The organism is Sulfurimonas crateris, from assembly GCF_005217605.1.
GTDB lineage: Bacteria > Campylobacterota > Campylobacteria > Campylobacterales > Sulfurimonadaceae > Sulfurimonas > Sulfurimonas crateris.
On sequence record NZ_SZPX01000003.1, the window covers coordinates 173,015 to 230,685 of the forward strand.

The 57,671-nt window shown below is 39.3% G+C and carries 53 protein-coding genes (2 of these 53 running past the window's edge); 13 read left to right on the forward strand and 40 right to left on the reverse strand.

Annotated elements, in window-relative coordinates; translation table 11 throughout:
- The 4 genes in view from lpxD (FCU45_RS04930) to FCU45_RS04945 are tightly spaced (at most 8 nt apart) and all read right to left on the reverse strand, a layout consistent with a single transcriptional unit that may run on beyond the window.
- Positions 1-724: the 5' portion of a UDP-3-O-(3-hydroxymyristoyl)glucosamine N-acyltransferase gene (gene lpxD, locus FCU45_RS04930; RefSeq protein WP_137012883.1), read on the reverse strand. It extends 227 nt beyond the left edge of the window; the window shows 724 of its 951 coding nt (coding positions 1-724); its start codon is at positions 722-724; the stop codon falls past the left edge of the window.
- Positions 725-732: 8 nt separating this feature from the next.
- The gene (gene lpxD, locus FCU45_RS04935; protein ID WP_137012885.1) at positions 733-1,683 is read right to left on the reverse strand and encodes a UDP-3-O-(3-hydroxymyristoyl)glucosamine N-acyltransferase; all 951 of its coding nucleotides are present in this window, start codon (positions 1,681-1,683) and stop codon (positions 733-735) included.
- Positions 1,684-1,689: 6 nt separating this feature from the next.
- Positions 1,690-2,163, reverse strand: coding sequence for an acetolactate synthase small subunit (gene ilvN, locus FCU45_RS04940; protein ID WP_188109199.1), 474 nt, complete (start codon positions 2,161-2,163; stop codon positions 1,690-1,692).
- Entirely contained in the window at positions 2,163-3,860 is a 1,698-nt protein-coding gene (locus FCU45_RS04945) for an acetolactate synthase large subunit (RefSeq protein WP_137012889.1), read from the reverse strand. Before FCU45_RS04945 ends, ilvN begins: the two co-directional genes overlap by 1 nt.
- 236 nt (positions 3,861-4,096) lie before the next feature.
- On the opposite strand from FCU45_RS04945, the gene FCU45_RS04950 reads away from it, so the two are divergent.
- The gene (locus FCU45_RS04950; RefSeq protein ID WP_137012891.1) at positions 4,097-5,344 is read left to right on the forward strand and encodes a hypothetical protein; all 1,248 of its coding nucleotides are present in this window, start codon (positions 4,097-4,099) and stop codon (positions 5,342-5,344) included.
- Positions 5,345-5,425: 81 nt separating this feature from the next.
- Here the strand turns inward: FCU45_RS04950 and FCU45_RS11805 are convergent, their stop codons facing one another.
- The 14 genes from FCU45_RS11805 to FCU45_RS05015 all read right to left on the reverse strand — a co-directional run bounded on the left by FCU45_RS11805 (position 5,426) and on the right by FCU45_RS05015 (position 20,933).
- The gene (locus FCU45_RS11805) at positions 5,426-5,560 is read right to left on the reverse strand and encodes a hypothetical protein (RefSeq protein ID WP_281276886.1); all 135 of its coding nucleotides are present in this window, start codon (positions 5,558-5,560) and stop codon (positions 5,426-5,428) included.
- Positions 5,561-5,775: 215 nt separating this feature from the next.
- A complete protein-coding gene (locus FCU45_RS04955; protein ID WP_137012893.1) occupies positions 5,776-7,899 on the reverse strand; it encodes a WD40 repeat domain-containing protein in 2,124 nt (707 codons plus the stop codon).
- Between the two features lie 7 nt (positions 7,900-7,906).
- Positions 7,907-9,109, reverse strand: coding sequence for a threonine ammonia-lyase (ilvA, locus tag FCU45_RS04960; protein WP_137012895.1), 1,203 nt, complete (start codon positions 9,107-9,109; stop codon positions 7,907-7,909).
- Positions 9,110-9,547: a CoA-binding protein gene (locus FCU45_RS04965; protein WP_137012897.1), complete on the reverse strand. Its 438-nt coding sequence runs from the start codon at positions 9,545-9,547 to the stop codon at positions 9,110-9,112.
- A 30-nt stretch (positions 9,548-9,577) separates the two neighbouring features.
- The gene (locus FCU45_RS04970; protein ID WP_137012899.1) at positions 9,578-10,333 is read right to left on the reverse strand and encodes a TIGR02757 family protein; all 756 of its coding nucleotides are present in this window, start codon (positions 10,331-10,333) and stop codon (positions 9,578-9,580) included.
- Between the two features lie 72 nt (positions 10,334-10,405).
- A complete protein-coding gene (locus FCU45_RS04975; RefSeq protein ID WP_137012901.1) occupies positions 10,406-11,359 on the reverse strand; it encodes an ORF6N domain-containing protein in 954 nt (317 codons plus the stop codon).
- Between the two features lie 136 nt (positions 11,360-11,495).
- Positions 11,496-12,185 carry a hypothetical protein gene (locus FCU45_RS04980; protein ID WP_137012903.1) on the reverse strand — a complete coding sequence of 230 codons (690 nt, stop codon included), beginning with the start codon at positions 12,183-12,185 and terminating at the stop codon, positions 11,496-11,498.
- 117 nt (positions 12,186-12,302) lie between these two features.
- Positions 12,303-15,443: a type ISP restriction/modification enzyme gene (locus FCU45_RS04985; RefSeq protein WP_137012905.1), complete on the reverse strand. Its 3,141-nt coding sequence runs from the start codon at positions 15,441-15,443 to the stop codon at positions 12,303-12,305.
- 10 nt (positions 15,444-15,453) lie between these two features.
- Complete coding sequence (locus FCU45_RS04990) at positions 15,454-16,722, reverse strand: RNA polymerase factor sigma-54 (protein ID WP_137012907.1); 1,269 nt, start codon at positions 16,720-16,722, stop codon at positions 15,454-15,456.
- A 14-nt stretch (positions 16,723-16,736) separates the two neighbouring features.
- The gene (gene lptB / locus FCU45_RS04995) at positions 16,737-17,459 is read right to left on the reverse strand and encodes an LPS export ABC transporter ATP-binding protein (RefSeq protein ID WP_137012909.1); all 723 of its coding nucleotides are present in this window, start codon (positions 17,457-17,459) and stop codon (positions 16,737-16,739) included.
- Entirely contained in the window at positions 17,447-17,860 is a 414-nt protein-coding gene (tsaE, locus tag FCU45_RS05000) for a tRNA (adenosine(37)-N6)-threonylcarbamoyltransferase complex ATPase subunit type 1 TsaE (protein WP_137012911.1), read from the reverse strand. The genes lptB and tsaE overlap by 13 nt, the downstream gene beginning before the upstream one ends.
- Positions 17,857-18,843: an anthranilate phosphoribosyltransferase gene (gene trpD, locus FCU45_RS05005; protein WP_137012913.1), complete on the reverse strand. Its 987-nt coding sequence runs from the start codon at positions 18,841-18,843 to the stop codon at positions 17,857-17,859. Before trpD ends, tsaE begins: the two co-directional genes overlap by 4 nt.
- Entirely contained in the window at positions 18,840-19,088 is a 249-nt protein-coding gene (locus tag FCU45_RS05010; protein WP_137012915.1) for an RNA-binding S4 domain-containing protein, read from the reverse strand. Before FCU45_RS05010 ends, trpD begins: the two co-directional genes overlap by 4 nt.
- Before the next feature lie 111 nt (positions 19,089-19,199).
- On the reverse strand, positions 19,200-20,933 hold the full coding sequence (locus FCU45_RS05015; protein ID WP_281276890.1) for a YgiQ family radical SAM protein: 1,734 nt from the start codon (positions 20,931-20,933) through the stop codon (positions 19,200-19,202).
- A 139-nt stretch (positions 20,934-21,072) separates the two neighbouring features.
- Here FCU45_RS05015 and FCU45_RS05020 point away from each other — a divergent pair, with 139 nt between their 5' ends.
- Both FCU45_RS05020 and FCU45_RS05025 read left to right on the forward strand, forming a co-directional pair.
- Positions 21,073-21,600: a flagellar basal body-associated FliL family protein gene (locus FCU45_RS05020; protein ID WP_137012918.1), complete on the forward strand. Its 528-nt coding sequence runs from the start codon at positions 21,073-21,075 to the stop codon at positions 21,598-21,600.
- Between the two features lie 81 nt (positions 21,601-21,681).
- Positions 21,682-24,237, forward strand: a complete 2,556-nt coding sequence (locus tag FCU45_RS05025; RefSeq protein WP_137012920.1) for an EAL domain-containing protein — start codon at positions 21,682-21,684, stop codon at positions 24,235-24,237.
- Between the two features lie 4 nt (positions 24,238-24,241).
- On the opposite strand, the gene FCU45_RS05030 is transcribed toward FCU45_RS05025, so the two are convergent.
- Positions 24,242-25,159, reverse strand: a complete 918-nt coding sequence (locus tag FCU45_RS05030; RefSeq protein WP_137012922.1) for a manganese-dependent inorganic pyrophosphatase — start codon at positions 25,157-25,159, stop codon at positions 24,242-24,244.
- A gap of 71 nt (positions 25,160-25,230) precedes the next feature.
- Between FCU45_RS05030 and cls the strand changes: the two genes are divergently transcribed.
- Together cls and FCU45_RS05040 are read left to right on the forward strand one after the other, a co-directional pair.
- Positions 25,231-26,631, forward strand: coding sequence for a cardiolipin synthase (gene cls / locus FCU45_RS05035; protein ID WP_137012924.1), 1,401 nt, complete (start codon positions 25,231-25,233; stop codon positions 26,629-26,631).
- Between the two features lie 9 nt (positions 26,632-26,640).
- Positions 26,641-27,375: an endonuclease/exonuclease/phosphatase family protein gene (locus FCU45_RS05040; RefSeq protein WP_137012926.1), complete on the forward strand. Its 735-nt coding sequence runs from the start codon at positions 26,641-26,643 to the stop codon at positions 27,373-27,375.
- Here the strand turns inward: FCU45_RS05040 and FCU45_RS05045 are convergent.
- Positions 27,365-27,994, reverse strand: a complete 630-nt coding sequence (locus tag FCU45_RS05045) for an NAD(P)H-dependent oxidoreductase (RefSeq protein ID WP_137012928.1) — start codon at positions 27,992-27,994, stop codon at positions 27,365-27,367. The genes FCU45_RS05040 and FCU45_RS05045 overlap by 11 nt on opposite strands.
- Positions 27,995-28,089: 95 nt before the next feature.
- Between FCU45_RS05045 and FCU45_RS05050 the strand changes: the two genes are divergently transcribed.
- Genes FCU45_RS05050 through FCU45_RS05060 form a run of 3 tightly spaced genes read left to right on the forward strand, consistent with a single transcriptional unit; the run spans position 28,090 to position 30,703 of the window.
- Entirely contained in the window at positions 28,090-28,989 is a 900-nt protein-coding gene (locus tag FCU45_RS05050; RefSeq protein WP_137012930.1) for an AEC family transporter, read from the forward strand.
- A 10-nt stretch (positions 28,990-28,999) separates the two neighbouring features.
- Positions 29,000-29,452 carry a YchJ family protein gene (locus FCU45_RS05055; RefSeq protein WP_137012932.1) on the forward strand — a complete coding sequence of 151 codons (453 nt, stop codon included), beginning with the start codon at positions 29,000-29,002 and terminating at the stop codon, positions 29,450-29,452.
- Between the two features lie 60 nt (positions 29,453-29,512).
- On the forward strand, positions 29,513-30,703 hold the full coding sequence (locus tag FCU45_RS05060) for a mechanosensitive ion channel family protein (RefSeq protein WP_137012934.1): 1,191 nt from the start codon (positions 29,513-29,515) through the stop codon (positions 30,701-30,703).
- Here the strand turns inward: FCU45_RS05060 and mnmH are convergent.
- The 4 genes from mnmH to FCU45_RS05080 are packed head-to-tail and all read right to left on the reverse strand — an operon-like array spanning position 30,693 to position 36,414.
- The gene (gene mnmH, locus FCU45_RS05065; protein WP_137012936.1) at positions 30,693-31,781 is read right to left on the reverse strand and encodes a tRNA 2-selenouridine(34) synthase MnmH; all 1,089 of its coding nucleotides are present in this window, start codon (positions 31,779-31,781) and stop codon (positions 30,693-30,695) included. The two genes, FCU45_RS05060 and mnmH, sit on opposite strands and share 11 nt — an antisense overlap.
- On the reverse strand, positions 31,782-32,813 hold the full coding sequence (gene selD, locus FCU45_RS05070) for a selenide, water dikinase SelD (protein WP_137012938.1): 1,032 nt from the start codon (positions 32,811-32,813) through the stop codon (positions 31,782-31,784).
- 23 nt (positions 32,814-32,836) lie between these two features.
- Complete coding sequence (gene uvrA / locus FCU45_RS05075; protein WP_137012940.1) at positions 32,837-35,665, reverse strand: excinuclease ABC subunit UvrA; 2,829 nt, start codon at positions 35,663-35,665, stop codon at positions 32,837-32,839.
- A 17-nt stretch (positions 35,666-35,682) separates the two neighbouring features.
- Positions 35,683-36,414, reverse strand: coding sequence for a sulfite exporter TauE/SafE family protein (locus FCU45_RS05080; RefSeq protein WP_137012942.1), 732 nt, complete (start codon positions 36,412-36,414; stop codon positions 35,683-35,685).
- Between the two features lie 106 nt (positions 36,415-36,520).
- Here FCU45_RS05080 and FCU45_RS05085 point away from each other — a divergent pair, with 106 nt between their 5' ends.
- The 3 genes from FCU45_RS05085 to FCU45_RS05095 are packed head-to-tail and all read left to right on the forward strand — an operon-like array spanning position 36,521 to position 38,181.
- On the forward strand, positions 36,521-36,943 hold the full coding sequence (locus FCU45_RS05085; protein WP_137012944.1) for a chemotaxis protein CheX: 423 nt from the start codon (positions 36,521-36,523) through the stop codon (positions 36,941-36,943).
- On the forward strand, positions 36,944-37,282 hold the full coding sequence (gene fliN / locus FCU45_RS05090; protein ID WP_137012946.1) for a flagellar motor switch protein FliN: 339 nt from the start codon (positions 36,944-36,946) through the stop codon (positions 37,280-37,282).
- Positions 37,279-38,181 (forward strand): hypothetical protein, encoded by a 903-nt coding sequence (locus FCU45_RS05095; protein ID WP_137012948.1) that lies wholly within the window; start codon positions 37,279-37,281, stop codon positions 38,179-38,181. Before fliN ends, FCU45_RS05095 begins: the two co-directional genes overlap by 4 nt.
- 15 nt (positions 38,182-38,196) lie before the next feature.
- On the opposite strand, the gene FCU45_RS05100 is transcribed toward FCU45_RS05095, so the two are convergent.
- From FCU45_RS05100 to gltB, 9 genes are all read right to left on the reverse strand, one after another.
- A complete protein-coding gene (locus tag FCU45_RS05100) occupies positions 38,197-39,333 on the reverse strand; it encodes a hypothetical protein (RefSeq protein WP_137012950.1) in 1,137 nt (378 codons plus the stop codon).
- Entirely contained in the window at positions 39,327-40,280 is a 954-nt protein-coding gene (gene dusB / locus FCU45_RS05105; protein WP_137012952.1) for a tRNA dihydrouridine synthase DusB, read from the reverse strand. The genes FCU45_RS05100 and dusB overlap by 7 nt, the downstream gene beginning before the upstream one ends.
- Positions 40,281-40,295: 15 nt before the next feature.
- Positions 40,296-41,312: a hypothetical protein gene (locus tag FCU45_RS05110; protein ID WP_137012954.1), complete on the reverse strand. Its 1,017-nt coding sequence runs from the start codon at positions 41,310-41,312 to the stop codon at positions 40,296-40,298.
- Positions 41,313-41,322: 10 nt separating this feature from the next.
- Entirely contained in the window at positions 41,323-41,673 is a 351-nt protein-coding gene (dksA, locus tag FCU45_RS05115) for an RNA polymerase-binding protein DksA (RefSeq protein WP_137012956.1), read from the reverse strand.
- Between the two features lie 9 nt (positions 41,674-41,682).
- Positions 41,683-42,141, reverse strand: coding sequence for a 23S rRNA (pseudouridine(1915)-N(3))-methyltransferase RlmH (locus tag FCU45_RS05120; RefSeq protein ID WP_137012958.1), 459 nt, complete (start codon positions 42,139-42,141; stop codon positions 41,683-41,685).
- Positions 42,138-42,701, reverse strand: a complete 564-nt coding sequence (locus FCU45_RS05125; protein ID WP_137012960.1) for a thiamine phosphate synthase — start codon at positions 42,699-42,701, stop codon at positions 42,138-42,140. The genes FCU45_RS05120 and FCU45_RS05125 overlap by 4 nt, the downstream gene beginning before the upstream one ends.
- Positions 42,701-43,546: an acetyl-CoA carboxylase, carboxyltransferase subunit beta gene (accD, locus tag FCU45_RS05130; protein WP_137012962.1), complete on the reverse strand. Its 846-nt coding sequence runs from the start codon at positions 43,544-43,546 to the stop codon at positions 42,701-42,703. Before accD ends, FCU45_RS05125 begins: the two co-directional genes overlap by 1 nt.
- Positions 43,547-43,720: 174 nt before the next feature.
- A complete protein-coding gene (locus FCU45_RS05135; protein WP_137012964.1) occupies positions 43,721-45,109 on the reverse strand; it encodes a glutamate synthase subunit beta in 1,389 nt (462 codons plus the stop codon).
- A 2-nt stretch (positions 45,110-45,111) separates the two neighbouring features.
- Positions 45,112-49,551 (reverse strand): glutamate synthase large subunit, encoded by a 4,440-nt coding sequence (gene gltB / locus FCU45_RS05140; RefSeq protein WP_137012966.1) that lies wholly within the window; start codon positions 49,549-49,551, stop codon positions 45,112-45,114.
- A 179-nt stretch (positions 49,552-49,730) separates the two neighbouring features.
- On the opposite strand from gltB, the gene recO reads away from it, so the two are divergent.
- Positions 49,731-50,351 (forward strand): recombination protein RecO, encoded by a 621-nt coding sequence (recO, locus tag FCU45_RS05145; RefSeq protein WP_137012968.1) that lies wholly within the window; start codon positions 49,731-49,733, stop codon positions 50,349-50,351.
- 6 nt (positions 50,352-50,357) lie between these two features.
- On the opposite strand, the gene FCU45_RS05150 is transcribed toward recO, so the two are convergent.
- From FCU45_RS05150 to tpx, 5 genes are all read right to left on the reverse strand, one after another.
- Complete coding sequence (locus FCU45_RS05150) at positions 50,358-51,572, reverse strand: ArsS family sensor histidine kinase (protein ID WP_137012970.1); 1,215 nt, start codon at positions 51,570-51,572, stop codon at positions 50,358-50,360.
- A 3-nt stretch (positions 51,573-51,575) separates the two neighbouring features.
- Entirely contained in the window at positions 51,576-52,244 is a 669-nt protein-coding gene (locus FCU45_RS05155) for a response regulator transcription factor (RefSeq protein WP_137012972.1), read from the reverse strand.
- A complete protein-coding gene (locus FCU45_RS05160; protein WP_137012974.1) occupies positions 52,244-52,618 on the reverse strand; it encodes a hypothetical protein in 375 nt (124 codons plus the stop codon). The genes FCU45_RS05155 and FCU45_RS05160 overlap by 1 nt, the downstream gene beginning before the upstream one ends.
- A 67-nt stretch (positions 52,619-52,685) precedes the next feature.
- Positions 52,686-54,434 carry a protein-disulfide reductase DsbD gene (gene dsbD / locus FCU45_RS05165; RefSeq protein WP_137012976.1) on the reverse strand — a complete coding sequence of 583 codons (1,749 nt, stop codon included), beginning with the start codon at positions 54,432-54,434 and terminating at the stop codon, positions 52,686-52,688.
- A 32-nt stretch (positions 54,435-54,466) separates the two neighbouring features.
- Complete coding sequence (gene tpx / locus FCU45_RS05170; protein ID WP_223175809.1) at positions 54,467-55,045, reverse strand: thiol peroxidase; 579 nt, start codon at positions 55,043-55,045, stop codon at positions 54,467-54,469.
- Between the two features lie 371 nt (positions 55,046-55,416).
- Here tpx and FCU45_RS05175 point away from each other — a divergent pair, with 371 nt between their 5' ends.
- Positions 55,417-56,874 carry a methyl-accepting chemotaxis protein gene (locus FCU45_RS05175; RefSeq protein ID WP_246032246.1) on the forward strand — a complete coding sequence of 486 codons (1,458 nt, stop codon included), beginning with the start codon at positions 55,417-55,419 and terminating at the stop codon, positions 56,872-56,874.
- A gap of 32 nt (positions 56,875-56,906) precedes the next feature.
- On the opposite strand, the gene FCU45_RS05180 is transcribed toward FCU45_RS05175, so the two are convergent.
- The gene (locus FCU45_RS05180; protein WP_137012980.1) at positions 56,907-57,461 is read right to left on the reverse strand and encodes a class I SAM-dependent methyltransferase; all 555 of its coding nucleotides are present in this window, start codon (positions 57,459-57,461) and stop codon (positions 56,907-56,909) included.
- A 12-nt stretch (positions 57,462-57,473) separates the two neighbouring features.
- Positions 57,474-57,671, reverse strand: partial view of a carboxynorspermidine decarboxylase gene (nspC, locus tag FCU45_RS05185; RefSeq protein WP_137012982.1) — the 3' end only. It continues 951 nt past the right edge of the window; 198 of the gene's 1,149 nt are visible here — the last part of the coding sequence; the start codon falls outside the window, past its right edge; its stop codon occupies positions 57,474-57,476.

Consider the following 57,671-nt stretch of genomic DNA (forward strand, 5'->3'; position numbering starts at 1 on the left):
CAACAATTACAGAGTATTCACCGATAACACAGTTGTGTCCAATTTGAACAAGATTATCTATTCTAACACCTCGCTTTATAAGCGTAGTTCCAAAAACCGCCCTGTCTATAGTGGTCGAGCTGCCTATCTCCACATCATCTTCTATAACGGCATTACCATTTTGGTATATCTTCTTATGTTCACCCATCTTGTTCGTTGCAAAACCGAAACCATCGCTTCCTATAGTAGAGTTTGCGTGGATTATGCACTCGCTTCCTACAATGCAGTCTCTATATATAACAACACCGGGATAGATTATAGTATTGTCTCCGATAACCGTATTTGCGCCTATATAGACATGAGCCATTATAGTACAGTTCTCACCGATCACAGCACCGTTTGCTATCTCCGCTTTTGGGGATATTACAGTTCCTTTGCCTATCTTTGGCTCTGGCAGGGTCGCATCTTCAACAGGAGGTGCAAAATATTTTGAGATTCTCGCCATCTCCCAGTATGGATGTTCAACGACTAAAGCAGCGCACCCTTTGGGCACAAAATCTTTTGTGTGCCCATCAACTATTATAGCGCCTGCATTTGAGTTTTGTATATCTTTTATATATTTTGAATTTGCGACAAAAGAGAGCTCACTTTTTGTAGCATCTTTAAGTGTGTTCATCTTTGTTACTTCAAAGTTCTCGCCGCTAAAATCACACTCTAAAATCTCTGCAATTTTTTTTAAATCCATTGTTACTCCTACTCGTTTAACTTCGCTATCCTCACTTGAAGCCTTTTCCAATCTCTGTGATTCATAAGAGGGAATCCGCTGTAGACTCCGCCGCTTTTGTCTATGCTCTTTGTAACCCCGCTTCTTGCCGTAAAGGTAGAAAAGGGTGCTATCTCCAGATGATCGCTAAAAGCGCTCTGTCCGCTTACAACGCAGTTACGCCCAAGCTTTGTAGAACCCCCTACTCCAGTCTGAGCTACAAAAATAGAGTACTCACCGATGTCGCAGTTGTGTGCGATATGGATAAAATTGTCAAGTTTTGTACCGCGTCTTATTATCGTAGAGTTAAAAACAGCTCTGTCTATTGCACAATTTGCGCCTATCTCTACATCATCCTCTATTATAACATTTCCGTTTTGATATATCTTTATATGTCTGCCCTCTTTTGTATGCGAAAAACCAAAACCATCAGCCCCTATGACCGTTCCTGCATGGATGATGCACTCACTTCCGATAACAGAGTCTCTGTAGATAGTAACATTTGGATAGACAACGGTGTTACTGCCTACTACAACATTCGTACCTATATAGGCACCTGCCATTATGGTAACGTTCGAGCCTATAACTGCACCCTTCTCGATCTTTGCCATAGAGTCTATATAGCACTCTTCGCCTACAACTGCATCGCCAAGATGAGGCTCAATAGGTTTTTTATGAAAAAGCTTTGTAGCCTCTGCCATAGAGATTGAGACATCTTCGCAGACAATGTATGATGACCCTTTTGGAAGATGCTCTATCAGTGCATTTGTTATTAAAAAGGCTTTTGCCTTTGAGAAGTTTAGCTCATTTGCGTATCTTTTATGAACTGCAAATGAGAGTTGTGAGGGCGAAGATAAAGAGAGCTCATTCATAGAGTCTATCTCTACATCTTCCCCTACAAGCTCTAGTTTTAGATGTGAAGCTATATCGCTAAAGAGCACTTAGACCTATCTCTCTAGTGCTACGGCACCGCTTCTTACAATCTCTTTTGGATTGTATTTGTTTATTATCTTTAAAAAGTTGTCAACTCTCTTTGGCTCATCCGCAACCATTACTATAATCACATTATCCCCGACATTGACGATCTTTCCGTTGTATGCTCCGCAAAGCGTGCTTATATCAGTAATATTCTCAGATACCGGAAATTTGATAAGCGCCATCTCTTTTTCAACCAGATCAGCGTGCTCATAAACCTTTAGAACAGGTATAAGCTTATGAAGCTGCTTCGTGATCTGCTCTATAACTCTAACCGAACCTGATGTAACTATAGTAAGCCTAGAGTACTTAGAGTCCGGGATAGGAGCTACGGTTAGCGACGTAATGTTATAACCGCGTCCGGAGAAAAGGTCTGTAATACGAGAGAGTACGCTCGCCTCATTTACAACAATAACAGAAATAACTCTTCTTTCACTCTTCTCCATTATTTTTTCTCCTTTTTCTCTAGTAGCATCATATTAAAGAGCGAGCCTCCTGCCGGAACCATCGGCATAACGTTCTCTAGTCTCTCAACCACGACATCTATAAAAGCAACTATATTTTTCTCGATAGCATCTTTGAGTGCTGCATCAAACTCTTCTTTTGTTGTAACTCTATACCCTATTCCGCCAAATGCCTCTGCAAGCTTGACAAAGTCAGGCTGAACGCTAAGATCGGTCTCACTGTGTCTCTTTTCATAAAATAGAGTCTGCCACTGACGAACCATACCCAGATAGTTGTTGTTAAGTATAATATTTATAACAGGCAGCTTCTTCTCCACTGCGGTCATAAGCTCTTGACAGTTCATAAGTATAGAGCCGTCTCCCGTAAAGTTAATGCTTACCTTATCGGGTGATGCCGCCTTTACACCCATAGCCGCAGGAAAACCAAAGCCCATAGTTCCAAGACCGCCTGAGCTTATCCATTGACGAGGACGGGTAAACGGATAGAACTGCGCAGCCCACATCTGATGCTGCCCGACATCGGTTGAGATATTTGCATCATCGCCTAGAAGTTCGCCGACTCTCTGGATTACCCACTGAGGTTTTAATCTATCTGTGTCTTCATGATATGTAAGCGGATGAAGAGTATCAAAGTTCTTTATGATCTCTCTCCAAGATGCATACTTTGCAGGATTGATATTTGTCGATTGTTTGAGCATCTCCTCTACAACGTTTTTAACATCTCCTACTATCGGATAGTCAGCATTTACAAGCTTTGAGATACTTGCAGGGTCAATATCAACGTGAATAACGCCTGCATTTTTTGCAAACTCGGATAATTTTCCCGTTACTCTATCATCAAATCTGGCACCAAGACCTATTACCAGGTCTGTCTCGCTCATAGCCATATTTGCGGCATAAGAGCCATGCATTCCCAGCATTGAGATCAGGTACTCATCATCATGACTAAGAGTACCTCTTGCCATAAATGTCTCAACAACAGGTATTCCCGTTGCATGAACCAGATCTCTTACTTCGTAAGCAGCATTGGAGTTTATAATACCTCCGCCTAAATAAAAGAGAGGTCTTTTTGCTTTTGCAATAGCCTCCATAGCCTTTTTGATCTGGCGCGGATTTCCTTTTGTATGAGGCTTGTATGTCTCAAGATCAAGCTCAATCGAGTAGTCAAACTTTGCTATCTGAGCCGTTACATCTTTTGGAATATCGACATGAACCGGACCGGGACGACCGCTTGCAGCAATATAGAAAGCCTCTTTAAGTATGCGTGGAAGCTCCGTTGCATCCGTAACCAGATAGTTGTGCTTTGTGCATGAGCGGCTTATTCCAACCGCATCTATCTCTTGAAACGCATCCGTTCCGATAAGACTCATTGGAACCTGCCCGCTTATAACTACTAATGGAATAGAATCCATATATGCATCCGCAAGTCCTGTCACTGCGTTTGTAAAACCCGGACCACTTGTTATCATTGCAACACCGACTTTTCCGCTGGCTTTTGAGTAGCCCTCTGCAGCATGTACCGCAGCTTGCTCATGTCTAGTCAAAATATGTTCAAATTTATCTTGCTTATAAATCTCATCGTAGACATTCATAATTGCTCCGCCGGGGTAGCCGAATACCTTCTCTACACCCTCTGCAATTAAAGCTTCAATGACCATCTGAGCGCCACTTATTTGCATGAAAAGTCTCCTATATTAAAAAATTCGCCAATTATATATAAAATGAGCTATATCTGAGTTTAAATGTGTGAGATAAAAAAAATAGACAGTTTTAGGCTCTATATTTCATTTTGTGATAAAATTGTAACAAAATTAACATCTTAGAACAATTTTGTAAAGATATTGTAAAGAATTTGTCAAATATAAATTGACACTCTTCTCATATACTTTTAAAATCTAATAAAAAGGGATCTAGGATGATGATATCAAAAACAACGGCTCCGTTTCTGGCTTTGCTTTTAGCAGCGTCTGCGTATGGGGTTGAAAACGTAAAGGTTAGCGGGGGTGCAAAATACTGGTACCAGACAACGGTAAAAGACACTACTTCAAATGACTTTTTCCAACAAGAGAGCAGTGTCGGGGTAGCCGCTGTAGAGCTTGGAGTAAGCGCTGATCTTTACGAGGGGTTAAAGGGGAAAGCGAGTGTTATAGGAGTTGACAGTCTTGGATTAGAGCAGAGTTTTGTAAAAGATATATCGTCTGCGGGTGCAGGTCGTGAAAGTGGTGACAACTACTATAGAACACAGATCTGGATAAGTGAAGCAAATCTTGACTACAAAATAGCAAATACTTCAGTAATTGTCGGTCGTCAAGCACTTAACACTCCATTGCTTTTTACAGAGAGATGGAATGCAACATATAACACATTTGACGCAGCGGTGCTAATAAACAGTGACCTTCCTTATACTACGCTTGTAGCAGGTTACGTGTATCAGCATAACGGTGGAGCAAGTGCAGGAAACGCTACTGCAACCAACTTTCCGAGTACAACCATGCACAACGGAAGCTACTACGGTTTTGGCAGTTCTTACGACGGTACAACAGTGACAGACGCAAAAAGAGGAGCATACGCATTTGGTGCTATGATAAAGCCTCCTGTTGAAAATTTGGCTGTTAACCTGTGGTACTACAATATAAACTCGACATTTACTGCTTACTGGGCGGATGCAGAGTATAAAAATTCAGGACTTTTTGTCGGAATTCAAAATGCAGGAATAAATCTGGCAGCTTCAGGTATCGACGATGCGATGATAACTGCTGCAAAAATAGGATATAGCGTGGATAAATTCAGCGCAGACATCTCTTGTTCAACAACGGCAACAGGTGAAGATGGTACGGCGACAATTGCAAATGCCGCAACGGGTGACAAATCTAAAGTGTATACGCAGTCCGTATTTCAAGATGGTGCATTTGTCGGCACACGTGATACTGATGCTATAAGAGCTGCGGCAAGTTACCAGTTTGACGGATTAAAACTAACAGCTTCATTGCAAAACGCAGAACAGACTTCAAAGGAAGGAATGGAATTTGACCTGATTGCATCTGCAAAACTGGGCAAGTATGTAAGTTTAACGGGAATCTATGTTCATCAGGATGTTGATGAAAAAACAGCAGCAGACTTCAAGAACGATGCTATACGTCTAATCGCTGCCGTTAAATTTTAGGAAAATCATGTTTAATGCTCTGGCTCTAAAAGTTTCTCTCCTACAATCAACTTTAAGAGCCGTCTCATTTGCCAAATCTTGTTAGTACAAGATACCTTTATCAGGGTGAGGCTGCTCACCTCTGATAACCGACTTATCGTCACTAGAGCTCTGAGCTGCACTTAGAGCTATAGTCATACTCATCATCACAAAAATCATTGAGATAACTTTTTTCATAGGCAAACTCCTTTATCGTAAAATTCATACTTACATATCCGATCATCATCACAAATATGACCGAAAATATAAATGTGATAAAATAATAACAAAACTAAGGACAATTTTTGTCTTATTTAGCAAATAAATTAGAAAAACTTATCTTGCTTGTACGAATTGTAACACATTTTATTATAACGACTCTGTAAGATATTAAGAATTTTATATGATTTTATTTATAAAATGGAGTTTACTATCATGGATGGTCTCCAGCTCTCAATTAAGCCCTGTTTTTGAGAATTTATATTGATCTTAGTGTGTGGAAACTTGACCTTAAAATCCTCGAAAAAGCCCTCTATACGCTTTGTTAAGCCGTAATAAAGCATATAGTTCTTTATACCGTTTTCTACTTTTTTTTGTTCCATATTTTCATCAAGTGCCTTATAGAGCTGAGTTATATGAGCCTTTGAAAAAACATCTGCTATCTCTTGTGTTTTTGACTTTATTTTCATATATTTTGCCAAAATTCCCTTTGTTCCCTCTATATTTGCATAAAGAGCAAGATCATCTGCTTTTTTAAGATCCTCTTCCCACTGGGCATTAAGAAGTTTTCCGTCTTGGCTCTCTTTTAGAGTCTCAAACTCATCCATAATAGTGTATGCAAGAGCACTGTTTTCCTCTTTTATGGCACCAAAAAACTTTCGTTTTGCCTCTATTAGAGCAATGCTCTCTTTTGCTTCATCCCTAAAGTCATCAAAATCAAGTAATATATGAAATATCTGAAGTGCAGAGTTAGTGTCTCCGTTACCAAGCATTACCTGAGCTTTCATATATAGATTGTCAGAGTAGTTAATAAGAGCTTTGTATTCAGGGTACTCTTTTAAAAACTCAGCCTGTTTTACGATCTCTAAAGCAAGCTTGAACTTTCTGTGAGTTATCGCTTCTCTAAATCTTTTGTAGAGATTTACATTTTGTATGAGTTCTTGAATCAGAGCACTCTTTTCGCTTATTCCCCTATAAGGTAGCAGTATCTCTTGAACTTTGTGGCTTAACTTTTGATCCAGCATATACTTTTTTGCAAGCACAAGGTCTCTCTCCCACTGAGCCTCCATCGACTTATAGACCTTTGTCTCTTTATATAGCGGATGAAGATTCACCAAAGCGTAGGCAAGAGATAGTTTTTTTGATTTTACGTATGATAGAAACTTCTCATACTCCGAGTACTCAGAGAGTAGTTTTTGCATCTGCTGTTTTTTTGACGCAATAAGCATAAAATCTTTAAATATCTCTTCTGCCTTTACTTTTTCAGAGTTTTCCAAAAGCAGTTTTGCTCTTTGAAGCGTCTTCTCCCAGAGTATCTCAAATGTTCTGTGTGGCTTAGTATAAGCTAAAAGCGGATTCTCTCTTATGCAGCCAGAGATATGAGAATACTTTTTTTGCTCCAGCAGTTCACGCAGATGCTTCTCTTTATCAAAGATATCATAAACGAGAAGTTCACCGTTCGCACTTCCTACAATAAGCTCTTCTCTTGCTTCATCAAAGCTCAAAGATGTTATCGCATCAGAGAGTTTTATATACTTTTTTGATATCTGCTCATAAGTTAAGAGATCATATACAAGAACATATCCTAGCTTTGTACCCAAAAAAAGAAATCTGTTTTTGCTTCCCACACATACAGATAGAACTTCGTCATGTATCCCTTTGAGTCTTGCTATGACATTGGCGGAGTTTACATTCCAGACTATTGCCGTGCTCTTTTTATCAAGACTAAAAAGCCTGCCATCTTCTAAAAACTGAACCTTCAGTACGGGAGCGGAGTGGGCTTTTAACTTGCCATGCGGAGTCATCATTGCCAAGTTGTACAGAGAGATATTTTTGTCGTAGCCAGACGTTGCAACCCATTTGCCGTCTTGTGTAAATGCTATGTCGGTTACAAAATCTTTATGGGGAGGTAGCGTGAAAGTAAGCTGTGCGCTATTTATATCTATGCCGTATGTGATCCCCTCATCGCCGCAGGAGAACATATATCTACCATGAGGTTCGATCGCAACGCAGGAGACATCTCCTTGATGTCTATCGACCTTAGTAAGCAGTTTTTTGCCTTTTGTCTCATAGAGCATAGATGTTTTATACTCTTTGTCAATTAGAGCAAAATATTTTGCATCACCGCTAAATGAGACTACTTTTGAGCCATATCTTGTATGCGAGACATCAACTTTTAGCTCATCAAGGAGCTTTAGAGTCTCTATATCCAGATACCTTACTGTCGTAAGCGCATCAACCGCCAAAAGCGTTTTAGCGTCCAAGATCTGTGTATATATTACCGCTTCGCTAAAACTGCTTTTTTTTATCGGCTTCATTCTGGGCTTAATCTCTTATGTAGTTTTCTTCTTTTAATACTTTATAAATCATATTTTGATGCTCTTCGCCCTTAGTCTCAACATGAACCGTAACGTTCGCGTCACCGTAATCAAGCGATATAGAGGTTCTGTCATATGCAATATGCACTATGTTTGCGTTAAGCTCTTGAAGTATCTGGGTAAAGCGCATCAATGAACCCGGTTTGTCGACTAAAGTGACAGTGAGCTTCATCTTTCTGCCGGACTTTAAAAGACCCTTCTCAATAATGACGGAGAGAAGTGTCACGTCCATATTTCCGCCACTTAGCACCAGTGCTACTTTTTTGCCTCTTAGATGTTCGAGCTTCTCATGTAGAAGTGCCGCAACACCGACCGCTCCGGCACCCTCGACCACAAGCTTTTGCTTCTCAAGCAAGAAGAGGATCGCACTTGCTATCTCCTCGTCATCTACGCTTATAAATCTATCGACACTGCCTAACATATAGCCAAGAGTGATCGGCGATGTGTCACGAACCGCGATACCGTCCGCAATAGTTCTCACACTCAGACTGTCCACGGGACTCTTTAACTCAAAAGAGTTCTTAAGCGCAGGAGCGCCCTTTGCACTCACGCCGATAACCTCTATCTTAGGATTTACGCTCTTAATAGCCGCAGCCATGCCAGATATAAGTCCGCCGCCGCCGACAGGAATTACTACTGCATCAAGATCTTGGCACTTGTCTAAAATGTCGAGTGCGAGCGTTCCTTGCCCCGCAATAACCTCCTCATCCTCAAAAGGGTGAATGAACGTCAAAGAGTTTTTCTCTCCGTGCTCAAGGGCATAAGCATAAGCCTCATCGTAATTTGTTCCGTGCAAAATAACCTCTGCACCGTAATTTTTTACGCCGTTTATCTTTGTAAGAGGCGTTGATTCAGGCATAACGATGACCGCTTTTATGCCGAACTTTGAAGCTGAGAGTGCAACTCCCTGAGCATGGTTTCCAGCACTTGCCGCTATAACTCCGCACTCTCTTTGCGCATCTTGCAGTGTTGCTATTTTGTTATATGCGCCTCTTATTTTAAACGCGCCTGTTACTTGAAGATTCTCTTTTTTTAGATAAACCTGACATCCTGAACTCTCACTTAGATGAGGAGCGTATGAGAGAGGCGTATCTACGACGACATCTTTTATGCGCTCTCTTGCTTCGTAGATCTTTTTTACGTCAAACAACTACGCCCCCTCGTGCAAGTTACGATGTTCTACCATTGTGCACATATTTTGAACTACTCTCATACCTGCATCTTTGGCGCGAGCGGCAGCTTCGTTGTTTACGATCTCTTTTTGTGCCCAAAATACTTTTACATCGCCTCTTTGTATGCACGCATCAGCCACATTATCAAGCTCTTTTGGTTTTCTGAAGATGTCTACCATATCTATCTCAAACGGAACTTCTGCAAGTGAGCGATATACCTTCTCACCGAGAATCATCTCCTCTTTAGGATAGATAGGAACTATCTTGTACCCCTGCTCTTTTAGGTACTTTGCAACTCTGTTGCTTGCCTTTGTCTCATCGGGAGAGAGCCCGATAATCGCTATAGTTTTTGTAATATCAAATATCTCTTTAATCTCTTGTTTGTTTGAGTTTACTGTAGGGAATTCGCACTCCATTATAAAACCTTTAATTGAAAAATTTTCTAATTATATCCAAAGTTTCTCCTGCCCTATGCGGTAGAGTGCGAAATCATATTTAAGCGGGTCATTTTTGTCAAACTCTTTTAGTTTTGCCGTAAGCTCTATCGCGGCTTGCAGGTCGTAGCTCTTTCTCTCTAAAAGCCCCATCTTTTTTGAGACATTGAATGTGTGTGTGTCAAGCGGGATGATAAGGTCTGCTTTATCTACTCCGCTCCAAAGACCCATATCAATGCTGTCCTCTCTTACCATCCAACGCAGATACATCATCCAACGCTTTAGCGCCCCTGCTCCCTTTGTTTTTAGAGTTACCTGAGAGATTAGAAAGTTATAACCCATACTCTGAAACGGATAGAGTTCTTGAAGAGCTTTAATAACAGAGTTTATCCCCTCAATAGTGCTTCTGTTTTTAAGATAGCCGCTTTTAAAAACCTCTTCCAGCGTGCTTTTTTCGTTTAGTCGTTTAAGAGCGATAAAAAGAGCGGCAACATCCTCACTCTTTTGAAATCTGTAGTAGTGCTTTTTCAATCCCTCTCTAATCTCATCATCACTTTTTTGCAGAAGAGAAAAATCAAGCGAGTTTAAAAACTTCACTATCTGCTTTACATTTCCGTAGGCAAAAAGAGCGCAGATAAGCGAGATGGTCGGGTCTTTATACTTGTGCGCAACCATAATGGGGTCTAGCCGCTCCTCACATATCTCACCCTCGCAGTTGCGCTTGGCAACTTCTAAATCCAACAGTTGTTTTATGTTTATGTCACTCACTTCTTAAACCTCAAAAATATTATTAATTTTTTAAGCGTATGCTATCACACAATATCAATATTTAGACAAAATTTATTTCAATCTCCCTAAAATCTCCAAAGCTTGTATCTCAAATTTTGAAAAAGCAAACCACTTTTTGCCCAAATCTTTAAGACTTGCTCCGATGTGATATATCTCTTTTTGATCGATGATGAGAAATCTATCATGAGCGTTTTTAAACTCTTTTAACTCTATGTTTTTATACTGTGAACTGTATTTTTGAAAATCAAGACGAAGTTGCTTTGAGATAGTTTGTGTATAAATTTTGATTTTTAAGTTTGGATATTTGCTAAAAAGTGTAAAAACCGTGTCGTCTATGTAGTTGTCAATAAGCACGACTTCACTTTTTGCACTCTTCAACAAATCATTTATAAAGGCATACGCATCGTATGTTTGCCCATCGAAAAAGATTCCCTTATCTGGTTTTTTGGTTTTGTCTTCTAAAGCATTCAGGACAACATCTATTTTCTCATCTGTACGAAACTGTTTTTGTTCTAGTGAATCCAATCTTTGAAAAACAAGAGCATTATTTGAGATAAACTTTCTCATATTTACAAAAGCTTCTATGATTTGAATACTTACTTTGATGGCTATATCACTTCGTAAAACCGCCGAAAGCATAGAAACACCTTGCTCTGTAAATACATAAGGTAAATATTTTCTATGTTTTCCACGAGCATTTTCTAAGGTCGCATTTTGCGACCTTAAAGATTTTTCTTTTTCTAAGGTGCCAAATTGGAACCTTAAAGAATCTTTTGAACTTGAGGTGTCAAATTGGAACCTCAAGTTTTCATACTCCTCTTCGGTAAGTTGAAAACGAAAACTTTGTGGAAATCTTTCTATATTTCGATTGACTGCCCGATTTAAGTTTTTTGTCTCCACCTGATATAGTTCAGCTAAATCACTATCAAGCACAACCTGAAGTCCTCTGATAGTGTGGATTTTATCTTGCAGATTTTGTTTATTTACAATTTCTAGCTTGTTCATTGTTCAAAGTTCCAAGTATTGATTTTATCCATCATACTAAAACAATTTATTTTTATTAAAAAATATGTCATTTTGAAATGTTTTTTTTTGTATGCATTCCCAAAGTCTTCGTTTGGAACGAGAAAAACTTTAATAACTACTTAATTGTTCTAGATACATACTCTGCAATACCACTACCTATAGAATCTGTTATTTTAATCATTGATTCCATGTCTTTTTGAATCTCTTTTGTCAATTTCTGCATGCTGTTTAGCTCCACAATATTTCGTTCAACAAATTTTTCATAATCACCTGAAAATATGTCCTCAAATAGTTTTAAAACTGCATCATTTGTATGAGATTTATCTGGGTATCTAAAATACATATTCATTTTATCAACATTATTAAATAGATCATTATCTATTAGTTTTGACAAGTTTTCAAAATTGTAATTAGCATATTTTTTTACAATAGATTCTAATTGTTTTATACTCTCTTGGTAATCTATTCCATCTAAATGTGGGGTTATTGTTTCCAATGGTGTAAGCTGATTATCGCCATCTTTCAAAAACTTATAAAGTGTTTCAATGTTGTGGATTTTATATTTTTTAGGCAAATCAATACTAATATTTTGAATAGTAATTAAACATTTTAAATAGAGTTCTATCCCATGTCTTGCATTGTAAATTGAAACATACAATTGAGGAATTAGACGAGTTGCTAAAATATATGATTTTGTTTTAATTAATTCTTTCAATAAACTATTACAATCTTCAGATAACACACTTGCAGAATACATATATGATTCTGCTAATAACAACCAGCCTGTAGCTTTGTTTGCACTCATATATGATAACCTTCCTTCTTGGTGGTTATTATTATGGATTTAAACATTTTATATTTATTTGTATGCGGGGTTAAAGCCCCACTTCCATTTTTCATTATTTCTTCGTCACTAATCCTATTAAATCTCAAAAATCGTATCGATTTTTTGCATAATCTCATGTGTCTTTGTAAGTGCTACTATGATTTTGTTGTAGTGTTCGTAATCTTCTTCTCGCATCTCGCGCCCTGCTCTGTCTTTGAGCCATTTTTGAGCGGGTTGGTAGCCGCCTATGTAGAACTCCCAAGCAATGAGCGGGATTTTGTCGATGTACTGCTCATCGTTTAGCCACAGTTTGACAAAATCGCCCTCTATCTCGACATCTTTTTTGCTTATCTTTCTCTCAATGGTGTTATTTTCACTCTCGTTTAACGCTATAACTATCTCATAAACTTTTGGATTTTCAAGCAGATGGTAGCTTCTAAGTTCACCGCCTAATTTTACCAACTCCCAAAAAGTATCTGCTTGCGGATAGGGAACGCGAGGAAAATCAATCTTTAAAAACTCTTTGTACTTTTCTCTGTAGGCAGGAGAGTGTAAAACGGCGTAGATGTAGTCTAAAATGTCAATAGGTGCAAAGCTATCTTTAACGTCCGTTTTTTCATTGACAAATGCAAGCCCCAGTTTCTCCTCTATCTCTTTTACTATCTCAAGATTTAAGTTTGGCGTGCGTTCTGTTGTTAGTGAGTTTTCGTCTGGGTAGAGGTAGAGAGGAGAAAAAATAGAACCTTTTGTTCTTTCACCACATTTAACATCAGATATATATTTTGAATAAAAAATTTGATTAAAAGTATCATCACTGCTACTTCTTGCAAAGATTAAACTATAGTTATTATTTAGCAAATGTTTTCCTACTTCTTTTCTAGTCCAAGAAGTTAAAATATCACTATATGTTAAATATCTATTATCAAAAGGTCTAAAGCAGTAATCTATTATTTGACTATTTAAATCACTTTTAAATGCTTTTTTTCTGTTCTCTGATAATTTCCAATCTCTTGTATCTCCAATTTGAAAATTTCTACTAGTTTCTGTGAAATATTTTTGTCTTATTTCTTCATCACTTATTTTAGGATCTTGAAATTCATCATTTTTTTTAACTTGTTCTTCTTTTGTGAAAGAATGAGCAAGATAATCACGAGATGTTTGAACACCCGTTGAGTAGACTTTTAATAAATTTTGTAAACTTACAAATTCTTTATATTCTTCATTTTTATTTGCATGTGTAATAAAAAAATAATATGGCTCATTACATTCCAGCTTTTTCCATGCAATATTTTTCAAGCTATTATCATTTAAAAAGTCATATTTAAACTCTCTTTTACCATATAAATCGTAGTGATAAACATCTGCTAGTTTTTTACTTTTGGTAGTTTTTATAAAGATATTTATACTTACACCCTGCATAATGTCGAATACATTTTCATCTTTGCTTCCATCGGGGCAAACCTCTTTTTTCTTTGCATTGCCATGTAGGTCTAAAATGTAAATCTTATCAAAACACTCTAAAAGCGATTTTCTCATCTGCCTATGCGTGATGCCGTCTATAAAAGAGTTGTTTGAGATGTAGGCTAAAATTCCCTCACCATTATTTTCTACATAGTGTTGTCCATAGCGAATAAATTTTATATAATCATCATCTAAACTTATCTTTCTCTCATTTAAATTTTTTTTATAATCCTGCAAAAGTTTGCTTATCCACTCGCCTTTGTTGCTAGAACTTACTGCATACGGCGGATTACCCATCACAACCATAACGGGAGTCTCTTTTTTTACCCTATCCGCCTCTTGGGATTCGGTTGCTAAAAAAGAGGCAAAGAGATTGCCTGTTTCGTCATGATGCTCTTCAAGAGAGTTTGTCAAAAAGACTTTGAGCCTCTGCGTGGTTGTCGGCTCATAGCCTGTAAGTTTTAAGAGCAGGTCTAGTTTTAGGTGTGCCATGGCGTAACTTGCCATGACTATCTCAAAACCGTGAAGCCTTGGAATGAGATGTTCGGTTACATAGCTGTTCCATTTGAGGTACTGCTTTTTCTCATACAAAAACTTAATGGTCTCTGCCAGAAATGTTCCCGTTCCCGTTGCAGGGTCAAGCACTTGGACTTTGTGAACTTCTTTGTCTATTTTGCCTTTTTTAGAAGGATTGTCCACTTTTATGGTTATCTTGCTTGTATCAGACAACCCTTTTGGAAGGTTAAACTCACTTGTCAGAACTTCATCGACTGCACGGACTATAAACTTTACAACAGGCTCAGGCGTGTACCAAACGCCCCTGCTTTTTCTAAGTTTTGGGTCAAACTCCGCTAAGAACTCTTCGTAAAAGTGGATAATTGGGTCATTTCTTTGTGTCGTGCTTCCAAAGTTCTCAAGCAGTTTGGTTACATCTGTTGCTAAAAATATCTTGACTAAACTATCGACTATCCATGAGATTCTGATATCTAAGTCATACCCTGCGAGTTGCTGAAAAAGCTTGCGTAAAAACGGGTTTGAATGTGGCAAAAGTTCGGCGGCTTCTTGTCTGCTAAAGGTTTGAAGTGTGGAGTCATGAAATCTAGCCGTAAACATTCCGTAAGTGATGGTTTGTGCGTACATGTCGGCAAAATCTTTGGGCGTCATATCGTGGATGAGCATCTGTTTAAATATTTTGTACTGTGAGTAAAGCTCTGTATTTTCATCCGCTTCTATATCAATTTCTATGGCTTTTAACATCACATCTGCCATAAGTTTTGCTTTATGTGCCATCATACATGCAAGACGCGACGAGGATGTAATGCTCTGTCCGACAAAAGAGGTAAAGTCTTTGATAAGGTTTATAAACTCTGCAAAGTTTTGTGGAAGTGAGACGATTTTGCCACCAAGTATCTCGGCGATTTTTATCGTTGTGTAGAGCTGTGCGTTTTTGTAAAATTGAAACTCCATATAGTCTGTGATAATAAGGTTTTCAAGAGCGTTTTTATAGCGTGTAAACTGCTCGTTGTAATCTTTGTGGTTTAGGTCTTTGCCTATATCTTTGGCTTCAATATGCCCTATCTCGATGTTGTCTGATTTTGTGGCGATAAGGTAGTCAGGCGCACCCGCTTTTACTCTTTTTGGCTCGTTTATGGCGATAACGTTTGCATCAATGGCTTCGACTAAATCTTTAAGATGCCCTCTGTAAGTATGCTCCGTTGCTGAGCCTGTAAGGAACTCATTTGATATTTTTGTGATGTAGTCATGAAGTTTTTGCATGTTTTTTCCTTTAATGCAAATGATAAAGTTTTTTTCGCTCGCTTGATCCTGCTATGTTTAGCTGTTTTCTGTACTTTGCAATTGTGCGTCTTACCATTTGTACTTTGAACTTCTCTTGGATTAGCTCTAGGAGTTTCATGTCGCTTAGAGGTTTGGCTCTGTTCTCGTTCTTGACAAGACTTACCACAAACTCTTTTATCGCCGCATTTGAGACATCTTCATCTATTGCGGTGGTAAAGAACTCTTTCATGGCAAAAACGCCTCTGTTGCAGGCTATGTACTTATTTGCGATGGCTCTTGAGATGGTTGAGGGATTGTGTCCAAACTCATCTGCCAAAGTTTTAAGAGTTAGCGGCATAATGGAGCCGCCTGTGAAGAACTCATACTGATACTCGACTATCATAAGCCCCACTTTGTAGAGTGTCGCTTTTCTCATATCTAGCGCATCTACAAGGCTTTTTGCCTCTTTTATCTTTTGAGAGACAAACTCATGCTCGACACCGTAGTTCGTATCTATGTGGATAGTCGGGTAGTAGGCGTCATTTAGCTTTACCTCTATCTGCTCATCTTCGTTGAAAAATATCATCAAGTCAGGTACTATCTGCGAAGACTCCTCCTGATACTCGATTGAGGGAGGATTTTTAAAAGTGCCAAGTACGCGCATAACTTCCGAAAAATTTTTCTCATCCGAATAGGCGTAAATATTCTCCAGATCTTCTATGACATTTACCGCCAAACGGTAGGCCTCATCACTTATATCGGAGCTGTCCAGCTGAAAAAGAAACGACTCTGAGAGGTTTTTTGCCCCGATGCCAACAGGTTCGACATGAGCAAAACGAAGTCGGATTTTTTCAAACTCCGCCATCTCAATGCCGTTTTTTTGGCAAAACTCTTCGCTACTGCCCTCATAGTAACCGTTCTCATCAAGATTTGCGACAACATAAGAGGCGATTTTCTGAGAGATGGGTGTAGGAAAGAGAGGAGCCTCCAACTGCTCGTCCAAAACGTCATACAGTGAGCGATTCTGAATGGTCAAAGCCTCTATCTGCTCTGTTCTGGAGTTGCTTATAGAGGAGTTGATGATCTTTTTTGGGATTCTCTTCTCAAAATCCTCCTCATATCCGCTTGATACTTCGACAACAGGATTTGACTCGACAAACGGTGCCATTGCCTCGCCCAGATCGCTTAGGCTTGAGTGCAATATCGGAAGCCAATTGCGCAGAGTGTTTGAGAGCTTGTGCTTGTTCTCTACGCTATGTGTCTGTCTTAGAGCCGCCATACTTTCTTAAGCCCCTAGAGCTTAAACTCCTCGCCAAGGTAGTGTTTACGAACATCGGCATTCTGACCTATCTCGGCACTTGTCCCGCTTGCCAGCAGTGTGCCTGATTTTATAACATAGGCTCTGTCGCAGACATCGAGGGTCTCACGCACGTTATGGTCGGTTATCAGTACGCCTATCCCATAAGATGCAAGCTGTTTTATGACCGTTTGAATATCCATAACCGCTATGGGGTCAACTCCCGCAAAAGGCTCATCCAGAAGCAAGAATTTCGGCGAATTGACCAAAGCTCTTGCGATCTCTACACGTCGTCTCTCCCCGCCGCTGAGGCTTATGCCTTTTCTATAGCGGATCGGCTCGATGTTAAACATATCAAGAAGCTCCAAGATTCTCTCCTCAGCAGCTTTTTTATCTTTTATCTTTACCTCTGCGGCGATAAGAAGATTATCCTCAACGCTTAGATCTTTAAATATCGAGGCCTCCTGAGGAAGGTAGCCTATTCCCTTTAGGGCTCTTAGATGCAGAGGCATCCCAGAGAGGTTCTCATCATCAAAAAAGACCTCGCCGCCGCTTGCTTCAACAAGACCGCAGATCATATAAAAGGTAGTGGTCTTCCCTGCTCCGTTTGGTCCTAAAAGTCCGACGACCTCGCCGCTTCTAACCTCAAGACTCACCCCTTTTACGATCTCGAGATCTTTTATCTTCTTCTTTAACTCTACTGCTTTTAGTGTGTGCATATCGTGTACTCTCTTTTATCATCAGAAATTTTTTCTATAGTAATAGTCATATTTTTAATCTCAGCCGAGTCTAAAATCTCAGCCAACTCATCATCGCCCCACTCTACAAAGTGAAGTCCATCTCTATCAAGCTCTTCAAGCATTCCCAAAGAGATGAAGTGTTCAAGCCCATGATTGTAGATGTCGTAGTGAAAAACTCTATCCCCGTAACAGTGCTGCAGAGAAAAAGTGGGCGATGTCACTTCATCATCAATGCCCAGATACTTGACCGCTCTCTTTACAAAGGTAGTTTTTCCAGCCGCCAACTCTCCGCGCAAAATAACTACGCCGCTTCTAAAATTTTCAACAACATCCTCAACCAAAGTGTCCAGTTCTTTTAGCGAAAGTAGATATTTTCTCATAATTTATTTGATATTTCAATGATTTGTTTGAGTTTTTCTTTGGCTTTTGATGTTTTGATAGCTTCTCTTGACATCTCTAATCCATCTTGAATATCACGCGCCAAGCCATCAACCATCAGAGATGCTGCGGCATTTATAAGCACTATATCTCTCTGTGCATCCGTCGCCTTGGAGTCAAGAATATTATATAAAATATGCGCATTGGCTTTAGCGTCTCCGCCGACAATAGCGCTCAGAGGTGCTCTTTTTATGCCATACTCCTGAGGGTCGATTATAAACTCGCTTATCTTGCCATCTTTAAGGCGTGAAGCGTAAGTGATGTCGCTGATGCTTATCTCATCCATCCCCTCTTTAGAACTAACGACCATAGTTGAGACTGCTCCGTTCATTCTTAGTGCTTCTGCTATTTTTGGCACAAAAGATCTATGAAAGACTCCCAGAAGTGACTTTCTTGCTCCCGCAGGGTTTGTTAAAGGTCCCAAGATATTAAAAATAGTCTTATCGGGGATGCTCTTTCTCACAGGCATGATAAACTTCATAGCAGGGTGATGGTTTTGCGCAAACATAAATGTGAAACCGCTCTCTTCAAGAAGTCTTGCGCTCTGATCAATATTGAGATCTAACCTTACACCAAGCTCTTCGAACATATCTGCACTTCCTGATTTTGAAGTGACCGAGCGGCTTCCGTGCTTCGCAACCATACTTCCGCAAGAAGCTGCTAAGATCGCCACGGTTGATGATATATTGAAACTCCCAATCTTGTCTCCGCCAGTTCCTACTATGTCGATAACTTTTGAGCGCAGATCTTCTGCAATAGGCAGCTCAACTGCGAAAGAGCGCATTACATCAGCAGCCGCAGCTATCGTTTGAATCTCCGTGTTTTCGTCAAGCTTTACACCCAGCAGAAGCTCTCTCATCTGCTCATCGTTCATCTCATGCTTAAAAAGAGAGGTAAATAGTTTTTTTGCCTCTTCGTAATTCATGAAATCTCCTTTATATACTCTTCTTGAAGGCTTTTTGGGGTTGATTTTGTCTGCGGGATCTGCAGTACTTTATACTTTTTTGCAGAGTTTAGATAGTTTATAGTAATAATATCCCCTACCGCAACGTTTTTACTCGCCTTTGCCACAACGTCATTTATCAGTACGACTCCATTTGCTATCATATCCTGAGATACGGAGCGTCTTTTTGTAATATTTACCGAATTTAAAAATTTATCTACTCTCATAAAACACCGTTTACATATTTTTGCATATTGTAGAGAAATAAAACTGAAATAGATGTAAGAGTTGGAACATTTTTTGCATTAAATTTTACAGGATATAGATTTTTTAAATTTTTATGATGCAAATCCTGTTCTAAAACACTCTTTTTCAACAACTATTCTCTTCTGCTTCTCTTTTCTTTTTGTATCTTTTTCGACAAATATCTTTTTACGTGTTTTTGGGTCCATCTCGGTGTAATACATCACCGCGGAGTATGTTCCGGGGGTAGGAGTAAAGACTTGCGCCTGTTCCGGGTTCATCTTTAACTCCTGTGTTGTAAAGCGCTTTAGCTCATGCATATCCTTCTCTTCGCAACCCGGATGAGCAGCGATGAGATAGTAGGTTAAAAACTGCTTTTTGCCCTCTTCCTTGTTTAATTCATCGTACATCTTTTTAAACTCGACTAAAGTCTCTTTACCCGGTTTTCCCATAAGTTCAAGTACATGCTGCTGAGTATGTTCGGGAGCTACTTTTAGCTGACCTGATATATGGTGCTTGACCATCTCTTTTAGGTATGAGTATCCATGCTTTTTATCTGCCGTTATCAAATCGTAACGCACGCCTGAGGCAATAAAGGCTTTTCTTACACCCTCTACTTCTCTTATTTTTCTAAGCAAGCTTAAGTTTCTGCCGTGATCCACATGCATAACTTTGCAGAGTCTATCGGCATCTACGCATCTGATATCGTCACACGTCCCTTTTTTGAGCTTTTTGTCGCACTCATATCCGTACATGTTGGCTGTCGGTCCGCCTACGTCGGCTATAATGCCCTTGTAATCTTTGTATTTGTTAAAATATTTCGCCTCTTGCAAAATATTCTCTTCCGTTCTGGTTCGTATCGTTCTTCCCTGATGAACTCCAATCGCACAGAAATTGCACTCTCCCCAACACCCTTGATGTGTCATTATCGAGAACTTTATGGTCTCAAGACACTTCACTTTTCCATCTTTTGCGTAGTATGGATGAAGCTCTCTTGTAAAAGGGAGGTTTGCGTTTGCGTCCATCTCTGCCTGATTTAGATAATCACACGGCGGATTTTGGATTAAAAAGCGTGTATCTACACTCTGGCATAGACCTTTTGCGCTTATTGGGTCGTTATTGTCGTAAAAATCATCAAAGAGGTCTATATACTTCTCTTTCTCATCCAGACACTCCTGATGTGATGGGAGCTGTATAAACTCATAATTAGGCTCTTTTGAGATGTAGCAAAGACCGCGTATATCTCTGTAGTCTCTCCCCTCATCCAAAGCGCGAGTTAGCTGTTCTATGGCTATCTCGCCCATTCCGTAAACCAAGATGTCCGCTTTTGCATCGAACAAAATAGGCTTTTTAAGCCTGTCCGCCCAGTAGTCATAGTGTGTAACTCTTCGCAGACTCGCCTCTATTCCGCCTAAAACAAGCGGCACCGTATTTTTAAAATATCTTCTAATAAGGTTGCAGTAAACACTAAGCGCGCGGTCTGGTCTTTTGTCATTTTTTCCGCCCGGGGTGTAGTCATCCGTGCTTCTAAACTTCTTTGTCGCAGTATAGTTTGAGACCATACTGTCAACACTGCCGCCGCTCACTCCCCAGTATAGACGAGGCTCGCCAAGGCGCTTAATATCGACATCGCTGTTTATGTCTGGCTGACCTATCATCCCGACGCGATAGCCCATTCTCTCTAACATCCGCCCGACCATGGCAACGCCTATGTAAGGAGAGTCTATGTACGCATCGCCGCTTACTAAGATGATGTCGCACTGATCCCACCCCTTTGCATCCATCTCCTCTTTTGTTGTCGGAAGAAAATCTCTTGTGCTAAATGTCAAGGTATCTCTTTTTGTATCTTTTGTTTTGTTTCTTCTGCTCAATTTGTGCCCTTAAAGATGAAAAATCATATTTTTATCTTTTATTTGTATAATAATACTCAATATATTTAAATTTAGAGATTATAGATAAAGTGTGGATATGAAAATAGAGATAGATAGAGTAAAAATAATAAAAAACGCCATTATAATAGTGCTCTCACTAATTGCTGTTTTAGTTCTTATATTAGGTGTTTTAAGCTCAGACTTCACAAAACTTAAAAAATATGATGTGGCTTCTAAATCTCCAAGAGAGAGCCCTTACAACCGTACAATACTATCTAGTCTGAGCAACAGCATGAATGTATCGATCAGCAGCGACTCAAAAGCAAATCTGGGTGACTTTGTTTTTAATATTTCAGGTGATAAAAAGCTTATTGCCAATATCGTCATAAAGTATAAGCCTATAAAAGATGAGAACTCTTGGTTTAGTAACAGCGATGAGATAAGGCAGGAGATACTTAAAAAAGGGGTTATTCTTAGGGATGCCACGATCAACACGATGCTTGGGTACTCCGCCGCCAATGCGAACAATGAGCAGATGAGAGAGAAACTGAAAAAGACTCTAAACAAAAACCTCTCCTCTTGCGAGATAGAAGAGGTCTATTTTAATCAGTTTATAATACAGTAGTTTCTCTATAATAAAAACAAAAAATATGCATAAATCGTAAAATTATGTTATATTATTACCTCTATTTTCAAAGGCAAAAGTGTGTTCAATGTAGATTTAAATAAGAAAATTTTTTGGTTTATCGCTATACTTATTATAGCAACAAACGCTTTTTTGACATTTTATGTCTATCAACAAAAACAAGAAGCTATACAAATAAGAGCCTTTGCAAAAGGTGAAACACTTAAAGACTACTTTATTTCAATGAGATCTGTGTATCATCAGCAGTTTTTAAATAGTGGTTTAGATATAAATGACTCTACCCTAGGCTTTTTGCCCGCTCATGCTGCTACACTGATCAGTGACAAATTTGAAAAGCTATCAAAAGACAAAGTGACCATCAGAAATGTCACAGATAGACCAAGAAACCCAAAAAATATGGCTGATGCATCGGAGCTTGAGGCGATAAAATATTTTAAAAATAGTCCAAACGCCAAAGTATATATACAAAAGATCAAGCAGGGTTCAAAAGATATTATTCACTATAGTGCACCGCTTATTATAGAACGGTACTGCATTGAGTGCCATGGAAAAAAAGAAGATGTTATGCCTTCTATAATAGAGAGATATAATACCGCTTATGATTATAAAGTCGGAGATATAAGAGGTGTAACGAGCGTAAAAATTCCTGTTGAAAATCTAGAACAAAAAGCTTTAGAAACTTTTTACAATATGGTATTTTTTACTTGGTTTAGTACTCTCTTTTTATTGACTATCATCTACTTTGCCATAAAATCACTTACCAAAAAAGAGATAGAGCAAAAAGCGATACTTAGAAAAGAGGTGGAGAGAAAAACTGCCTATCTAAAAAGACAGCAGAGTGAACTACAGCACCTCTTTAGTATATTAAAAACAGTAAAAGATTCTAACCAAATCCTTATCAAGGCCACAAGTGTTGATGAACTTATAGAGAACACCGCTTTGTCAATGCACTCAAACACATCTTTTGCAAACGTAAAGATATCACTTTGCGAGAATAAAGAGCTTGTTGTAAAGAGCTCGGTAGGTGTAGTAGAAGAGATTGAAATAACTAAGGTCGAGCGGGATGTGTTTCAAAACAATCGCTATATTTTTCTAAAAAACTTTGATGATACTCTACATGAAGAGTGCATGGAGAAGGTAAAAAAATATGAGATTTCCGAAATATACTCTCTTCCACTTAGAAAAAATCACAATGCACAAGAAGCACTTGGAACAATTACTATCTACTCTACTGAAGAGAGGGGACTTAGTAAAGATGAGCGAGATATGATAGATGAGCTAGCAGGTGATGTCGGCTTTGCCATAAACTCTTTTTATCAAAAAGAGGCGATCAATAAACTCTCATTTTATGACTCGCTTACAAATCTTCCTAATCATACTCTTTTTGAAAAGCATATTATGCAGGCTCTTGAAAGCAGCTACAAAAATATGAAGTATGGCGCTCTTATATATATGGATATAGACAACTTTAAAAGCGTAAATGATCTGATGGGTCAGGATGATGGAAATACCGTTTTAATAGAGACTGCCAACAGGCTGGCGATGCAGCTTAAAGATGTCTCTATGATCTCAAGATTTGGAAGCGACAAATTTCTGGTCTTGGTAGAAAATCTATCAAGCAAGCAAGAGAGTGCGGCCGTTGTTGCAAAGGAGCTTGCAAAACAGATTTTAGAGATCACAAAAGAGCCTTTCACTCTTAGGGATAAAACCTTTTATCTTACGTGCAGTATAGGTATTGCACTTTTCTTTGACAACGTAGAGACTGCCGCTCTACTTCTAAACCAAGCGGAATACGCTATGCGAACTGCAAAAAAAGATGGAAAAAACGTCATAAGGTTTTATAACCACTCCCTTCAAGAGACAACAAAATCAAGATCTCTGCTAATTCAAAATATTAAAGAGGCTCTAAAAGAGAATCAGTTCTTTGTTCTTTATCAAAAACAGTTTGACATAGAGGCAAAGCCGGTAGGCGCCGAAGCGCTTATCAGATGGCAGCACCCGACTATCGGGGTAGTATCTCCTGCTGAGTTTATTCCACTTGCAGAAGAGTCTGGCGTTATTAAAGAGATAGGACATTTTGTTCTTAACAGTGCGGCAGATGAACTTCTATCTTGGGCAGAGGACGATGTAAAAAAAGAGTGGAGAATATCTGTAAACGTCAGTCCGCTTCAGTTTAGTGATGCAGGCTTTGTAGATGAGATAAAAGAGTTGATAAACACTAAGATGATAGATCCAAACAAACTTAGACTTGAACTTACAGAAGGCGTGCTAATAGACAACCAAAAGGGTGCGATGAAAAAAATTGAGGAGCTAAATGCTTTTGGCGTCTCATTATCTATTGATGATTTTGGAACAGGATACTCTAGTTTGGGATATCTTAAACATCTAGAGATAGATGAGCTTAAAATTGACCAATCATTTGTTTTTGGTCTTTTAAATAACAACTCTGATAAAACCATAGTAAAAACGATAATTTTAATGGGTAAAGAGTTTAACTTTGAAGTAATAGCCGAAGGTGTGGAGACAAAAGAGCAGTTTGAGCTCTTAAAAGAGATGGGGTGTGACCTCTTCCAAGGCTACTACTTAGCAAAACCCTGCAGAGCAGAGGATCTTTAAATAGTTAAAACTGCGGCTGCAGAAATGGTATAACCTGCTTTTTACGGCTAAGAACACCGTCAAGCCATGCCTGATTGTCTTGGAGCTTTGTATTGAACGCTTTTTCAACTTTGCTTGCATCATCACTAACGACAAGAAGTTGAGAACCCTCTTTCATTATATCTGTCAAGAGGATCATTATTGTATGTAATCCATCCTCTTGCTTCATGAGTTTCATATCTGCAAAGAGGTCACCTATTCTGTCGTTAAGTACAGATATATCAACCATCTCCAACTGTCCTACTCCGACTTTTGTACCGTTCATATCAAACGCTTTGTAGTCTCTTGTGTTTAGGTTTCTAGCAGTTGCACCCTCAACGGCAGACTTTGCTATGAACATCTCCATTGCGAGAGCTTTGTAATCTTCGATGCCGCAAATTTGAGAGAGCTCTTTGACCGCTTTTGTGTCTATTTTTGTACATGTTGGAGATTTAAAGATAACGGTATCACTTAAAATCGCGCACATCATCATTCCTGCTATATCTTTTGGAATCTCAACTCCGTGATAGTCATACATCTCTTTTATAACGGTATTTGAGCAACCTATCGGACGAATCCAGCACTCAAGAGGAGTATCTGTAGTAATATCGCCTAGTTTGTGGTGATCGACTATGCCCAGTATTGTCGCTTCTTTTATATCTTTTGGAGCCTGTGCAAGATCTGAAAAATCTACTAGATAGACCTTTTCACCTGCATAAGATGTTTTAAGCTCCGGTGCCTCTGCTCCAAATCTGTTAAGTATAAACTCTGTCTCAGGAGAGATATCGCCTTGGCGGGTCGGTACACAATCCTCGCCTAGCTTGTTTTTTAAATATGCAAGAGATATTGCACCTACTATTGAGTCTGAATCGGGATTAGTGTGACCAAAAATATATGTTGACATGTCTGCAGCCTTTAAAGTTTTTTGTAATTATACTAAATTTTTGTGTTGTAAAATAACGATATAATTTTGCAATGGATGAAATAAGCAACTACATAAGCACAGATATATTTTTTTACCACTCCCTTATAGTCTCAGGTGCTCTTTTAATAATAATGGTTTTGATCCATATGCTCTACAACAGACGATCTGCAAACAGCATAACCGCTTGGCTGCTCTTTATAATCCTACTCCCTTACGTAGCAGTAGCTTTATATTTTATAATAGGCTCTAGAAAAAGGGAAAAAAGATACAAAAAAGAGACTCTTACTCTTAAAAACAGAACTACCGATGGCAATATACAAAGCAGCATTGACAAGATGTTAAGAGAGTACGGCATTGCCGATGCCTCAAAAAACAGCGAGTTTAAACTTCTCTTAGATCCGCTAGAGACATACAATGAGCTTCTCAAATCCATCAACGGTGCAAAAAAATCGATCTTTATCAGTGCATATATTTTCAAATATGACAGAGTTACCAAGGAGATCCTCAAGGCTCTTGTTGAAAAAGCAAAAGATGGAGTGGAGATAAAGATCCTTATAGATTCTCTGGGTTCACTCCCTCTGTATCTATTTCGCCACAGATTAGAGAAGCTAAAAGAGAGCGGCGCGAAAGTGGAGTTTTTTATGCCTGTCTTTGAGATGCCATTTAGAAACTACATAAACCTTAGAAACCACAGAAAAATATATATATTTGACAACGAGAAGGTCTTAAGCGGAGGAGCAAACCTATCAAAAGAGTACCTTGGTCCAAAAGATAACAAAAATAGATGGCAAGATATTATGTTTTTCATCAAAGGTGCTTCTGTAGAGCACTTTTTTGAGATATTCGCCTCAGACTGGCAATATGCTTCCGGTGAGCAGATAGAGTATATAAAAAGTAACACACAAGAGGATGGAGAGATCTTTCTACAGGTGGTTCCATCAGGTCCAGATGTCGATAAGGATATTTTATATGAGGTTTTACTCTCGGCAATATATGGAGCAAAAGAGAATATATACATCATAACACCATACTTTATTCCAAATGAGACACTCATACAAGCACTTATAATCGCACATCACAGAGGAGTAGATGTAAAGCTTATCACACCAAAAGAGGCAAATCACACCATCGTAAATCTGGTAAGAAGCTCATACATGAGAGAGCTTGAAGAGGCGGGTATAAAGATATATCTGCATAGCGGTGCTATGCTTCACGCAAAAGCGATCATCTTTGATAGTGAGAGTCTCCTTCTTGGAAGCGTGAACTTTGATAACAGAAGCCTATTTCTAAACTATGAGGTGGGAACTTTTATCTACTCAAAAAAGATCATAAATGAAGTTGAACTTTGGGCGCAAAATCTTATAGAGAGCTCCTCGTTCGGAACTAAAAACGTCTCTGCTCCAAAGAGGATCTTTGAAAATCTTCTACGCATACTAGCTCCGCAGCTCTAAGGTCTTGTCATGTTTATACCAAGCAGTTTTTTAAAATCCCTGAGACATCAAGAGGAGAGCTTAAGAGTAGAGTTCAGCCTTCTATGCTGGAACGTGGCAAAACTCACAATGAGCAGCTCCTACAAAGAGTTTATAGAAGCACTCATACAAAACCATGATTTTGACCTGATGCTGCTTCAAGAGGTCAAGAAGAGCATATCTCATGAACTCGACATTCATGACTACTCATACGTGCTCTCCCCAAATATCGAGACAAAAAAGCATATTTTCGGTGTTTTGAGCGCTTTTAAATCATCATGCGAAGATGAGTTCGCCCTGCTTAGTAAAAAACGTGAACTTAGATATGCGACACACAAGGTCTCGCTTATCACACATCACAAAATGCCAAACAACGACATACTTCTTGTAGTAAACCTGCACGCTATAAACTTTGTAAACAACAGCGCATTTAAGAATGAGCTTGATTATCTCTATGAATCTCTAAGAGCTCATAAGGGAGCGATGATAGTAGCGGGTGATTTTAATACTTGGAATCTCAAAAGGGTACAGTTTTTAAACGAGTTTACGCACAATCTATCGCTAAAAAAAGTTGAGTTCGGTGACGACAAACATATCAAGAAAATTTTTACAAACTCTCTGGATCACATATTTTACAGAGATCTAAGCCTTACATACTCCGAGGTTATAGACAGCAAAAAGATCTCCGACCATAACCCCATCATCGCAAAGTTCTCTACTCTATAAACTCTACAACATCTTCGTAAGGCAATCTCAGTTGAGATGACTGCTCATTTACTCTATATCCAAAGGGGAGTATCAATGAGAGTTGATATTTTTTAGTATCAAGCCCCAGTACCGTCTCTACATCCTCTTTGTCAAACCCTTCTATAGGGCAGCTGTCGATGCCAAGCGTTGCCGCGCAGGTCATCATATTTGCCGCGGCGATGTATGTCTGTCTTGCAGTCCAGCAGAGTATATTTTCATCACTGCTTAGCGTTTTGCTCAGATGAGTCGCATACTTATCCATATAAAAATCAAGCATCTCACTCGGCATCTCTCTTCTTGAAAATCTCTTTTTTACTACTCCACTCTCCGGTTTTACGCTCTCTATGGCAGCGAGTATTACTACCAGATGAGAAGAAGTTGTAATTTGGGGCTGATTCCAGCAGTGAGGTCTTATCTTAGCCTTTAGCTCCTCATTTGTTATAACTAAGAACTTCCAAGGCTCCATGCCAAATGATGATGGAGATTTACGTCCCGCTTCGAGTATCTCTCTTATCTCTTTTGCTGAAATTTTTCTCTTCTCATCAAAAAGCTTGCAGGCGTGTCTGAAATCCATCGCCTCTTTAAATGTTTTGCTCATAACTTCTCCTCTTGTAGTCTCTATTTAAATAAAAGATTATATACTTCCAAAATTAACAAAACTCCTTTTGAAAGAATAATAAAAGAAACGACAGCATGGAAAGCTTTGCACTTATTTTTAGCGCCATTTTTATTGGGTACATTTTAAGTAAATCCGATCTTTTCCCCAAAGAGACGCCGCTTATACTAAATCAATTTATTCTATACATCTCTGCGCCAGCTCTTGTTCTGCTTAAAATTCCAAAACTAAGCTTCTCACTTGATGCGCTCATCCCTGTTTTCATCGCTTGGAGCGTTATGAGTGTGAGCGCCATAGCTGTCTTTTACCTCTCAAAACTATTTTCATTTACAAAAGAGGTGACCGGCTCTTTGATGCTTGTGGCGGTTTTAGGCAACACCACCTATCTTGGTATCCCAATTGTCAGCGCCTATTTTGGAGAGGATGCTCTCGGCTATGTCTTGATGTATGACCAGCTTGGCACCTTTATAGCGCTATCTACCTACGGAACCTTTGTCTCTGTCTACTACTCAAGCACAAAAGAGGTAGATATACGCGCACTTTTTTTAAAGATTCTCTATTTTCCGCCTTTTTTAGCCCTTATAGTCGCGCTTTTTTTAATGGGCACCTCTTTTCATCCCGTCATAGAGAGCGTGCTCGCTTCGCTTGCTAGCACGATTGTCCCTTTAGCGCTTGTAGCTGTCGGTCTTCAGCTGCGCTTTAGGCTCCCAAAAGATGAGATAAAACCATTTTCCGTTGCTCTGGCAATCAAACTTGTCTTTGCTCCGCTTGTCGCTATTTTTATCTGCAGAATCTTTGGATGGGATTCAGAGGCGGCACTTGTCTCGATCATGGAGTCCTCTATGGCGCCTATGATAACGGCGGCGGCTGTTGCTTCCATGGCAGGTCTAGCTCCGCGTCTTAGCTCTGCCATTGTGGGGTATGGGATCCTCTTATCGTTTGCAACAACGTGGATCTTTTATCATTTAATTACATAAAGGGAGAAAAATGGAGTGTTATTGCGGCAGTAAAAAAGAGTTTAATGAGTGTTGTGAACCGTTTTTAGATGGTGATTCAAAACCGAGCACACCCGAAGAGCTTATGCGAAGCAGATACAGCGCTTATGTTATTGGCAATGTTGAGTACATAATAAATACGGCCGTAGAAGAGAACCGATACCCTGATGATGCAGTGCTTATAGAGGAGTTCTCAAGAACTGTTTCGTGGCTAAAACTAGAAGTGTTGCAGGCAAAAGAGAGTATGGTTGAGTTTAAAGCTTACTATAGAGACAATGAGGGTATAAAGGTTCAGCATGAGAGAAGCATCTTTGTTTATGAGGATGGTGTTTGGCTCTACAAGGATGGGAAACACTTCAACTCTAAGATAGAGCGCAATGAACCCTGCCCGTGCGGGAGCGGTAAAAAATATAAAAAGTGCTGTGAGACAAAGCAAAACAATTAATATGTTAAAATTCCATCATAAAATTTTTATAATAGATAATTATTACAAACAGGAAAACAGATGCAAAATATCATCGCAAGTATAGATTTCGAGGCTCTTTTTAAACTCTCTTCAATTATAGGTCTAAGCATAATCACTTCAATAATCGCCTATTTCGTATCAAAAAAATATATTATAAAGATCATTCATAAGCTGATATTTAAAACAAAATCGAGCTGGGATGACAGTTTTATAAAAACAGGATTTTTTGAGCAGCTTTCCCATCTTATTCCGCCGCTTGTCATCCTCTACTTCTCTAGTATGTACCCTCAAAATATGCAAGATGCGCTCTCACAGATAGTCGGTTTTTGGATAGCTATCGTAATTATTAAGAGCATAGACAGGTTTCTATCTGCTCTTTTGGATATATACAACTCTTTGGAAGTTTCAAAAGATAAGCCTATAAAAGGGTATATCCAGCTACTTAAGATGTTTGTATATATCTTAGGTTTTATCATAGCCGTATGTCTTTTAGTCGGTGTTTCTCCGTGGGGCGTTCTAAGTGGTGTGGGTGCATTTACCGCGGTACTTATGTTCATCTTCAAAGATACCATCCTCTCACTTGTCGCAAGCGTGCAGATCGTGGCTAACGACCTCTTTAAGGTAGGCGACTGGATAGAGGCTCCAAATTTTGGAGCAGATGGAGAGGTAATTGATATCGCCCTGCACTCCGTAAAGGTGCAAAACTGGGACAAAACTATTGTGACTATACCTACTTACAAGTTTATGGAGAACTCCTTTAAGAACTGGCGCGGGATGAGCGATAGCGGCGGCAGACGTATAAAAAGAGCTCTTTTTATAGATGTAAACTCCATAAAGTTCTGCACTCCTCAGCTTTTGGAAAAACTGAATAAAATAGAGATAATAAAAGATTATCTGCAAGAGAAGCAAAAAGTAGTAGATACTACGGATGAGATAACTCTAAACAAGAGAAAGCTCACAAATATAGGTACTTTTAGAGAGTATGTAAAGAGATACCTGCAAAACAATCCAAATATTGACAGCAAAAACTTCACATTTATAGTCAGACAGCTTCAACCGACTTCAAAAGGCGTGCCTCTTGAGATCTACGCTTTTAGCAACAAAAACAAGTGGGCGGAGTATGAGGATATACAGTCGGATATATTTGACCATCTTCTTGTCGCTCTAAAAGAGTTTGACCTAAAACTATATCAAGAACCATCGGGAGAGTTTAGCTCGATTAAACAATAGACTTTATATACTCATGAACCTCTTTGGCGTCTCCTCTAAAAGCGACCAGATGAGAGCGCTTTTGTATCTGATAGTCATACATCGGGTCGTAATACTCACGTAGCAGATACTCTACCCACTCCTTGTACTTCTCATAAGAGCCGCTTCTCTTCTGCTCCCCAAGCGCATCTTCAAAAATAGCAGATACTTCCCTGTATCTCTGGTCTCCAAGCCGCCTTTTTATTCGCTCCATCGCACTTTTAATATCCAGCTGCCACGCCTCAAAAGCATCCACGTACTCTGCACCCTCGTACGTTTTTTGAGCATCAACGACATACTCGTTTAGTGTTATCTCTATGCGCTCATCCATCGGTGTCTCAAGTATGACCAGAGGCGCCTTTGGCAATATCTCAATAAAGCTCTCAGGCATAAAGACGCTGCCGACATGCTTTCCCTCATCTTCAAAGACAAGCGTCTTAAACCCCTCTTCTGCCTTTTGAACTATTTTATATATCATGTTATTCTCAAAATCTATCTGCGTGGTCTGCTGCGTTATCTTCTGCCCAAAGGAGGAGCCTCTATGGTTTGCCAATCCCTCAAGGTCGATAGCATTTTGCATCTTTTTTAGCTCTATGGTCTTTCCACTTCCTGTTCTGCCGCCAAGAAGCAGAGGTTTGAAATGGTTATAGGAGTTCTCAAGCTCATCCAATAGATAGCTTCTAAACGCTTTGTAACCACCCTTTAGACGCACTATCTCTCTGCCTCTCTCACCAATCCACTCTTGAGCGATCCTAGAGCGCTGACCGCCTCTAAAGCAGTATAGAAGTGTATCTGGGTTTGCATCCATAAAGCTGAGCCAAGCCTGAACCCGCTGCTCTTTGATCTCTCCGCTAACAAGCTCATGTCCAAGTTCTATCGCCTTTGCATTTCCCTTGTTTTTATAGCATATCCCCACTTCATGTCGCTCTTCATCGCTCATAATAGGGAGATTTACTGCATTTAAAAACGCGCCTTTTTTAAACTCAACGGGTGCACGCACATCGATAAGAGGAGTGTTGTTTAAGACAATAGACTTAAAATCATCAAAGAGTTTGGACACCTACAGAACCTCTACTAAATGTTTGCCTTGCGCCACCGTCTCACCGATCGGCTCAAGCTCTAAACCTTCTGAACGTGCAACGCTGTAAAACTCTTCCAGAGCATCTTTTTTAACAAGCACCAAAAGCCCGCCTGATGTCTGCGCATCGCAGAGTATCTCTCTTTGTCTGTCATCCATCTGAGATATCTTATGACCGTAGCTCATAAAGTTTTTGCGAGATCCGCCCGGTATGCAGCCTAAAGCTCTATATTTTTCAACATTTGGCAAAAGCGGGACTTTATCAAACCAGATATTGGCACTTATTTCACTTGCCTCGCACACTTCGCTCAAATGTCCTAAAAGACCAAATCCGGTAACGTCGGTCATGCTTACGACACTCTTCAAGCTTGCCAATGCGCTGCCTGACTTGTTAAGTGTAACCATCGCATTAACTGCCGCATCTATATGTGTGTCTTCTATCTTCTTTTGTTTTTGCGCCGTTGTAAGTATCCCTATGCCGATGGGCTTTGTGAGAAATATATAGCAATCCTCTTCACCGCCGCTGTTTTTCATAAGGTTTTCATTCTCGACCAAGCCCGTAACCGCAAGCCCGAAGATAGGCTCGGGAGAGTCTATGGAGTGTCCGCCCGCAAGAGGAATTCCTGCCTCTTCGCAAACCGCGCGTCCTCCATCTATAACTTGCTGTGCCACATCCGCACTTAACTTGTCAATAGGCCAACCAAAGATTGAGATTGCCATAAGAGGCTTCCCTCCCATTGCATAAATATCACTTAGCGCATTTGTAGCAGCGATGCGCCCGAAAGTAAAAGGATCATCCACGATAGGCATAAAAAAGTCTGTGGTCGAGAGAACCGATGTTCCATTACCCAAATCATAAGCCGCCGCATCATCTTTATGCTCGTTTCCAACAAGAAGCTGAGGGTACAGAGCAGTTGAAATATTGGTTTTTAGTATCTCATCAAGAAGCATCGGGGAGATCTTGCATCCGCACCCTGCTCCATGACTATATTCGGTAAGTTTTATTTGTTCCATTATTTTCCTTGAAAATAGCGATACTACTTATGCAGCGCTAGCTCTTTTTTTAGATATTCGCCCGTATAAGAGCCTGTTTTCTTATGCTCATCTGCGACCTTTTCAGGGCTTCCCTCAGCGATAATAAGACCGCCGCCGCTTCCGCCCTCAGGTCCCATGTCTATGATATAGTCGGCATTTTTTATCATATCTAGGTTGTGTTCAATAATAAGCACAGAGTTGCCAAGCTCTACGAACTTGTGAAGAACACCCGTGAGTCTATCCACATCTGCAAAATGAAGCCCTGTCGTCGGTTCATCAAGTATATAGAGCGTCTTGCCGGTATCTTTGCGGCTAAGCTCCTTTGAGAGCTTGATTCTTTGTGCCTCACCGCCTGATAGCGTTACTGCATTTTGACCTAGAGTTATGTAGCCAAGCCCAACATCTACAAGCGTGGACATGATCTGGTTTATCTTTGGGATGGGCTTAAAAAACTCATACGCCTCATCGACGCTCATCCTTAAGACATCCGATATATTTTTGCCCTTATAAAAGACCTCTAATGTCTGTTGGTTGTAGCGCGTGCCTTTACATGTGTCACACTTGACCATGATGTCCGGTAAAAAGTGCATCTCGATCTTGTTTTCGCCCTCACCTTGACACTTCTCACATCTTCCGCCTTTGACATTGAAACTAAATCTAGAACTTGTATAGCCTCTTATCTGTGCCTCTTTTGTCTGTGCAAAGAGATTTCTTATCTCGTCCATGACACCCGTATATGTAGCAGGATTTGAGCGAGGAGTTCGCCCAATCGGGCTTTGGTCAAGATAGATCACTTTGTCCACATGTTCAAGCCCCGTTATCTCGACACCGGCAACTTTGTTGACCTTTCTTGCATGATTTAAAAGCTCTCTTGCTGTAGGAAGGAGTGTCTGAAGCATCAAAGAGCTCTTTCCGCTTCCGCTCACACCCGTTATACAGACAAAGTTATTTAGAGGTATCTTTGCGCTTAAATCGTTTATATTGTTGAGCGTAACATTCTTTATCTCTATAAATTTATCCTGTTTACGTCTGTAAAAATACTCAATCTTTTTTCTGCCGTAAAGATAATCAGCTGTGAGAGTTTTTGCCTTTTTTAACTTGTCAAGAGTTCCTGCAAAAACAACATCTCCGCCAAATTTTCCTGCACCCGCTCCAATATCTACGATAAAGTCTGCATTCTCTATGGTCTCTTTGTCATGTTCGACGACTATAACACTGTTTCCCTTCTCTTGCAGGCTTCTAAGTGTTCTAATAAGTTTTAGCGTATCTCTCTCATGCAGTCCGATGCTAGGCTCGTCCAGAACATACAAAACACCCGTTAAACCGCTGCCGATCTGCGAAGCTATGCGGATTCTCTGCGCCTCTCCCCCACTTATGGTTCTTGCGTCACGCCCAAGGGTAATATAGCCAAGCCCGACATCAAACAAAAAGTAGAGTCTCTCTCGTATCTCATTTAAAATAGGTGCAGATATCTGTTCATTCTGCTTTGAAAGAGATGAAAAGTTCTCCTCCTCTTTGAACCACTCATAGCTCTTTGCAATAGGCATATCCAAAATATCAGCAATACCTTTGCTTGCCACTTTTACTGCGAGTGATTCTCTTTTTAGTCTGTGTCCTTTGCAGACGTTACAGATCTTCTCGCTCATATAGTCAGCGAGCTCTTTCTCATCTTTGAACATATCGTATGCTATCTTGACAATTCCAGGCCAGACTCTCTTTACCTCATGGTTTTTCCACAGAAAACTCACTTCATCGATCCCGCCGTGGAGTATCGCTTTTTGCTTATACTCAGGCAGTTCACTATAAGGCACCGTGATGTCAATGTCGTTTGCCGCACAAAAGCCCTTTAAAAAGGTAAAGTAGTACCCTTTGTTAAAACCGTACACGATCTTTACAGCGCCCTTTTCTATGCAGAGATCTCTGTCGATTATCTTGTCTTGATCGAGTGCGTAGCGAAGTCCAAGACCGTCACACTCGCTGCAAGCTCCCTTCGGGGAGTTAAAAGAGAAAGAGAGCGGCTCTAGCGGATCAAAACTGATCTTACAGTCAAAACATGCATTGTGCTCACTGTAGTGGATATTGGAGTTTTTAAGCCCAAGCTCTTCATGATTTAATATGTCTATCTCAAGTTCGCCGTAGCTCTCTTTTAGCGCCTTTTCAACATCTGCGGCTATTCTCTCTTTGTTCTCTTCCTTGACTACGACTCTATCTATAACGACCTTGATGGTATGTTTTTTTGTTTTGCTAAGCTCTATCTCTTCATCGAGCCTTACCATTACGCCATCAATCATGGCACGCACATACCCTTTATGCACCAAAGACTCTAAAATATCATGAAAACTTCCCTTTTTTTCACGTACCAAAGGCGCTAAAAGAACGAGCTTTGCACCATCGGGAAGTTTTGCGACCTCTGCAATAATATCAGAAGCACTCATCTGGGAGACAACCTTGCCGCACTTATGACAGTGCTGAGTGCCTATTCTGGCGTAGAGAAGTCTTAGGTAGTCATATATTTCAGTGATTGTTCCCACCGTTGAGCGTGGATTTTTAGAGGTTGTTTTTTGATCGATGGCAATTGCCGGAGTAAGTCCCTCTATCTTATCGACATCAGGCTTGCTTACACGATCTAAAAACTGTCTTGCATAAGAAGATAGAGACTCCATATAGCGTCTCTGCCCCTCTGCGTAGAGCGTATCAAAAGCCAGAGTTGATTTTCCGCTTCCGCTAAGACCGGTAAATACGACCAGCTCATTTTTTGGGATCTCCAACGATATATTTTTTAAGTTGTTCTCTCTTGCACCGACTATCTTTATAACATCTTTTTTTTTCATTTATGACCTAAATTCCTCTAAAATAATATTCTCTGTATCAAGTATATAACAATTAATAGATAAAACCACGCTAATAGTTTCTTCTGCAAAACCGAATCTACTTTGTCTTTAAGAAAGATACCGACGTAGACACCGATGAGAGATGCAACTCCAATAACTATTCCGCTAAAGAAGTCTATATCTCTGCTTAAAGTATGAGATATAACCCCCGACACCGATGAAAAAACCACAAAAAATAGCCCTGCAGATATCGCTTTTTTGATATCCACATGTAAAAAACTAACCAGTATCGGCACTATGATAATGCTTCCTCCAACGCCTATGAGCATACTGATAAGACCGACAAAAACACCGATCGTAAAGAGCAGTGTTTTACTTAACTCTTTTTGAACGACACTTGCGCTTGTTTTAAAAAAGAGTCTGCTTAGAGCAAAGAGTGCAAACGCTAAAAATATCAACTCTAACGCCAAGTCACTAAATAACGAGGTTAAAAATCCACTAAAGAGCGCTCCGACAAAACCGCCGATTCCTATCGTAAATACCATAGGAACGTCGAGCGTTCCTTTTTTATTGTTAAGGTAACTTCCATACAGTGAGCTAAAGAGCATCTGTACAACAGATATACCGATAGCCTCTTTTATACTATAACCCAGAAGCAGAAGCAGAGGGACAAGTATGGTTCCGCCGCCGATGCCGAAAAACCCAGAGAGCAGCCCGACACCTATACCTAAAAAAATCAACTCAATCATCATAAAAACTTTTTTCGCAATTATATCATCTTAATGGCCCCACAGAAATATATTAAGAATTTTTAGAGCTACCCTTATGTATAATTTCCCAAACAAGGGTTAAAGAATGTTAAACACAATTATAGAAGCTTCAAAAAATTTCTGTATCCATCATATAAGGCTGCCTTATGAGATGCATGATAATGTGACTAAAACGAGAACGGTTATTGCTTATATAGACATAGAGAGTATAGACGGCAACAAACATAGAGTTTATATCGGTGCAACACCCAGTTTTGCGCAGAGAATATCTACACTTCTTTTAGAAGAGGATGAGAGCGATGAGGATACTTTGATAGACATGACCCTTGAGACCGCGAACCTGATTATCGGAAGTGCAAAGGTTCTCGCAAGCCAAAATGAGTCGAAGTCGTACAATATGTCAACTCCGCATTTTGAGAAGATCGATATCTTTGACTTTAACTACGACAATGCAAAAGTCTTAAAAGTAGAAGATGATGAGATGATTATCGCTATTAAGGAACTATAGTTGAATAAAAGAAGACGCACCTATGGAGCTAAAGAGTTTACGTTCAATCCTGAGACAGAACTCTCATGGATGGACTACTCCGGTCTACTTGACATGGAAGTTGAGTTCGTATCTGAGCTCGGAGAAACAGAACTCTCGATAGGCGATATTTTAAAACTTACAAAAGGCTCTATAATAGACCTTAAAAAACCTGCAGGCGAGAGTGTTGAGTCCTATGTAAATGGACGTATTTTAGGAAAAGGCGAGGTTATGGTCTATGAGAAGAACCTTGCTATCCGTATAAATGAGATACTTGACTCAAGCGCAGTCTTATACCATCTTGCCAAAGAGAGACTATGATAAAACTGTTCTTAATTTTTCTACTTCCACTTTGGCTATACGCTTCAAAAATTCTAAGCTATAACATTTACGACAGAACAGACAGAGTTGACGTGATGATAACTTTTGACACTCCGTATGAGGGTGTTATAAAACAGAGCTCAAGCGACTCAAACATCCTAATAAAGCTTGAAGATGCCTCTATAGAGTCCGCAAAGGTAAAAAAACTATCATCTAAATATATAAAATCTATTACCATAACTCCAATGTCCGGCTATACACAGATCTCTGCAAATGTGCCACCTTCCATAGCTCTTCAAGCATCTAAGACATCCGACTCATATGGACTAAGACTGAGATTTAGTGCGGCTGCTCAAGCACCAAAGAGCGTTAAAGAGCCGCAAAAGGCAGAAGCTCCTCTGCTTGCTTCACTTCCGACAAAGAAGAGTGACGATATAGCTCAGAGCTACTACATAGTTATAACAATTTTAATTATTGGGATAATCATACTTTTTTATATCAAAAAGAGGGTCTCAACTCAGCCAAATACAAAAAAAACATCTTCATGGCTCTTTGCAGAAAATAATAACAGCAATACGAAAGAAGCTACTAAGGTCAAACAGCCAAGCATCAATAATAATGATGTAAGCATAAGGTTCCAAAAATCGCTAAATGAGCAAAACAGCGTGGTTATGCTCGATTTTGGCGAGCAGAGCTATCTTGTACTTATGGGTAAGAGCAATATTCTTCTTGACAGATTTACGCATAACAGACCAACGACACAGGATGATTTTGAGTCAATTTTACAAAGCAGACATCAAGAGCTGGATAATTTTTTAAATAGCGGCGGTGATGACTCCAAAGAGGAGTATCTGCAAGCATATAAAGAGAAAGCAGCTTCTGTAAGGTATGAGGTTTAGCACCTCTAAAGAGTATTAAGAGGCGTCTTGGCTAGATCTGTTTTCCAAAAGCTTTTTAATCATAGCTAGATTTGCCGTAGTGAGTCTATACTTCTCATCCATCATCTTGCTTATGTGATAGACTTCGGTTACTGTAATACCGTACGGGTCCTTCTTCTCTTTTACGACTCTATCATCCTCAAATGAGTAGAGATACAAGCTTTTTCTAGTCAGCTGTATATAGTACGTAAGCACTATCTCATCTGAGTGTTTCTTTTCAAGAGCAACGATCACTCTCTGATCATCTTTGTAGCTGTTGTCCAGCTTTAACACATCTCTCATTTCTGCCACGTCGATAAAACCTATGTAAAACTTATTGTAAAGATCGTGGTATCTCTGGATCTTCTCGCTCAGCAAAAAGTTCATATCGAGTATATGCTTTTTATTGCTGTTGATAGATTTTGTGATCCAAGAGATAGTGTTGTAGTATCTAAACGGATAGAGCTTTAAGGAGTGTGCCTCTATCATCTTTGGAGACTTTATTCTCTTTTTAGGCATCAACTTTTTTGCATCGGTATCTACAATATAATCAAGTACTTCATTTGCAGAAAAACCCTCTGTCAGCCAGACGGTACAGTAAGACGGTAACTGTCTAACCCCCGTAGCTCCCTCATTTAAAATAATAAGGGCTTTTATCTCATAGTTTGGAAATATTATCTCCAGAAGTGCTTTTTTCTTTCTAAGTCTTTTTCTAAGTTTAAGCACAGATTTTACAAGCGTCATCTCCACAAAGTAGAGCTCTTTGTTTTTTGTGATAAGCATAGCGTCAAACTCGCTTATCTCTCTGCTTTTGGTTCTATATACTATCTGCTGTTTTTCACTTATCGAGAGTGTATTTGCATGAGCTTTTATCTTATCTTGATGAAAACCTTTTAAGATGAACTTCTCGATCTCTTCATTTTCTACGGCGTATATAAGAAGTTTTTCATATATGAAATTCTCAAAGACCTCACCCTCAAAAGAGCGGTATGAGCTTAAAAAATGAGGGTCATCTTTATTTACCCCTCTTCTTATCAAAGAGAGAAGATGTTTTACGTTGTAATCGTAATGTAGTAGATTATCGCCTATGTCACTATGGTCTAATGTTTTTATTGATTTACTTATCTTTAACAAACTATCTCGCTATTACTAAAAAAGTCATCTATTACAGCGCGGTATTCTTGTACGTCAGATATACGGTTTACACTGTCTCTAAGTGCTGATGCACCTCGGTAACCTTTAGAGTAAGTATGAGTATGTTTTCTAAACATAGGAACTCCGTGGGAGCCATAAAACTCTATCATCTTATCAAAGTGCTCCATGATTATATCATGCTTTATGTTTTTGTCAATAAATTCACTGCCGGATTTGAGCTGATGAAATATCCAAGGAGCGCCAACCGCCCCTCTTCCTATCATAACTCCGTCCGCCCCAGTGTGCTCTAAAACCCACTTAGCCTTTTCGTACGAATCTATGTCTCCGTTTGCGATCACGGGGATTTTCACAGCCTCTTTGATCTCTTTTATGGCATCATAGTCAACTGCGGCTTTAAATTTTCCAGCGCGTGTTCTGCCATGAACGGCTATAAAATCCGCGCCGCTATCCTCTACTATCTTTGCTATCTCTATATGGTTTTTTTTCTCAAAACCGAGTCTTATCTTTACGCTTGTTAGACTTTTATTTGAGGTCTCTTTGATAGTTTTTATAATATCGCCCATTAAAGGAAGGTTTAGAAGCAGAGAACTCCCGCTTCCGTGTCCAACCACCTTTGGCACCGGACAGCCGCAATTGAGGTCAATTATATCTATCCCATCTTGCTCGTTTAGTATCTCAACCGCACCGCGAATTACATCAACTTCGGCACCTGCTATCTGTACAGAGTATGGATCTTCGTTTGGGCTTTTTTGTATCATATGAAGTGTTTTAGCGGAACCGTGAACCAGAGCATTTGAGCTAAGCATCTCACTAACCGTCAAATCCGCCCCGAACTTTTTAACAACGCTTCTAAAAGGCAGATCCGTATAGCCCGCTAGTGGAGCTAGTACAAAGATTGGCTTTTTAAAAGATAATTTTTCACTCATTATAAATTTGACGTACTATACAAAGAGATTGATATCAAAATGTTTTCCGCAATCTCTAAGCGCGCTGTACGCTTTAAAAGTCAGATACTCATTAGGCTGCGATATATCAAGTATCTCTTTTGCAGGAGAGAGCATCTCAAGATCAAAGAGAGTAAAGAGATAAGCTTCCGTTGCAGCTTCACCCTCATTACTAAGTGTTTCAAAGAGTTTGATTCTCTGCTCTGGAAGCATTGACTTGGAGAGCTTTTTTGAAGCCTCGATATACTCTTTAGAGTCAAGCTTAAGATCATGGAGCAGAGCGATAAGAGAGTCGTTAGATATCTCTAGCGTATGCTCATCTGCATTTATTCTAGATAGCACTTCAAAAAGAGCCTCTTTGCTGAGTGCATCTTTATACTTCTCTATAGCGTAAAGCGGAGCATACTTTACAAAATCAATATAGACCTCTTTACGCAGGCTGACATCGTATCTGTTTTTATCGCTCAAAATATCTTCGGCACTTATATCGCCTTTTTTATATCTGTTTCTCTCATTTTGAATAACCAAAACATTTGATGGTTTAAGAGAGTATTTTTTCAACTCTACGGCTTCGCCGTTTCTTATACTGTTTATCAGAGTGAGAACATCTTTTAGTTTTTTGTTCTCGATATTTGCGTCGAACTCCCCAATTGGAAAAATAGTTGCATTGTCAACAAGAGAACCCAACAGCTTGTATCTATCTGTTTTAAATGAATTTGAACGCTCCTGTTTTCCAAGATATGCATCCACAATAGCATCAACTATTCTCTCATAATCCTTATCATATTTGCGTCTTCTTAAGGTACCTAAAAATGAGTAAAAAAGCATATGGACAACGCTGGCAGCATACAATACTATCATAGGTATAACTACCCATACCGCGATAGAAAATGATGGTAGTGCTGTACCGAAGAAATCAATAGTAGTGCTCTCTTGTGTTACAAAAGCGTAAACGTACCACCCGATCAGAACAATTAATATCAGTGCTGCAATTGTGTATCTTTTAATATGCATTACATACTCCTTATTTAGATTTTTCTACGATCTCTCTACAATCTATACAGTATATCGCATGAGGTTTAACTTTTAATCTCTGAAACCCTATAGGGTCTTCACACATCTCACAAATTCCATAATCACCAGAGGCGATCTTTCCAAGAGTCACATTGATCTCTCTTAGCTCTTTTTCTTGCTGTCTTACAATAGCGCTCTCGACCATAGAACTGTTATCGACAGATGCATGATCGCCCTCATCATTAAGTTCTAATGAGCTTAACTGATTTAGTTCATCATTTACACCTTTTATGTTTTTAATGATCTGGTCTTTTCTACTCTCTAAAATCTCTTTAAAGTATTTTAACTCGCTATCTTGCACGTACTTTCCTTATTTGTGATATGGGTGGTTGCTCAAAATTGAAAACCCTCTATAAATCTGCTCAAGCAAAACAGCCTTTGCAATTTTATGACTCATAGTAATATTTCCTAAACTTATAACGGCATCGCTTTTTTTCAAAAACTCATTCTCAAAGCCGTAAGCTCCGCCTATGAAAAATTTAATCGCAATTTTACCATCTAATAGCTTACTAAATTCATAACTATCGATTATTTTTCCATCAGGGTGCAATATTACGTTAAAACCTTTTGATATATAGGGCTCTAAAAGTTTTGAATAAGCCTGTTTTGAAGCTTCAGGTGAGATAGTGTGTGCTTTTGTTACATCTTTGTTAAAAAGTTCCGTATCGTCTACTTTAGCAAAGCGCGAAATCATCTTTATAAGTTCTTTATAGAGAGGATCATAGGTAGAGCGCTCTTTTTTTGCTATTGACACTATCTCTATATTCATAAAATAAGCCCGCTACCTATGACATGATATGTCACATGAGAAAATTTATCGCTCTTTTTTACGCCGCCTATTGCCGCGACAAAATGTTTTGAGTGTGAAGCGATCTCATCAAGACTCTCGCCCAAGAGAGCTGATATATCACTTTTTGTAGCAGTGCTTCTGTACGCTCCGAGACCGATATAGTTGAGATCCATCTCATTTGCCTCTAAAACTTCCTCTTTGCTGTGAGTTGAGATGCCCAGTATCTTATCTTTTCCCGTAACACCTCTTAATATCTTTATAGCTTTTAAAGGGTCTGGGTCTATTGCTCTTAGATCATCCTGCCCGACATGCACGCCATCACAAAACTCTACAAGCTCATACGCGTCGTTTACAATTAAAAAACCGTCATACATATTTCTGATCTTAATAAGCTGGCGTTTGATTAATTGTAAATCCGCACTTTTATTGCGGTATTGGATTATCTCTGCTTTTTGCTCTTTGGCAATGCTGATATAAGCCTCTAGAGAGATCGATCTCTTATCTAGAAGCTCCTGGTCACAGAGTGCGTAAAGACGCATTATGCAACTTTTAGAAGTGTTAGGAGGTCTGAGAGTGTTTTTTTAAGATTGTTTCTATTTACAACCATATCTATTGAGCCCTTTTCAAGCAAAAACTCTGCTCGCTGGAATCCATCAGGGAGAGCAGAGCCTATCGTCTGCTCTATCACTCTCTGTCCCGCAAAACCGATCAAAGCCCCCGGCTCAGCAATGATAATATCGCCAAGCGTTGCAAATGAAGCACTTACACCGCCCATTGTAGGGTCAGTAAGAACGGAGATATACGGAAGGTTGTGTTTTGCAAGTTTTGCCAAAGCGGCAGAGGTCTTGCTCATCTGAAGCAGTGAAAAAGTACTCTCCTGCATTCTAGCACCGCCGCTCGCACTAAGGATGATAAGCCCCTGTCTCTTCTGGATTGCACGATCTACCGCACGGACGATCTTCTCACCCTCAACAGATCCTAAAGAGCCGCCCATAAAAGCAAAATCAAATATTACGACTTGAGCAGGAACACCGTTCATCTCACACTCTCCGCTTACAACAGATGAAGTTTTGCCTGTTTTGGCTTCTGCGTCTTTGAGTCTCTGTTTATATGATATTTTATCGGTAAATTTAAGTGGGTCAACAGGTCTAAGATTAGAATCATACTCAACAAATGTTCCCTCATCTGCTAAAAGTTCTATTCTCTCTTTTACGCCTATTCTTATATGATATCCGCATTTAGGGCAGACATGTTTTTGATTTTCAACCTCTTTGTAGTACATTAGGGATTGACATGATTTACACTTTACCCAATGTGCAGGAGCTTCACTTTTAACAGGTTCTTTTATGTTTTTATTTCTAGAAAAAATGCTAAGTAAATTCAAAAATTATCCTTTTATATATATTATGGCGGGAATTATATCGAATTTATACTTTAATTTTATAACCAATATTATACACTAAAACGAACGCGTCCGTTTTAGTGGCAGGGACAGATGTCCCTACAACCCCCTAAAGCTACGAAAAACTTTGTTTTTCGAGAATTATAAAAAAGAACACTATTTTTTCAGCAGTGATTTTACTATACTTCTAGCGGCTTCACGTCCGTCATACGCAGCAGTTACTACAAGGTCGGCACCTCTATAACAATCGCCTCCCGCATATATACCTGACGTTGTAGTCTCGTGAGTCTCTTCATTTATTATGATTCCGCCCCACTTGTTGGTATCTATGCCGTTTTCAGCCAAGAATGAAGGAGCTTCAGGATCAAAACCAAGCGACATAATAACTACGTCTGCATTTACTCTGTATTCGCTCCCTTTTACCTCTTCCATCTTTTGACGCCCGCTCTCATCTTTTGCACCAAGAGTAGTTTTAATGACTTCAACACCGACGGCATTGCCCTTGTCGTTTAAGATGATCTCTTTAGGAGAGACAAAAAATGTAAAGTCAACGCCCTCTTCCATTGCATTCTTATACTCTTTTTGGCTTCCCGGCATATTATGCGCATCACGTCTATAGAGACAAGTAACGCTCTTCGCACCCTCTCTTTTGGCAGTTCTAAGACAATCCATTGCCGTGTCTCCGCCGCCGATAACAACTACATTTTTATCTTTAAAATCAAACTTTTTATCGTAAGAGAGCTTGAAGTTCTTTCTCTGAATTGCCGTTAGATAATCCATCGCTTTGTAAACATTTGGTGCCTGTTCGCCGTTTATTGAAGCTTTTTTCGCTTTTGTAGCGCCTATGCCTATAAACATCGCGTCATGCTTGTCGGCTATCTCTTCAAAAGTTATATCTTTGCCCACTTCACAATTAAGCACAAGCTCCATACCTGCATCTGTAAGAAACTTTATACGTCGTTCTATTATCTTTTTATCAAGTTTGAAGTTAGGGATCCCGTAGGTCATAAGCCCGCCTGCTCTGTCGCTTCTCTCATAAACAGTAACTGCTATTCCTGAACGCAGAAGATATGTAGCAGCAGATAGTCCAGCAGGACCGCTTCCTATGATCGCCACCTTTTTGTCAGTTGTTATTCCCGGAAAATCAGGCTTAAATCCTGCTCTAAATCCCTCTTCCGTTATATGTGTCTCAACAGAGCCGATCGTAATTGCCCCATGACCGTCATTTAGAGTACAATCACCTTCGCAAAGTCTGTCATGAGGGCAGACTCTTCCCATAACTTCTGGAAACGGTGACGGCTCGTTTGAGAGCTTGAATGCGAACTCCAGATCTTTTTCGCTCACCGCTTTTAGCCACTGTGGTATATAGTTGTGAAGCGGGCACTTATTTAGACAAAACGGGTCTCCGCACTGTATACATCTCTCGCTCTGCGTTGAGGCTTCGCTCTTATCGAAAACTTCGTAAATCTCTCCAAAATCTTTTGTTCTCTCAACGACTAATCTCTTTTTTGCTTCTACTCTTTCAATTGTTAAAAATTCTCTCATGATTAATCTCCGATCTCTAAGTTAATAGGCAGTTTAGTTAGATTTTTAGGTTTTACGAGCCAGAAGTTTCTCACCTCTATTCTAAAGTTTTCAAGCAGCGCTTTTGCCTTTTTGCTCTCAGTCTCGACAACATAATCTTTAAGAAGTTTTTTGAGGTAGTGTCTAGCCTCATCGGTCTCGTCGGTATCGATTCTTACCAGCTCTACAAGCTCACGGTTTGCATTTTCAAAAAACTTGTGCTCTTCATCATATACGAAGCTTATTCCGCCTGTCATACCTGCACCGAAGTTTATTCCCGTGCGTCCAAGGATCACTACAACACCGCCTGTCATATACTCACATGCGTTATCTCCTGTTCCCTCGACAATTGCAAGTGCTCCGGAGTTACGAACCGCAAATCTCTCCCCTACACTTCCTGCAACATAGAGCTTTCCACCTGTTGCTCCATAAAGACATGTATTACCGCCTGCAGCAAATTTCTCACCGCTGTTTTTAGAGGTAACGATTATCTTTCCTCCATGCATCCCTTTTCCGATGTAGTCATTTGCAACACCACTTAGGTAGATTGATACTCCATGGATCAAAAATGCACCCAAAGCCTGTCCGCTAATACCGGTTAGGTTAATGCGGATCGTGTCAGAAGCAAGTCCTTTGTCACCGTAGTATTCAGCGATCTCTCCACTTATAAGCGCGCCGAAACTTCTGTTGACGTTCGTGATCTTTCTATTGATCTTAACAGGATATTCAGGATGTTTTATAGCGCTCATCGCCTCTTTAAGAACATCTTTTTCAAATGCGTTGTCATCAAACGGAGGATTTGTAAGCTGCTGAGAGCTGTTCACCCCCTCCTCTTGATGTAAAACAGCGCTGAAATCGAACTTTTGAGCAAAGCTGTCATCTGTGACTTTTAGAAGATCACTTCTGCCTATCATCTCCTGCATAGTTCTAAATCCAAGCTCTGCCATGATCGAACGAATATCTTCAGCCAAAAGAGTAAAATAGTTTATAAGCTGATCGACATGACCTTTAAAGAACTCTTGACGCAGTTTTTCATTTTGAGTCGCAATACCGACCGAACATTTGTTGACATGGCAGATGCGGAGCATTTTACAACCTACGATAGTTAAAACACCCGTTCCAAATCCATAGCTCTCTGCACCGAGAAGTGCAGCTTTTACAACATCAAGTCCTGATTTTAGACCGCCGTCTGTTTGAAGCTCTACCACTCTTCTAAGGTTGTTTGCTTTTAGTGCATTGTGTGCTTCGCTAAGTCCAAGTTCCCAAGGATTTCCTGCAAACTTGATCGAGGTAAGAGGTGCGGCACCTGTTCCGCCGTCTCCGCCTGAGATAATGATCTTATCCGCATACGCTTTTGCAACACCCGCAGCAATAGTTCCGACACCGATAGTCGATACCAGTTTCACGGCAACTCTTGCTTTTGGATTTACCTGCTTAACGTCAAAAATAAGCTGTGCCAGATCCTCGATAGAGTAGATATCGTGATGAGGAGGAGGCGAGATGAGTGTTACACCCGGAACGGTATGGCGAAGTTTTCCTATAAGCGCTGAAACCTTATGCCCAGGAAGCTGTCCACCCTCGCCCGGTTTTGCACCCTGAGCGACTTTTATCTGGATCTCTTCGGCACTTCTAAGGTATGCTGGTGTGACACCAAAACGTCCCGATGCCACCTGTTTTATCTTTGAGTTTCTCTCAGTTCCAAAGCGCTCAGGGTCTTCTCCACCCTCTCCACAGTTTGACTGTGCACCTATTCTGTTCATTGCGATCGCAATTGTCTCGTGTGCTTCGGGACTGATAGAGCCAAGACTCATAGCAGCTGAGGCAAATCTTTTAAAGATCTCCTCTTTAGGCTCTACTTCAGAAATATTGATCGGTTTTCTGTCTGATCTTATATCAAAGAAATCACGAATAAACTTCAGACCTCTTTTGTTTACAAGGTCTCTTAGTCTCTCATAATCTTTCTTGCTTCCGCTCTGTGCGGTAGCATGGATAGCATGAATAACTTCAGGTCCGAAATCATGGTGCTCTTGTCCGCTGTAGAATTTATAGTAGCCGCCGATATTTAGAGGAAATATTTTGTTAAAACCGTTGTTCTCGAAAGCCTGCTCATGATATTTTGTAAGTCTCTCATCTATATCACTGTAATCGAGTCCGTTTAGTGCAGAGTTTGATGCTCCAAAACACTCGCTCACCATCTCGCGGCTTAGTCCCATAACATCAAAAAGACCTGAGTTTCTATATGAAGCTATAGTAGATATACCCATTTTGGACATTATTTTAAGGATTCCTGCATTGAGTGAACCGTGAACCGCTTTAAGCGCCACGTTACAATCCACCGTAACAGCATTTGATCTTTTTGTATGCTCTATAACGGTCTCGGCTAATAGTTTAGGGTGGATCGCATTTGCACCGTAACCTATAAGAACCGCCGCGCTGTGAGAGTCGTAAACCTCGCAGCTTACAGCGACCATAGATGCCAAATGACGAACCTTTGCTTTTAACAATGCCGAGTTAAGACGTCCTATAGCCATTGCCATAGGGATTATTTTCTTCTCTTTACTAAATTCGCTATCATCAAGTATAATGATTCTGGTACCTTCATTTTTTACAGAGTTTACGACATTTTCAACCAAAGCATCAAGTGATTTTTTCAGATCGATCTCATAAGCGGTAGAGAATGTTTTGTTGCGGTAAAAATCTTGATAACTAGGAGACTTCTTATCACCGAAAGATTTTAAAATAGAGAGTTTCTCGCTTGTTATGATAGGAGAGATAGATTTTAGACGATGCGCATGAAACGGCACTTCATCAAGGATGTTGTGAACCTCTCCAAAGCCCGTATTTAAACTCATAACCACTTTTTCTCTGATAGGGTCGATCGGAGGGTTTGTGACCTGAGCAAACTTCTGCTTGAAAAAGTCGCTAAATGCTCTTTGCTTATTTGAGAATGCTGCGAGCGGAGTATCATCACCCATTGAGCCTACAGCCTCTTTACCCTCTAAGATCATAGGCTCTATAACCTGCTCTATAACCTCATGAGTAACGTTAAAGTATCTCTGTCTTGCTATAAGCTCCTCTTTTGTATATTCGGAGTCAGACATATATTGATCGACCACGTGTTCTTGCAGGTAGATCATATGCTCGTTTAGCCACTTCATATATGGGTTTGAGCTCTTTAGGTAGTCGTTTATGTCGCTGTTCTTTAATATTTTGCCGTTTTTAAGGTCAAGTCCAATCATCTCGCCCGACTGCAGACGGCCTCTCTCTTTTATATCCTTCTCAGGGATATCGACAACACCGTATTCACTTGCTATAAGCAGGGTGTCATCTTTTGTGATGATATATTTTGAAGGGCGAAGTCCATTTCTATCAAGTACACATCCTACATATCTTCCATCTGTCACGGAGAATGCTGCAGGTCCGTCCCACGCTTCAAAAACTGTTGAGTGATACTCATAAAATGCGCGAAGTTCAGGGTCCATATGAGGTGCGTTCTGCCAAGCAGCAGGAATGACGGCACGGACAGCTTTGAAAAAGTCCATACCGTTTACAAGCAAAAACTCAAAAAAGTTGTCTGCCGAAGCACTATCCGATGACTTTGGCTGTAAAATAGGAAGTATTCTCTGTATCTCTTCATCTGTAAAGACCTCGCTCCTGATCGATTCCGATTTTATCTCTACATTAAAACGGTTTCCCTCGACAGAGTTGATCTCTCCGTTGTGCGCAACCGCACGAAATGGCTGTGCAAGTCTCCACTGCGGAAGAGTGTTGGTTGAGAATCTTTGGTGAAACAGTGAAAAAGAGATCTTAAAGTTCTCATCTTGAAGGTCTACAAAGAACTCTTTGATATGCGTAGGCATAACCAGTCCCTTGTAAGAGATCACCTTTGAGCTCATAGAAGCTATGTAAAAGTCATTGTCATCTTCAAGTCTATGCTCGCTCTCTTTGCGTGATAGATACAAAAGCGCGTCAAATCTATTGGTTGCCATTATTGAGTTTGGAGTTATAAATAGTTGAACGATTTTAGGAAGAGTTAAAAGTGCTTGTTCTCCAAGAGCATCAGTATTTACCGGAACAAATCTGCGAAGCACTACTTTTAAGTCATTTGCCTCACAAATCTCCTCAATAACATCTAAATATTTAAGATCTTTTGTAAATACGCAGGCAACTGCAAACTGCTTTGGCAGCTCAATTCCCTCTTTTGAAGCCTCTTTGCGAAGAAACTCTTCAGGAAGTGAAAAAAGCAAGCCGCTGCCATCTCCTGTTTTTCCGTCTGCCGCTACGGCACCGCGGTGCATCATTCTCTCCAATGCAGTTACGGCATCATTTAAAACTTTATGTGAAGGTTTGTTTTTAATGTTTGCAACAAGCCCAAAACCACAGTTATCTTTAAATGATCTCAATAAATCATGATGTTCAACCATACTAACTCCTAAATTTTGCAATTTTATTGAATTTCTTTACAAATTTAATCTCTTTTTAAAGAAACTTGTCCTATTTAGAGATTGGACTTGCATTATACATTTTAAAGGTTTAAAAAAATATAATATCAATAGAATTTTTTTGAGAAAATTTAAAATATGCGTAGTAAAGAAGCAAAAAGATGCAAGGATTTATTCTAAATCTTAACAAAGTCAAAGATGAAGATTTAATAGTCACTATCATATCAAGAGAGAACTTAGATACTCTTTACAGGTTCTACGGAGCAAGGCATGGAGTGATAAATCTAGGCTTTAAAATAGACTATGAGAAAGAAGCATCATCTAAATCGACCATATATAGATTAAAAGATGTGATACACATAGGGTTTAAATGGATAAACGATTATAAACTACTGCGAGTATGGCAGGATTTTTGCGCCCTCTTTTACAAGCATCTAAAAGATGCCGAAGAGCTTGATGAGTTCTATTTTGAACTCTTAGACTCTGCTTCAAAAAATTGGGGAAGACAGAACCCAAAAAGGGTGGCAGTAGAGTCATATATAAAACTGCTCAGGTATGAAGGTAGGCTGCATAAAGAGTTTGAGTGTTTTTTATGCTCGGCTCCTATAGTTGAAGATGAGATATCACTTATCCGTGCATTTCTGCCGACCCACAAGGGATGCACCCATACATTTGGTATCAAAAAAGATGCGCTGCTGGAGCTATTTGAAAATGATTCAACGCTTTTTTTAAGCGATGAGGAGATAGAGAGGCTCTGGTATATCCTGCTTGAGGGATTATAAGACCTACTAAACTACTATCTCAAATACATTGAACTTTCCGTCATGATAATAGAGAAGCTCAAAACCGTGTTTATCCATAATTCTTCTAACTAGACTAAGCCCCAAACCATACCCTGACTGGTTTCTTGAGTTGTCGCCCTGAGTAAAAGCTTCACAATAGTACTCCAGAGGTTTGTCCAAAACATCACCAATGCTCTTTACGGATATGTTCGTATCTCTTACAACAACATACACCGGTTTTTGGGTTCCATATTTAAGCGCATTGTCGATTAAGTTCTTAAGAGCTATTGAGAGGTAGTTAAGGTCACCTTTTATCTTAAAGCTTGACTCTATAGTTATATCTACAAGATTTTCATCCTCTATAAAAAGTTTAGAGAGCGCCTCTCCAACTAGCGTATCGGAGCTAAAGTTCTCGATGTTTAGTTTGTTTTGATTTGCATTAAGTTTTTCAAGACATAAGAGCTCGTTTATCATCTCATCTATTTGAAAAAGTGCCTTGTTTAAGATTCTTTTGTACTTAGTATCTTCTATCATATCAAGCGCTATCTTTGATTTTGAAATAGGGGTCTTTAGCTCATGACCGATATCGCGCAGCAGTCTCTGTCTGGATGTTATAAGATCTTGAATATTTGATGCCATAGAGTTAAATGTCTTAGCAACCTCCCCTATCTCATCTTTACACCCTGTTTTAATTCTAAGGCAGTACTCACCCTCTCCAAATTTTCTAATGATCTTTGATATATCTTTTAGTGGATATACCATCTTTAAAATTATGAGACATAGCAGTATCAAAATAAATATATCAGCCACAATCATATAGTTTAAGAACTCTTTTTTCTCAAAATTGTTATCTTGGGAGAGATCGATCACCAGCATCTCATCATCTAAATATTTCATATATAGAAGATATTTATTCTCTTTATCTCTTAATATCTTTATAGTTGAGAAATCAGTATTGTATTCATGAAGTATATGTGACTTCTCAATATATCTTCCCTTATCTTCGACAATCTCGAACTTTAGCTCTTTTAGCCTCTCTTCTAGGCTCTTTTGGTCACTGTTTGACATATATTTAAATAGCTCGCCAGAGACATGTATATACTTGTCTCTAAGTAGCATCTCAATAGTATCTTTTGTCAGTTTGTTTATCTCAATAGAGACGAAAAACATCAAAGAGAAAGTGATGAGAAAAAATATAATAACTTTATAAAAGATTGACATCTGTTATCCTATAAATTTATAGCCTATGCCCCATATAGACTTTATGTACTGAGGATCTTTAGAATCATCGCCTAATTTTTGTCTTAGATTGCTTATATGCATATCTATCGTTCTGTCTTTTGAGCTGTACTCAATTCCGCATACTGCATTTGATATTGACTCTCTGGATAAAACCTTACCGATATTAAATAAAAAAAGATGCAAAATGTCATACTCTATCTTGGTAAGATCCAGTGTAAGCCCGTCTATCTTTATCTCATGCTTATCTTCATCTATCTCAAAGTTGTTTATAGTCTTGTTTTTACTTGTTCCTCTTCTTAAGATCGCGTTGATCCTAAGAACAAGCTCTCTAGGCTCGTAAGGTTTTGCCAAATAATCATCGGCACCCAAATCAAAGCCCAATATCTTATCGCTTATTTCACCTCTTGCCGATGAGATTATAATTGGAATAGCCGATATTTGCCTGATCTTTTTACATACATCAAAGCCATCCATTTGCGGCAGCATAAGATCAAGAACAACAAGGGAGTATTTATCGCTATGATTTTCCAGATGAGCAAGCGCCTCTTTTGGCTTAGTGAAAGCCTCTACATGCAGTTCATAGTTCTCTAAATAGTCGCGAATCAATGTCTGCATATCCAGATCATCTTCTATAAGTAAAATATTATGCATTACTTTACTTCCCAATCATCAATGTACTTTACAAAACTGATCCTCTGATCTATGCTCAAAAGAGAGTGCATTTTCGTAAGAAAGTTTTTCTCGATCTCTCTGGCCATGATATCTACACTCTTATCAAGAGTCTCTATATCATGAATACTGAGATAATCTTTTAAAAAAAGATCCTTTTTCTTTAGCTCTGTCTCATCTTTAAATTTTTTAAACTCTTTTAGCTGAGTTCTAAATTCAAACAGGATCTCTTTTGCTGCATTGCTTTGTTCTTCTGAGAGGTTTATATGAGAGAGTTCTTTATTTATATGCTGAACTTTGTGATCTGCCATCAGCACAGCAGATATAGAAAATAGTAAAAAAATAATGTACTTCAAATTAAATGCCCCCTTTAACATAAAGCGACTATTTTAATACTTTTATTATTTAATACACCTTGTTTGGCTATAAAACTTCTTTAACTTTTCTTATATGTTCAATAAAGAGTTCTTTCTCTTTATATCCTGATAATCGGTAGTTTTTTAACTCTCGCTTCTCTCTATCGAAAAAGATGATACCGGGGGGTCCAAAAAGAGAGAACTTTTTTAACATCTCTATATCAAAATCTGTATTCTCAGATATATCGACCTTTATTCTTTCAAACTCTTCAACTTCAAAAGCGACATCTTCCCTGCTAAGAACATCAGAATCAAGCTCTTTGCAGTTTTCACACCATTTTGCGCTAAAGTATACCATAACTGGCTTTGATGCTTGACGCAGCTCACTATCAAGCTCTCTTGCATTTATTGTTTTGAAAGTCACCTCAGATAGTGTAGAGACTGCCACCTTTGATGATACAAAAGGTTCAAGAGGAGCCTTAATGCTTTTTGCGCCGCCGATTGCCCCTACAATAAGAACCACTCCGTAGATAAGAGCGAGCATAGAGAGAAGTTTCTTGAGCTGCTGCATTCTGCTTATATCTACACTTTTGATATTTTCAAACGGGTTCATAAATATAGCCACGGCCACAAGAAGAACTCCCCATAACAGAAGTATAGTTTGAGCCTCTAGTATTCTTGAGAGAAGCCAGATAGAGAAGGCTATCATCGTAAAGCCGAAAAAGAGCTTTACGTCATCCATCCAGATGCCCGGTTTTGGCAGAAATTTACCCGCTCCCGCACCAAGCATAAGAAGAGGCACGCCCATTCCAAGGCTCATTAAAAAGAGCGACATTCCGCCTAGAAGCTCATTACCGCTCTGTCCTATGTAGATAAGAGCACCTGCAAGAGGAGGTGCGACACACGGACCTACGATCAGTGCAGAGAGCACTCCAAGAAAGACTACGCTGTAGTACGATTTATCTCTGCCCCAAAGCGCTTTATTGTTTAAAAAAGATTGTATTTTTTTGGGCATCTGAATAGTAAAAGTGCCAAACATCGCCAAACTCAGTATAAAGAAAAGAGAACTTACTGCTACTATGATCCAAGTCTGTTGGAAAAATGCCTGTATATTACTTCCAAGAGATGCAGCCAAAACACCTGCAAGTGCATAGACTACTGACATTGATACCACATAAGTAAGAGATATAAAAAATCCCTGTCTCGTGCTTATGCTCTCTTTTTTGGAGATAATAACTGCAGAGAGTATAGGTATAACCGGAAGCATACATGGAGTAAAAGCAAGAAGAAGGCCAAAACCGAAAAATGTAGCAAGTGTCAAAACTACACTACTGTTTTGAAGCATCTCCGCGATCGCATCCTGCTCACTTTGGATATCTTTTGACTCAGAAGATAAAGCAGAGCTCTCTTTGAGAGGTTTTTCTTTAAAAAGCCTATACTCTTTTTCAAATCTATTTAATTCCGAGCATCCATCATCCAAGGAGCAGAGCTGATAGTTGAGTATGATCTTAAACTCACTATCGCCCTCTCCTTCAAGATTTGCCTTTATATTTACGCTGCCAAAAAAAACATCTTGCTCTTTATGTTTTGTCGCATCAGGATAAAATATGCTGCTGATAGCTACACCATCTCCTTCAACACTAAAATCGAGAGTATCATCAAGAATATAGCTCTCATCTTCGAGAGATATACTCAGATCAAAACTGTTTTTGTTTTGAGTAACACTTATAGATGCCGAATCACTACTGCTGCTAAAAGCAATAATCGGTAAAAATATTGCGATTAAAACAAAGTGTAAAATGTAGCTCTTAAAAATTCACTATCCTTGTAACACTATGATACTTAATACTAATTATGTGAGCTTGCAGTTTTGATAGCCTGCATGATCTTTTTGAAATCAGGCTCATCACCGACATTTGGAACTATCTCTTGATATACTACTCTTCCATTCTTTCCTATAACGAATACTGCTCTGATCAGCAGACCCTTAAGCTCGCCGTCAGTCACTATCACGCCATAATTTTCGCCAACTTCTCTATAGGCAAAATCAGAAGCTATGGAGATGTTTTTAATCCCATGTCCTTTACAAAAACGATCATCTGCATATGGAAGATCCATTGAAACGACAGTCATGTCAACACCATCAAACTGCTTTATCTCATCGTCAAATCTTTTTGACTGAGCAGAACAGATAGGAGTATCAATTGATGGAACAGTAGCGATCACCTGAACTCTCTCGCTCTTTCCTCCGATCGTTTTTATTGAAAAATCAGGCTCTGTAACACGAGCAACAGGCGCTTTTGCACCAACTATAGGAAAGTTCCCTTTAACATTAACGACCTCCCCGTTATAATTGATCGCAGCTTCTGCAGCAATCAAAGGTAGTGTTGAGAACACCATAATAAATAACAAAACTATTTTTTTCATCTGTATACGCCCCTTGGTATAAAAAGTATCGGATTATAACAAATTATAAACTGCTACGCAATTAAAATATAATATTTTTTTATGTTTTTAAAATTTTTCGAACGATTGCTATAACATATAGTTAAAAATATAACGAGCCTTAGTCAGTTTAACAGATCATCTTAAGGGTGGCTTAAAGCTTTATCGAAAGTTTCTTTTGCTAAGATTGTGATAATTTTATAATAGATGGAGTACAAATGTTACCGTCAGTTAGATCTCGAATAATTTTTACAATTTTATTTTTTGCCGCCCTTGCAATCGGTTCTTTATATACTTATATCTCCTATACTTTCAACAACTTTTCCAATAAAACTGCAAAACAGTCCCTTACTATGCTAAGTCAATCAATCTTTCAAACAGTAACACAAGGTATGCTGGCAGGTGATCCACAAGTTGTTCAAGAGACACTTGAAAGGGCAAGAAAAATTCAGGGTATTGAGTCACTGGATGTTTCAAAATCAGAACTGGTTTTAGAGATCTATAAAAAAGATGGCGAAACCTTTACGGCAACCCCGATGGTTAGAGATGTTTTTGCAAGTAAAGAGCCTAAAACAATTGAAAAAACACAAAATAATCACCACACAATACAACTTCTAAATCCAATGATAGCAGACAAAAGTTGTATATCATGCCACTATAATGCAAAAGATGGAGATATTCTCGGCGTCATGAATCTTGTTGTCTCTTTGGATTCAAATGATAAAGAGATCAATGACACAAAAATAGTCTTGCTTATTACGCTTGCTGTTGCTTTTATCGCTTTTGTCATTATTATGAGCATTTTCTTCTCAAAAGAGGTTATAGCTCCGTTAGATGAACTTCGTTCAAGAATAAGAGCCCTTGTTGATGGCGACAAAGATTTAACAAAACGAATTGAGGTTGTACGTGAAAACGAGTTTGCACAATCTGCATATGCGGTCAATGACTTTGTAAGTTCAATACAAGACACAATAAATGACGTAAAATCTCTTGGAAGTAAAAATGTCTCAATCGCAAACACTATCACTAATGCATCATCATTCATAAACAAAAGTATAGAAGAGGAGAGTGTCATAGTCTCTCATACTACGGAAAAAAGCAGATCTATAAAAGAGATTCTTGACCTCTCTATTGAGATGGCAAAAGAGACACAGCAGAGAGTCTCACAGGCAAACGCAAATCTTGAATCCTCAAAAGAGGCATTAGGTGAATTGGTAAGTGAGGTTGAAGTATTTATTGAAGTAGAGCATGAACTCTCAGACCAGTTGATACACTTAAAACAAGATGCGGATCAGGTAAAGAGCGTCCTTGTTGTTATTAAAGATATAGCAGAACAGACGAACCTTCTAGCCCTAAATGCTGCCATCGAAGCGGCGCGAGCAGGTGAACATGGACGCGGTTTTGCCGTCGTAGCAGATGAAGTGAGAAAACTCGCAGAACGTACACAAAAATCACTTACTGAGATAGAGATAAGTGTTAGTACTATTGTTCAATCCATAAACGACGTAAGCGACAAGATGAACGAAAATGCACAAGGGATGCAGAGACTAACATCCATTTCACAAGATGTTGAGCAAAAGGTCAATGAGACATCCCTAGAGATGCAGCACTCCATTGAAGTTGCCGTTAAATCAGTAGAAGATTCAAAAATAATGGTAAAACATACGGATGAGATAATTAATCAAATTGCAGAGATAAACGCTCACTCATCTTCAAACAAAGAAAAAGTAATAAGCATCGAAAATGATTCCAAGAATCTGCTTGAAGTGGCTCACTTACTGGATTCTCGTATTAACGAATTTAAAAGCTAAGAAAATGTTCTTGCAATTTTGCAAGAACTATATTAAGCTTTTTTAGCCACCAAAGAAGCGACTTTTATTCTCTCGCCTCTTAAATTTGTATCTATTTTCTCTTCATAGTAGATGACATCAAGCCCTATAAAAGAGTGTAGAAGTTCATTTTTGCGCAGCAAGTAGTCAAGGTTTGTCGTTGGCATCTTAAAATCTCCGTGAGCGACTATAAAAGTCTCAAAAACCAAAACTCCGCCACTCTTGAGCGCCTCTTTCATCTGAGAGACCAGACGACGATTTAAGTAGTTTACATTCACGATCAGATCATATTTATTAGGAGTTAGATTATACTTATCCAAGTCCGTATCGATCTTTTTGATCGTAGAGCTATTTTTTACACGCTCTAAAGCATAGTCTGAAATATCTACGGCATCAACCATAAAACCCAAGTCAGCCAAATAGTGTGTATTTCTGCCCGTACCGCATGCCACGTCTATCGCCTGACCTACATTTGCATGTGAAATATACTTATCCAATAGTGCAGAGACCTCCTGCGGCATAGGATTGTCCAAATATCTCTCGTTCCATCTCTGTTTATCTTCTTTCATAACATATCCCCCTTAAGATAATCTATTTTTGTAATCTTGATATCCAAACTCTTTAATTAACTCCAGAGTGTTATCTTCTCTTAGTATAGCCAATGAAGGTAACTTGATACCGTTGAAGGTAGTGTTTTTAACAAAAGTGTAGTGGATCTGATCTTCAAATATCACTCTATCACCCACCTGCAGCGGTTCATCAAAGGAGTAATCACCCAT

Bases quoted from the DNA above. Each gene is read 5' to 3' on its own strand.
- ilvN (WP_188109199.1), bottom strand. From the start codon at position 2,163: ATGGAGAAGAGTGAAAGAAGAGTTATTTCTGTTATTGTTGTAAATGAG.
- FCU45_RS04945 (WP_137012889.1), bottom strand. From the start codon at position 3,860: ATGCAAATAAGTGGCGCTCAGATGGTCATTGAAGCTTTAATTGCAGAG.
- FCU45_RS04950 (WP_137012891.1), top strand. From the start codon at position 4,097: ATGATGATATCAAAAACAACGGCTCCGTTTCTGGCTTTGCTTTTAGCA.
- FCU45_RS11805 (WP_281276886.1), bottom strand. From the start codon at position 5,560: ATGAAAAAAGTTATCTCAATGATTTTTGTGATGATGAGTATGACTATA.
- FCU45_RS04955 (WP_137012893.1), bottom strand. From the start codon at position 7,899: ATGAAGCCGATAAAAAAAAGCAGTTTTAGCGAAGCGGTAATATATACA.
- FCU45_RS04965 (WP_137012897.1), bottom strand. From the start codon at position 9,547: ATGGAGTGCGAATTCCCTACAGTAAACTCAAACAAACAAGAGATTAAA.
- FCU45_RS04975 (WP_137012901.1), bottom strand. From the start codon at position 11,359: ATGAACAAGCTAGAAATTGTAAATAAACAAAATCTGCAAGATAAAATC.
- FCU45_RS04980 (WP_137012903.1), bottom strand. From the start codon at position 12,185: ATGAGTGCAAACAAAGCTACAGGCTGGTTGTTATTAGCAGAATCATAT.
- FCU45_RS04985 (WP_137012905.1), bottom strand. From the start codon at position 15,443: ATGCAAAAACTTCATGACTACATCACAAAAATATCAAATGAGTTCCTT.
- FCU45_RS04990 (WP_137012907.1), bottom strand. From the start codon at position 16,722: ATGGCGGCTCTAAGACAGACACATAGCGTAGAGAACAAGCACAAGCTC.
- lptB (WP_137012909.1), bottom strand. From the start codon at position 17,459: ATGCACACACTAAAAGCAGTAGAGTTAAAGAAGAAGATAAAAGATCTC.
- tsaE (WP_137012911.1), bottom strand. From the start codon at position 17,860: ATGAGAAAATATCTACTTTCGCTAAAAGAACTGGACACTTTGGTTGAG.
- trpD (WP_137012913.1), bottom strand. From the start codon at position 18,843: ATGAATTACGAAGAGGCAAAAAAACTATTTACCTCTCTTTTTAAGCAT.
- FCU45_RS05010 (WP_137012915.1), bottom strand. From the start codon at position 19,088: ATGAGAGTAGATAAATTTTTAAATTCGGTAAATATTACAAAAAGACGC.
- FCU45_RS05020 (WP_137012918.1), top strand. From the start codon at position 21,073: ATGAAAATAGAGATAGATAGAGTAAAAATAATAAAAAACGCCATTATA.
- FCU45_RS05030 (WP_137012922.1), bottom strand. From the start codon at position 25,159: ATGTCAACATATATTTTTGGTCACACTAATCCCGATTCAGACTCAATA.
- cls (WP_137012924.1), top strand. From the start codon at position 25,231: ATGGATGAAATAAGCAACTACATAAGCACAGATATATTTTTTTACCAC.
- FCU45_RS05040 (WP_137012926.1), top strand. From the start codon at position 26,641: ATGTTTATACCAAGCAGTTTTTTAAAATCCCTGAGACATCAAGAGGAG.
- FCU45_RS05045 (WP_137012928.1), bottom strand. From the start codon at position 27,994: ATGAGCAAAACATTTAAAGAGGCGATGGATTTCAGACACGCCTGCAAG.
- FCU45_RS05050 (WP_137012930.1), top strand. From the start codon at position 28,090: ATGGAAAGCTTTGCACTTATTTTTAGCGCCATTTTTATTGGGTACATT.
- FCU45_RS05055 (WP_137012932.1), top strand. From the start codon at position 29,000: ATGGAGTGTTATTGCGGCAGTAAAAAAGAGTTTAATGAGTGTTGTGAA.
- FCU45_RS05060 (WP_137012934.1), top strand. From the start codon at position 29,513: ATGCAAAATATCATCGCAAGTATAGATTTCGAGGCTCTTTTTAAACTC.
- selD (WP_137012938.1), bottom strand. From the start codon at position 32,813: ATGGAACAAATAAAACTTACCGAATATAGTCATGGAGCAGGGTGCGGA.
- uvrA (WP_137012940.1), bottom strand. From the start codon at position 35,665: ATGAAAAAAAAAGATGTTATAAAGATAGTCGGTGCAAGAGAGAACAAC.
- FCU45_RS05080 (WP_137012942.1), bottom strand. From the start codon at position 36,414: ATGATTGAGTTGATTTTTTTAGGTATAGGTGTCGGGCTGCTCTCTGGG.
- FCU45_RS05085 (WP_137012944.1), top strand. From the start codon at position 36,521: ATGTTAAACACAATTATAGAAGCTTCAAAAAATTTCTGTATCCATCAT.
- FCU45_RS05095 (WP_137012948.1), top strand. From the start codon at position 37,279: ATGATAAAACTGTTCTTAATTTTTCTACTTCCACTTTGGCTATACGCT.
- dusB (WP_137012952.1), bottom strand. From the start codon at position 40,280: ATGAGTGAAAAATTATCTTTTAAAAAGCCAATCTTTGTACTAGCTCCA.
- FCU45_RS05110 (WP_137012954.1), bottom strand. From the start codon at position 41,312: ATGCATATTAAAAGATACACAATTGCAGCACTGATATTAATTGTTCTG.
- FCU45_RS05120 (WP_137012958.1), bottom strand. From the start codon at position 42,141: ATGAATATAGAGATAGTGTCAATAGCAAAAAAAGAGCGCTCTACCTAT.
- FCU45_RS05125 (WP_137012960.1), bottom strand. From the start codon at position 42,701: ATGCGTCTTTACGCACTCTGTGACCAGGAGCTTCTAGATAAGAGATCG.
- FCU45_RS05135 (WP_137012964.1), bottom strand. From the start codon at position 45,109: ATGAGAGAATTTTTAACAATTGAAAGAGTAGAAGCAAAAAAGAGATTA.
- gltB (WP_137012966.1), bottom strand. From the start codon at position 49,551: ATGGTTGAACATCATGATTTATTGAGATCATTTAAAGATAACTGTGGT.
- recO (WP_137012968.1), top strand. From the start codon at position 49,731: ATGCAAGGATTTATTCTAAATCTTAACAAAGTCAAAGATGAAGATTTA.
- FCU45_RS05150 (WP_137012970.1), bottom strand. From the start codon at position 51,572: ATGTCAATCTTTTATAAAGTTATTATATTTTTTCTCATCACTTTCTCT.
- FCU45_RS05155 (WP_137012972.1), bottom strand. From the start codon at position 52,244: ATGCATAATATTTTACTTATAGAAGATGATCTGGATATGCAGACATTG.
- tpx (WP_223175809.1), bottom strand. From the start codon at position 55,045: ATGAAAAAAATAGTTTTGTTATTTATTATGGTGTTCTCAACACTACCT.
- FCU45_RS05175 (WP_246032246.1), top strand. From the start codon at position 55,417: ATGCTAAGTCAATCAATCTTTCAAACAGTAACACAAGGTATGCTGGCA.
- FCU45_RS05180 (WP_137012980.1), bottom strand. From the start codon at position 57,461: ATGAAAGAAGATAAACAGAGATGGAACGAGAGATATTTGGACAATCCT.